This window comes from Paenibacillus rhizoryzae (assembly GCF_059686995.1).
Genome location: NZ_JCAALT010000007.1, coordinates 57,672 through 115,342, shown reverse-complemented (window position 1 = coordinate 115,342; position 57,671 = coordinate 57,672). Strand labels below are relative to the sequence as shown.

Here is a 57,671-nt window from a genome sequence, read left to right as displayed (position 1 = left end):
GCGGCATTCCAGCCCGTGACATCGGAAAATATTGCGATTATGCCGGTTTAAACAGCTTCTCACGTTCTTGTCACCCCATCGGACTTATCAATGCAGGCGATATTCCTAATGCCATTAATGATGTGAATGAAGTAGGCCAGCTCTATCAAACGACGAACGGGCGCGGCCTGAAATGGGCAACAGTTACTGCGGTTGCGATCGCTTCCGGAACGAAAGCAGGGGCTACGGTTGACAGCGTACTAGGCGCAATATTCGATCACTGTGATCCGGATGTGGTTGTTAGAGAGCTAGAGCGTGAGCTGAAACGGACATCGAATATCGAGGACTACCGTGAATTTAGGAAGACGCTTTTTGAGTCATACAACATTCGAGGCATCCCATATGAGGTTAGCTATGCGAATGAAGTGGTGACGAAAGCGGTCTGTATCTTCAACAGGGCAAAAGGAAATGTAAAAGAAGCGATGGTTGCCGCTGTCAATATGGGACGCGATACCGACTGCGTTACAGCGGTCGCAGCGGGGATATCCGGTGCGTTAACCGGCACGACTACGATTCCGGAGTCTTGGATCAAGCAAACGGATTATGCAACAACCTTGCATGTCGTTACAAACTCCCAGCGCACGATCAAAGAACATGCGGATGGTTTGTACCAAGCGTACCGTTCCCGATTGCATAAGCTGAAGGCTTATGCCGAGCTGATGGGCGCATTGTAGATGATTGCTAGAGATTAAGGAATGAAGACCAGATCAGATAAACAAAGAGGAGCGAGCGAGATGAGTGAACTAGTCAGTTTAAAAGATAAATTTTACGGATGTATCGCAGGGGCGCATGTTGGGGCAGCACTCGGCGCTCCCGCTCAAGGGCTATCGTGGCAGGATAGTGAAGCAGAGTTCGGCGTTCTTGATCAGCTTAAGCCTTATGAGAACGTTTGGTTTCGCGAAGCCGGGACAACCGGAAGCGGAATCGAGAGGCAGAAGCTGCTCATCACGGCCATTTCAGAGCGTCAGGATCGGGTAACGGCTGAGGATGTCCGTGCGATCTGGGTGTCCGATATGACAATGAAATCGGCAGAGAAGATGATGGAGCCTTTCGACGTCGGCTTGCTGGCGGTTGCCGGCAGCGGGATTCCGGCAAGAGATCTGGGCAAATATTGCGATTATGCAGGACTTAATAGCTTCGCCGGCTATTGCCATCCGGTTGGATTAATCAATGCAGGCGATGTAAAGAATGCGATTCGCGATGCCTTCGAGCTCGGTCAGCTGTATTATGCATCCAGAAGCTATGGCGTGAAGTGGTCCGGCGTAACCGCTGCCGCGATTGCATCCGCTACGAAACCAGGCGCGACGATCGACAGCGTAATTGAAGATTTGTTCAGCAACTGCGACTATTCCGACGTTGGTGCCAAGATCGATGGCTACAAGTATGGTTACTTAAGAGACAACGTGATTGACGAGCTCGAATCCGGTTTAAAGCTGACAGCTGGTTGCCGGGATTTCCGTGAGCTACGCGAAGCCTTCGATAAGAGCTACCGCGGCTGCGGCGTTCCATACGGCAGCAGCTTCGCAAACGAAGTCGTGACCAAAGCCATTTGCATTGTCAGAATGGTCAACGCAAATGTGCATGATGCAGTTATCGCCGGAGCTAACTTGGGTCGAGACAGCGTGAGCGTTGCGGCGCTGGCAGGCGGACTTGCTGGTGCACTTCGCGGTGCGGCTGCTTTGCCGGAATCCCTGATCCAGCAGGTGGATTATGCTGCTAGCATAAACAAATATACATGCTCACAGCGCACGATGCGGGAACAAGCCGATGGCGTCTATCAAGCTTTTCAAGGCCGGCTGCGCACGATTAATAAATTAGTTGAAGAAATGCTTGTATAAGAGGTATAGGGAATACGAAGTCAGGATATACTAGCTATTATTGCGTTCATACGGTCAGATGAAAGACATGTTTACCGGATAATTGAATCATAGAGTGAAGTATTGCCTGCAATTTGGCTTTAATCGACTTTGTAAATACGCAGTTTCAAGAAGCTGAGATCAAAGATCCAGCTTCTTTTTGATGCTCCTAATCAGGGGAGTGGAATGATTATCCATTGCTTTTTTCTCGTAGGCTACTTATCATAGGGACTTGTCGTCATAAAAAAATACGTTACACCTCATCAGCTTGATGAGGTAGAGGTCGCGATGTTAATGAGTACGCCGGAGGAAGTCCAGTAAAGACTGAGGATTCCGGAGGAAAGGTACCATCGCCGAAGCCGCACGGTTTACTGACCGTTCGAGCTGGGGCCGTTTCCGAAAGGGACGGAACTGTCACACGATTCGCATCCGCGTACGTGTGTTGAGCTATCTTCGAACAGGAGAGATGAGGGAGTATGGAAGCTGCCTTGTTAGGCGGCTTTTTTGTGTTTCTATGCCTTATTTTTCCATGAAATAAGGAAAACAGCTGAGGGAGCGTACAGAAAGTGAACGAGAATCCAAACAACAACAACAAATTACGCAGAGGCCTGAAATCGCGTCATATGACGATGATCTCACTCGGCGGTTCGATAGGAACTGGCTTGTTTCTAGCCAGCGGAGGAGCGATCCATTCCGCAGGTCCGGGCGGTGCGCTGCTTGCCTACCTGATTATTGGCATCATGGTTTATTTCTTAGTCACAAGTCTTGGTGAAATGGCAACCTATATGCCGGTGTCTGGTACGTTCAGTACCTATGCAACCCGATTCGTTGATCCATCCTTTGGCTTTGCGCTCGGGTGGAATTATTGGTACAACTGGGCGATAACGATTGCCGCCGAGCTGTCCGCAGCAACGATCATTATCAAGTTTTGGCTGCCGGACAGCCCTTCATTCTTATGGAGCGCTTTGTTCCTCGCCTTAATGGTCGGACTAAACTTATTATCTGTGAAAGGTTATGGAGAATCCGAATATTGGTTCGCGATGATTAAGATCGTAACGGTTATCGTATTTATCGGAATCGGCCTTCTCATGATTGTCGGCATTTGGAGTGGAAAGGCAACCGGCTTTAGTAATTTCACTGCCGGAGATGCGCCTATCTCCGGAGGCATGCTCGCCGTGCTCGGGGTTTGCATGGCAGCAGGCTTCTCGTTCCAAGGTACCGAGCTAGTCGGGATTGCTGCAGGGGAGTCCGAGAATCCGCGCGACAACGTGCCTCGGGCGATCCGAAGCGTATTTTGGCGGATCTTATTGTTCTATATTTTAGCCATATTCGTTGTAGGTCTGTTGATTCCATACACGACGGAATCGCTGGCAAGCGATAGTGTAAGTGCTAGTCCGTTCACGATTATATTCGAGAAAGCAGGCTTAAGCGTAGCAGCATCCGTCATGAATGCGGTCATTCTTAGTTCTGTTCTTTCGGCGGGCAACTCGGGCATGTATGCCTCCACAAGGATGCTTTGGGTACTCGCGAAGGAAGGTAAAGCACCTAAATTATTCGCCACATTAAATAAAAACGGAATCCCCGTTTACGCCTTGCTTGCAACAGCCGTCGTCGGTATGCTTGCCTTCCTTGCTTCATTCTTCGGCGATGGTCAGGTGTACATCTGGCTGCTGAATGCATCGGGAATGTCTGGCTTTATCGCATGGCTCGGTATTGCCATCAGCCATTATCGCTTCCGTAAAGCCTACACCGTGCAAGGTCGGAATATCGCGGACCTTCCATACCGCTCGTTGTGGTTTCCATTCGGACCTATACTGGCAGGCGTGATGTGTATGATCGTGATCTTAGGACAGAGCATCAGCGCATTCTCAGATGGTCAGGTCGATTGGAAATTCCTAATTGCTTCGTACATCGGTATTCCGTTCTTCTTAGTATTATGGCTCGGTTACAAATGGAAATACAAAACAAAGGTATTGAAATTAGAAAACTGCGAGCTGGATGCTGCAGTCGAATAATGTTGAAGTACCAATAATGGCGGCAGCGTGAACAGGAAAACTGTTTTCGCTGCCGCCTTTATTCAGTTAGCTTTAAGATCTATAGCCGGAATGACAATAGGCGATTCAATCAGGATCGGCTCTGCTTTTGATGGCTTGTTCGGAGGTAAATCAGGTTCTAACAGCGGTCCATGTTCCACATGCGGAGCTCGTTTCCACTTCTTCACAACACGCTCCATCCCGATCGGAAAGATGGTTAAGCTGCCGCCTTTATCAATATGGATACGGATAAAGTTTTTCCAATTATCGATTTGCATCGCAGAGAACGCTTCGCCGCTGTGACGGCCAAAACCGTTCAAAGATAGGAGCAAATACAGCCCCATGATCACCGACCCTATGATCCAGCCGCCATATGCAATCAATAAGCCGGTCAACACCAACGCGCCAAGACCCCAATGAAAGTGAAATTGGGTACGGACCAGATAGACTGCCGCGCAGCCGATGAAGAAAGCAGCCGCAACATGGCATAAACCGTGCAGACAGCCTGCGATCCATTTGTACGTACGGGAATGCGTATCCGTAAACAGCCAGAATCCCCCGACAATGATAAACATCCAAATAAACGCGCTGGGTGTATGCGAAATCTTGCTGAGAGAGGAAGAAATAAGGTCCAGGTACGTCGCAGAAGCAGGGGGAGCGGTGGTGACCGAAAGAACGGAGTTGCACGCTAACAGATAGAGAATGGCCGTAACGATCCCGAACATCTGGTTCTTCCATACGAACATCAGATTGCCCCAGGTCAGCCGCCTAGACGCAGCTACATCCGGGAAGTCCTTCATCCGTTTGAATTCGATTGGTTTCTCATCTTCATTCTTGTGCGCATAGATCGCTTGATCCTTGAGATCATGGGTAGGGTGGAGGAAGGCGCCGCCACCGCCGGCAGTGATTTTCTGGACTTTGCGGCTATGATCCGCTGAACCGTCAGCCTTAGCTGGGATATGTTCGAATCTGCGGTAATGATGAAGATCGCCGGCTAAGAAGATTTGAATGTCGACGTTGTTTTTGTTCAGCATATTTTCAAGGAAAGTCAGATTGTTCTCATTATAAATGGGATCGAACTTCCCGTATTTATGAGCGGATACCCAATACGGTTCAGCGTTACAAAGGATTACCCGATCACCGGCTTTCATCTGCTCCGCAATATGCTCGAAATAACGGACCTGCTGTCCATCGATGTCTGAATTCAGCTGTACATCGGTTCCTAAGAGCCACCATCCTTGAGGAAGCTTCAAGGCAAAATAACTCTTCTGCTGCGGTGCGTGCCAGCCGTTAAACCATTTGCGCGAAGTGAATATCCGTGAGAACGAAATCAGGCCGTCGTACCAGTCATGATTACCGGGTACGGCGAAAACCTGTGGGTGCGGATCAGCCGTATATCCCTGTGCGAGATAATAAGGCGTAATTAGCCTGTTCATATATTCATCGCGGTTTGCGGTAGGGTAGACTTGATCACCGCCAAAGATAAGCACATCGCCGCGTTTGGTCGTGATCGTTTTACCTGTTTCAGGATCAACAAGCGACAGCTCCGGGCGAGTGGCATGATAAGCAATGGAATAGGTGGAATCAAACCCATCGCCCAGATCGCTGATGTAATCAATCCATATTTCATCTCGAGGGCGATCAGGATCTGTCAAATAGAAGCCGTCTGGATCGACTTTATAGTTCCCTGCTTCATCATGCAGGAAGTGCTTGGAGTAGTCGTTCAATTGCTCATCCTTCTGGTTAAATGCCTCAATTAATCGAAAGTCGGAATAGAGTCCGAAGATGGTCGAAAGGACCGTCTTCATTCCCGTGACGATTAACTGTTTCGGATTAAACCATTCGACCATCCGAGGTCTGGCGTTTGGATCTGCAATCATGTTCTCGGCTAGCTGCTGAACTTTGCTCTTTGCCATATGCTTCCCCTTTCAGCATACCTAAGTCATTCTATTATTCCATAATTCCGCTGCAAATCACGTCGAACTGCGCCTGAAGCATATGAAATACGCCAAAAACAAACAAACCTGCCGACTAGTGTCCGGCAGGCTTGTTCGATCTTTAGCTGAAGCGTTGCAATACTAAATAACCGCTGATACTGGAAGTGCTTTTGCGAAACACGATCTTGAAGCCGATGTCGTTGTCTAATAAGCAGTTTAAGGCATTTATGAGCAGGGCACCTTCTTGCAAGTTGGCACGACAAGGATAAGCAGATCCGATGACACGAGAAGCAAGGATTCTACGCGGGGATCCGCTTACCAAAGGGTTTCTCGACCAACTAATCAGAATTAAGTCAGGCTGTTGAGTAGCTTTAATACGAGCCATAATTATCACCTACTTCTATTCTAGCGTTACTCTATTAGATGAGAAGCAACGTAAAATGGTGATAGATTAAGAGAACGAATACGAATGATACTTCAGTGCATTGTGTACACTAATCCAACTATCATGGCTCTCGCCGCCCATATACCAGTATCCGTACCCGGCTATGGAATGGGATTCGCCTAAGCCGATCTTGTTGGAGAGGGAACGTCCATCCTCCAGCCAGATTCGATTCAGCACGATTCCTTTATTGAAATCCCTATATTCGGCAACATACTGTCCAAGCCGCGCATCCCATGTTACTGCTGCATTTCTGGTCAGTACAAGGTTATTCTGATGAGTGAGTGTGATGTCCTCGGATACGACTCCTCCGCCATTGATATCGGATTTCCATACCCTTGTATAGAGTGGCAATGCAAGGATAACTTTCCTTACCGGCACCTTCTTCAGTAAGGCTTCGAGGCCATCCTTCAGCCAAGGCAGGGAAGACACAGACCCGGCCGCAGGAGCGCCGCCCCAATGCTCGTCATAACCCATGAGAAGGACATAATCGGCCGATTGCCCAAGTGCTTCATAATCAAAGACTTCCGTCCAGTCGTAGCCAAAATCAGGGGAGACATTTACTGAGAGTATCGCATTTGTTTCTAAACGCAATGCTTTGACGAAAGCAGTGAAGGCGTCGCGGTCCTGCGGCATCATATTCTCAAAATCGATATTCAATCCATCGATGTGGAACTGCTGCACGCGTTTCGCCAATTGTTGAATGAAAGCTTGTCGCTGGGTCAGATCCGTCAGCATCGTATGAGTAACTTCTTGATTGGAATGATTGCCTACCATCGCCCAGAGCTTCTTGCCATGATCATGCGCCCAGCTAAGCAAGCTGGCATCCGTTTGGTCTTCAAATGCGCCATTCTTCCCAAGAAAGAACCAGCGCGGCGATAATGTATTTACGGATGATTGTGCAACTTGCTGTTCGAATTGGAGCGTCGTTTGACCATATTGCCAGCCTAGTTGAATCTTCGCAGCAGACGCGGAAGTAATTTGCTTAGCCCAATCCCCGTGCGTCCATACGCGGTTCATCAGCACGGCTGCTTCTTGCCTTGTAATCGATTCCTTCGGCCGAAATTCGCCTTGATCACCGGTTATTACGGCTAATTGGGATAAGTGACTGACTGCAGACAACGCCCATCCACTGATCAGATCCTGATCATCAAATACTTCTGGAATCACTGTGCTTTCCGCCTGATTTAAGGCGCGATTCATGATTACGGCTGCTTCTTCGCGCGACACCGGACGAGCCGGTTCGAATAGATCGCTTGAGCTACCTTGCGCGATTCCGAGCTGCACGGCAGGCTGCACCCATTGATAATACCAGGCTGATTTCCGCACATCTTTAAACGTAGGAATTTCACTTACAACCGGCTTGATTCCAAGCAGACGGTCGATCAAAGCCATGAATTCCGCACGTGTGATCGCTTTATTCGGCTCGAAACGTCCTTCGCCGGTTCCGGTCATAAATCCAAGCTGCGTCATATTCAGAATCGATGCTCTGGCATAGTTAAACGTAATATCATTGTAAGGCACACGAGACGCAGCCTCAGCGGATGAGAATGGAAACAGACAGGTACAGCAGATTCCAAAAAGTAAAGCTATATTTAGTACCATCGCTCTTAAGAGGATGGTCTTCCTATGTTTCATATCTATAAACTCACTTTCCGATTGTAATAGAGTGCTCCAGCATCCCTCTATCGTAATCAATCGGAACAAGAATACCTATCCTAAATTATTGGAAAGAGCCTGACTGTAGAAACACCCAAGCTTTCCACATCCTTATTGAATAGGTTGTAATACATCATTTTACAAGCTAAGGGGATGAATATGTCACGATATGTAGGAAGCAAATGGACCAAAACAGTTGCCATTCGTAAACAGCCCTTTCTCGCTCGTTATGTACCTGAAACCTCTCGAATGACGAAACTATCGCTTAGAAGACAATTGCTTAAGTATCGCATGGTCTATGTCAAACCGGAGTTTGGCATGCATGGTAATGGCGTAATGCGCGTAGAGAAAGTAGATCAAGGTTATCGCTACCAGCTAGGCAACACCGTCAAAACCTACAAGGAGTTTGACTCCTTATATAAAGGCATTACATCCGCTAAGAAAAGAGGGCGCTACCTCGTACAGAAAGGAATCCATTTACTAAAGCATAATGGTAGAAGGTTCGATCTGCGTGTGATGGCGCAATATACCCCCGGTAAGAAATGGATCACCTCCGGGATCATCGGCAGAGTCGCGGCGAAACACAAAATTGTAACGAATTATCACAGCGGCGGCCAAATTCTAACGGCTGAGAAGCTGCTCTATCCTCACACGAATAAGATACAAGATAAGCTCGAGCTGCTGTCTAAGATGGGCGTCGTTGCAGGTCAAGTCATGGGGAGCTCGTTTCCGGGCGTTCGAATGATCGGACTGGATGTCGCCCTGGACCAATCACTGAATCCATGGGTGCTTGAAGTGAATACATCGCCGGATCCTCATATATTCAGAAAACATCCGAATCCGCAAATTTATAGAAGTATTATGAAGCTGATCCGAACGAATCGATATAAGCGCTAAGGTAAAAAGTCGCGGAAACGCGGCTTTTTTGAGTTCAACAATGACTGCAAACAAACAAAAATCAAACATGTAATCCAAAACATTTTTAATACTTTGTTCTTATCATAAGATGTATTGGAATCCATATCCCCATACCCCTTATACTGATAAGAACTTGACACATAACCGTAGTAACGAATTTCACAATGGCAGGAGGATAAGGTACTGAAGAAAATCGGATGCTATCATGCCCATTATTCCAATATCGCCCATATCGAAAGCGCGCTGGAACCTTATGACGCGGAGCTGATCCACTTCGTTGATCCCGGGCTGGATCGAATCAAGAACGATGCCCATTTCACCAAGCAGCTGGCGGAGAAGAAAGTGCGCGATACGCTCGAGTGGATGTCCGGCTGCCATTTGGATGCGATATTAATTACATGCACCTATTTTACATCGATCATGCAGGATGAGCTTCAGCGACTTCCGATTCCGATCATCAAGATCGATGAGCCGTTATTCCAGGATCTTACGAAACAGGACAAGCCAATCATCTTCGTGTTTACCAATCCGAATACGATCGAGGGGACGATGAGTCAGTTCCGTCAGTATACGGAGCGCAAGGCAATAGACGCTCAGGCTGAATCACGCTTGATTCCAAACACATTCGAGCTTATTATGCAGGGCAAGACGAAGGAATATATCGGCGAGGTTTCTTCAGGACTCATTCGAATCGCGAAGCAACATCCTGGCGCTCTAATAGTAGCCGCGCAATTATCGATGGTTCCTGCAGCGAGATATGCCGAAAGCATTCAGAATGCCGAAATCGGCAATGCATTAGCTTCTTTATCCAGCTACTTAGAGCAAGCCCTCCTGTTAAATAAGAAATAATCGTACGTGGATTGGAATGAGCGAAGGAGGATGTATCGCCGTGATACATCTTTTTTTCACATGTAAGCAAACCAAACACAAATCTAATACTTTTCTCAAGAAGGAGTGTCATTCGAGTGCTTAATTCCAGCTCAGAGCTTCTAAACAACAGTTCGGATGAAGTATTAGTAGAGAATCAGAAGCAGTACATGAGTGAGCTGCGCGAGCGGCTGTCTGTCTTGAAGAACTTGATCCAGATTGAAGAAGACGCGATTTCCTTCGAGAAAGCCAGACAAATATACCGGATTGTTCATTCGATTAAAGGAAGCGCCCCGATATTAGGTTTCGATAAAATCGGCAGTATGGCTGCACAAATGATCGGTGATTGGGAGTGGACGCAAGAGGAAGCGGAGGAGCCTAATCTTCATGCTGCCCTTCGGCTTCAATTCAAAGCAAGCTCACGGGCGATGGATTCGCTGCTGCCTGCTCTAGAGCAGGAAATGGACCGCTGTGCACGCGGTATAAAGCAAAGTGATGCTCTAAATCAATGTCTAAGCGCTGCTACTGATATGCAGCTTGGTAAACGCATCTTAATCATCGAAGACGACAATATCCTGCGCGCTTACCTGGCTCGAAGACTTTTCTTGGATGGCTATCAGGTTGATGAAGCCTGTAACGTAGAAGAAGCGATAGCGCTACTGCGCAATCATCAATATCAGCTCATTACGCTCGACTTAATGATGTATCCGAAGAGCGGCTACGAAATCTTTGAGCTTCTTAAAGATGACATGATGTTCCGGTGGATTCCCATGATCGTATTATCCGGCCGTGATGATATTCGGGATAAAGTCCGCTGTTTTCAAATGGGAGCGGATGATTATGTCGTTAAACCGTTCCATTATGAAGAGCTTTGCGCTCGCGTTCGCAGATTAATGGAGCGAAACCAGGAATTTCACTTTATGGCTTTTCATGATCCGCTAACAGGTCTCTTCAATCGACGTTATATGGATAAACAAATTCAACTCGAGCTCGCCAGGGTCAATCGTTATCCTTCCCCAATTACAATGGTCATTCTGGATATTGATTATTTCAAAGCCATTAACGATAATTTCGGCCATCAGATCGGTGATATGGTGCTGCAGAGTGTAAGTAATCTTCTGGTAAGCAAGCTCCGCAAAACGGATATGGTAGCCAGATGGGGCGGAGAAGAATTTATGCTCATTATGCCCGGAACGCGGGATACCGAGGCTGTAGCTTTGCTAGAAGCCATTCTGGCGCATGTTCGGGAGCATCCTATTTATGCTGACAATATGAGGAGCACGTATATTACGTTCTCCGCTGGCGTCGTGCAATGGAAGCCGCAGAGCAGCATCTCCGTCTGGACGCGCCACGTCGACTTTGCTCTCTATAAAGCGAAGCGTACAGGAAGGAACCGAGTCGTCAAATCATCTTTACGGAAGACGGCTGCTAAGAAGATTCTGGTCGTGGAAGATGATCGTGTACTTCGAAGAATGATCGTGGAATTGGTAAAGGGCTGCTCCGAACTAGTGCTGGAAGCTACGAATGGACTGGATGCCTATGAGCTGTTGACCACCGAAGACATTGATTTATGTATTCTGGATTTCAACATGCCGAATCTTGATGGTTTGGCGATGCTGAGACGAGTGGGGCAAGAGGGGAATATTTCGAAGCGAACGAAATTTCTGATGGTTTCCGGCAATGAAAGCCATCACAACATGAAGACAGCGATAACTTTAGGTGCGGATGGATACATTACGAAGCCCTTTACCTTCCCGGACTTGAAGAAGAAGGTCATGTCATTGTTACAGCTGCGCTAAGAGCTAGGCCCGCAGCGGATATACGCTTGCCAAGGAGCGGGTTTGGAACGACTACATGAACTTCGACGCCGTAGAAGAATCATGTAGTCGTTCTTCGTCATTTATTGATCCTTATAAATCGTACGGCTTCCCAGCGCACGCGCTGTTTCTTTGTTTCGCTGAATCCAGAACACGATTGCGAAAACAACGATACATACGAAGGTAAGCATGAAGTTGTAAAGAAACATCTTACGCATGCCTACCGCTTCGCTCGCGATTCCGCCGGCCAAGCTTCCGATAATACGGGCGACGCCTAGCGTAAGTAGTCCGTTTAAGGTTTGTCCGCTTGCTTTGAGTTCGTTCGGCACTTCCTTGTTGATGACATTCGCCATTGTGACGGACAATACGATAAAGATCAATCCATGCAGCGCTTGAGTAGGCAACAGCCAGACTGGATCATGAATTGCCGAGAACAGATACCAACGGAGTGCTGCTGCTACACCGGCCCCGAGCAGAATATGTGAGGTTTGAACACGCTTGAATATTCGGTTGGACATCAGCAGGAACGGCACTTCGCTCATAGATGAGATAACCATCGACCAGCCAAGCCAAGCGCTGTCTCCGCCCATTTCCTTGAAATAGAGCGGGAAGAACGCATAATAGTAGCCGAGCGTAATTTGAAATACAAAATTGGCGCTTAGATACAGCATTAATTTCCGGTTTCGGAATAATACCCATACCGGCATTTTGCGATTTCGAGCTTGATGGCCTTCTATCTTCGGGAACCGCAATGCGAGCAAGAAACAGCAGGCCAGGATAATCGCATAGACGCCGAACAGCCAGTCAATTCGTTTCTCCGCGATGAGCCCAAATACGATCGACATGATGGCAAAACCGAACGTTCCGCCCATGCGAATAAGGCTGAAGTTCCCTTTACCACGTTTATCCAGCGTCTCTAATGTTACCGCGTCGGTTAACGCAAATATCGGAGATTGGAAGAACGTAAAGATACAGATAAAGACAAGCAAATATACGAAATGATTGGACAACGGATAGAGCAGTACGGTAAGACCGGTACCCACGATCAGGAATAGCAGAATGCTGTTCTTCGTCTTAGCGCGGTCGCTGAACAGCCCCCATACCGGCTGTGCGAGGATCGCAACAAGCGGACCGAGTCCAAGCAAGGTGCCAATCTGAGATTGCGTGAACCCGACGTGTTGAAAGTAAAGCGGAATAAATGTTCCGTACACGGCATTGGCCATGTAGAAGAAGACGTAGAAGAACACGAAGTAAACGAGATTGATCGGCATGATGTACCTTCCTTTATTAACGGCTTTAAGTGTTAGAGCACTTGTAGTAGTTCCCCGTAAGACGGTCGATTCCTGCAAACGAGCGCCAATCGATGATAACGAAAACCAAGGCTGCCGGAAAGGCAGCCTTGGTTTGTTTGGTTAGATATGCGAGAATTTCGCGAATTTCTTGCGATACAGCTTCTCAAGGCCTACGGAAATGAGATGGAAGCCGAGAATATAGATGATGTAGAGAGCTAGCGGAATGAAGAGAATCCATTGGTAAATAAACAAATTGTTTCTGGCTTGCCCAATGAGTCCGCTCCATTCATTCGTCCGACTCACATATTGGACCGGATCGAAATACTGGGTCGTGCCGCCAACGAAAATATTGAAGATCGCCAATTGCCCGAACAATCCCAGAATGAGTACGACTTCTTGTACAAATAAGATTACGAAGCTTTCTTTCATGTGCGGAAAAATATGCGTACGGATAATCGTAAAGTGACTGGCACCGATCGATTTGGCCGATAGCACAAATTGACGTTCTCTCACGATCATCGTTTTCTCTTTCATTGTCGAGGCAACAGAAGGGATGCCTACAACGGTTAACACAACGGCAATGATTAACGACATATAGAAGGGTGAAGTCGCCGGGTTCATGGTAATGCCAATCATGATCATCCATACGATGATGAAGATCGGAATCCCGTTCAATACGTTCCAGATCGGAAACGATTTGCTGTCAGGACTCTTCTGTTTGCCAAGGTAGCCCAGGAACAAACCAATCAATCCGCCAATTAATACGCGAGCGATAGCCACTGCGAGCGATACGAAGATTGTATATTGCGCCCCCGCAAGCAATTTGGCCATCATATCGTAGCCGTCTTTATCGGTTCCGAACAGAAAATTGTCGTTCGGGGCAGCAGGCGGCACATATAGGGTACTGTGTCCATCCGCATCGACGACATAGTCGGTCTCGAAATGATCGTTAAGATCATGAGGAGCAATATATTGTCCGAAGAGCGAGGCTGCAATCATCATCAGAGTGATGAGCAGGCCGGCCAGCAATGTTTTATTCATCGTACAAACACCTTCTCCCAGCCGAATACGACAAGTTTCAGTAACGCATAAATGATGGCATAGAGCAGCAGAAGCGTGAAAATCCCGTTCACGACAAGACTATATTGGTAGCCCCCGTATGCGAATGCGTTCGAGAAAACAAGCAGCGTTACGCCATTCAAATTATATAAATATTCGAAGATGAACAGATTGCCGAATAAGATGCCCATGAACTTGTGTAAATCTGCTTTGACAAAGGGAAGGACATTCGGAAGGGCATGATAGAATACAATGTAGGTTTTTCCAAGGCCGCGCGCTTTTGCAAAATTGATGTAGTCTTCAGTCAGCGTATGACCCATATGCAAAGCGACATTTCGGATCATATAAATGGCTGGTATAATGATCGTAGATATTAATGGAAGTGCGACTGCCGGATCATCGGTTGAGAAGCTTGCCACTTGGAAGATGACCAGCCCAGTCTCGGAAGCAATAAATACAATGAGAAATTGAAGCAGGAGCACGATGACAAAATCCGGAAATACACTTGTTAACTCCAAGATGCGTTTCAGCCAAACCACACGTGAGACTGCAAAATAAACGCCAAGGATAATGCCGAGTGTCATGCCAATAACAGCTCCGATAATCATGTACGTGAAGGTAACGGAGAAGCTGCTGCCGATCTGTTCCCAGAAGGAGAGTTCCGTTTTGCCGGAAAAGTATTGAAAGGAGTAGCCGCTCCAAAGGCCATCAACATAGCTGTGAATACTGGAGAAACCTTTCGCCCAGTGGAACTGAAGCGAACTGTCCAAGCGGTCTGGCACAAGCACGGCAGGGAACATGGCGAAGAGAAGAACGAACAGCAAGATACCGGGAATAACGAGAGAAAATTGTACTGCTTTTGACATACAGTGATCGCTTCCTTTCTAATAGATTTCCACTTGGGATCATTTTATAAAGTATAGCTCCTTGTGCAATAATTACAAGACTTGACGAAATGCGACAAATCCCAACATATTGATGTGTAAATGGTTACATATGATTGTTAAGATTTTGTGAAGGTACCCGCGATTCCATTGGAGGGCGATCTAATGAACTATGATTTCGATCAGGCGATACCACGCAGGAACAAATCCAGCTTGAAGTGGGATGCTGTCGGCAGGTCTTCTGAGCAGCAGGAAGTCATCCCCATGTGGGTGGCTGATATGGATTTCGCTTCGCCGCCGGAAGTGATTGATGCGTTGAAGGAGCGGGTGGAACACGGCGTATTCGGGTACTCGTTTCGATCGGAATCCTATCTGGAGTCGATCGTGCTGTGGCTGGAGAATAGGCACCAATGGACGGTGAAAGAAGAGTGGATCGCGCATAGTCCGGATGTGATTGCAGCGTTATCTTTGATCATGCGTACATTTACAGAAGCAGGGGATAAGATCATTGTCCAGTCTCCGGTTTATAATTTTGCAAGGATGGTCGAGGCGCAAGGGCGTGAGGTGGTTTATAATCCGCTGAAGCTGCATCATGGTCGATATGAGATGGACTATGAAGATTTGGAAGCCAAAATCGATGGTCATGCGAAGATGCTCATTCTCTGCAGCCCGCATAATCCGGTAGGTCGGGTATGGGAGAGAGAGGAACTGATTCATTTAGGGAATATTTGTAGAAAGCATCAAATTCTTGTCGTAACCGATGAAATCCACTGTGACTTGATTTATGAGGGACACCGGCATATTCCATTCGCTTCCCTATCGGAGGAGTTTGCCCATCTTTCTTTCACTTGCATTTCGCCGAGCAAAACATTCAATTTATTAAGCTTTCATGCTTCAAGCGTCATTATTCCAAATCCGGAGCTGCGGGAAAAATTCAATCAGGAAATGAATGCTCGCGGAATCTCTTCCCCTAACACGCTAGGTCTGGTTGCGCTGGAAAGTGCCTATCGGTATGGAGAAGACTGGCTGGCACAATTGCTTCATTATTTGCAGGGGAATGCGCGGTTTCTTACTCGTTATGTGGAAGCGCATATCCCGGAGATCGGGGTGAACGAAGCGGAAGGTACGTATCTGATCTGGCTCGATTGTCGTGCGCTCCACCTGTCGGGTAAGGAATTAGATGACTTGTTCTCTAATGATGCTGGTGTAGTGCTGAGCTCGGGGTACCAGTTCGGAATTGAAGGTGAAGGTTACATGCGGATGAATATTGCTTGTCCGCGAGCAGTGCTGAAGCAAGCATTAGAACAGATTGCACGGGCTATTCGTTCTCTGCAATCCATAGAAGCTAAGTAATCGAGATGGCAAACTTACGATGGAGGAAAACAGATGTCTAAAGATACAGCAACACCGCAGGTGGGATGGAATTTTGATAATAGCTATGCTCGTTTGCCGGAGTCGTTCTTTAAGCGACATAGTCCTAGCCCGGTACATGCACCGGAGCTGGTCATTCTAAATGAGCGACTGGCAACGTCGCTTGGATTGGACGTTGACGCGCTGAAAGAGGATGACAGTATTGCCGTGTTTGGCGGCAATGAGATTCCGGAAGGCGCTTTGCCGCTGGCGCAAGCTTATGCCGGACATCAATTCGGGCACTTCACTATGCTCGGTGACGGTCGAGCCATACTGCTTGGCGAACAGATCACCCCTGCCGGCGATCGGGTTGATATTCAATTAAAGGGACCGGGCAGAACGCCATATTCCCGCAGAGGCGATGGCAGAGCGGCGCTTGGTCCAATGCTTCGCGAATATATTATTAGTGAAGCCATGCATGCGCTGGGGATTCCATCCACTCGCAGCCTTGCTGTAGTCACAACCGGTGAGCCGGTATACCGTGAAACGGAGCTGCCCGGAGCCGTTCTGACCCGCGTGGCTGCAAGTCATATCCGTGTGGGCACGTTTCAATATGCAGCCAATTGGTGCACGCTGGATGATTTATGTACGCTTGCGGATTATACGCTCGAGCGTCATTATCCGGAAGCAGCCGTCGATACGGATAACCAATATCTCGCTCTGCTGAAAGCTGTAATTAGGAAGCAGGCTGAGCTTATTGCCAAATGGCAGCTCGTTGGATTTATTCACGGCGTTATGAACACCGACAATATGGCTTTAAGTGGTGAAACCATCGATTATGGGCCTTGTGCATTCATGGATGCCTACGATCCCTCGACGGTATTCAGCTCCATTGATTCGCAGGGGCGTTATGCCTATGGCAATCAACCGAAGATCGCGGCGTGGAATCTTGCCCGGTTCGCGGAAACATTGCTGCCGCTGCTGCATGAGACGGAATCGGAAGCCGTGAATCTGGCCGAGGATGCGATCGCGGAATTCGCATCGTTATTCCATTCGCATTGGCTATCGGGGATGAGAGCGAAGCTTGGAATCGTTAACGAAGAGCCGGAGGACGATGCGCTTATTGAAGAGTTGTTGACCATGATGCATATGCATCGTGCGGATTATACCAACACGTTCCGGGCTTTAACGGATGGTAAGCCGGATGAGATCGTGATGGTTGACACTACGGGATTTACGGAGTGGCTTGAGAAGTGGCAAGCGAGACTTGGGCGGCAGCCGATAACCAAAGAAGAGTCGCAACAGGTGATGCGGGGAAGAAACCCGGTGATTATCCCGCGCAACCACCGAGTCGAGGAAGCGCTGGAAGCAGCCGTCAATCAAGGTGATTACAGCGTCATGGAGCGATTACTGGAAGCGATCACGAAACCGTTCGAGCAATCGTCCGAGCACGCTGATTATTGCGCATTGCCTGCAGCATCTTCGCAGCCTTACCGTACCTATTGCGGGACATAGACGTCGATGAAGCTTATAACGTCGTATTGATCAAACAGCGGACCAAAGCGGTTCGCTGTTTTTCTTACCAAGAGATCCTACAATAATGAAAGCAGCTTGTATACGGCTTGATCTTTACAAAACCGCATCCCAGGTTTATGATCGGATTTCAGAGGTAGAATTTACAAGTTGGAGGCGTATATTGTGAACAATAAGGAACGCTACTTATTCGATCTACAGGGATATCTGGTCGTGGAGAACGTATTGTCAGCCGAGCAGCTCGAGCGAATGAACCGAATTGTAGATGACCGTATCTCGCAGCCGGAAGACTCCATATTGCAATGGGGTGAGGATTTCCGAGCATTGATCGATGATGCGAAGCTGAACGCGCATCTAAACGAAATCCTCGGCGAGAATTACAGACTTGATCACGAGTATGCCATTATTCATCGCAAAGGAGCGCCTCAGCTTGGGCTTCATGGCGGAGCAACTCCCTATGATCCCGGCCAATATTACACCTTCCGAAACAATCAAATGTTCAGTGGTCTCACCGTTGTTTCCTATGCGTTGACGGATATTGGCGAGGATGATGGAGGATTCAGCTGTATCCCGGGAAGTCATAAATCCAATTACCGGACACCTAAGGAGTATCTGGATTATTCGGAAATTGGGCCGACGGTGCATGTTCCGCAAAAGGCCGGAGATGTTCTGATCTTTACGGAAGCGCTTACGCACGGGACGTTCGCATGGAAAGCGGAACATGAACGCCGATCGCTGCTGTATAAGTTTGCACCGGAGATGATTTCTTGGAGCGAGCATAATCGCGACCGGAACTTCATGGATTCGCTGCCGGAAGCACAACGGAAACGACTGCTGCCGCCGGCTTCGCCAGGTTATCGCTATTTTGGCTACTAGAAGAAGGCAGCAATAATCGAAGGTCGACGGAAAGAGAGGATGAATCGAGTGACAGCGATCGGAACGTCTTTACCTAGGTGGAGAAGCATTCCTTTTACAAATGTAGCGATTAATGATGCGTTCTGGCGTCCTCGCTTGGAAGTATTGAAGAACGTAACCGTTCGAACCTGCTTAGACCAATGCGAAGCAACCGGGCGGATCTCTAACTTCGCTAAAGCCGGCGGCCTCATGGACGGCGATCACGAGGGGATGTATTACAACGATTCGGATTTGTATAAGGTGATCGAAGGGGCGGCTTATGCCTTGATGCTGGAGCGAGACCCGGCTTTGGAGGCCGAGCTTGATCGTATTATCGATCTTATTCAAGCCGCGCAAGAGCCGGATGGTTACTTAACGACTTATTATACGCTGCGTACTTCGGAGCTCAAATGGTCCGATATGGAAAAACACGAAATGTATAACGGCGGACATCTGATCGAAGCCGCAGTTGCGTATTACGAGTCGACAGGCAAACGAGTGCTGCTTGATGTTGCTTGTCGTATGGCGGATCATTACGATAACCTATTCGGTCCCGGTAAACGGCACTGGGTTGAAGGCCACGAGGAAATTGAGCTTGCTCTTGTCAAGTTATATCGCGTTACGCAAGAAGAGCGTTATTGGAAGCTTGCGCTCTGGTTGTTGGAAGAGCGGGGACATGGACATGGGGTTGGAGCAATATGGGACAAGCAGGATTGGGGCCCCGCATATTGCCAAGACGACGTTCCGGTTCGCGAGATTGAGAAGGTAACCGGTCATGCTGTTCGTGCCATGTACTTGTACACGGCAATGGCGGATGTCGTGCATGCCTCAGGCGATCCTGCTTATGTAGACGCGCTGCACCGGGTTTGGTCACATACCGTGGAACGCAACCTATATATAACCGGCGGCATCGGGCCATCGGTGCACAATGAAGGTTTTACACATGACTTTGATCTACCGAATGAATCTGCCTATTGCGAGACCTGTGCTGCCATTGCGATGGCTTTTTGGAATAACCGGATGAATCTTCTGTTCGGAGATGCCAAATACGCAGATTTGGTAGAGAGAGAGCTTTATAACGGAGCATTGTCAGGGATATCGTTATCCGGCGATAAATTTTTCTATGTGAATCCATTAGCCTCCAAAGGCGAGCATCACCGGGTAGAGTGGTTTCACACCTCCTGTTGTCCGACGAACCTTGTTCGTTTCCTGCCTTCAATTGGGCAGTATACGTATGCCAGCTCAGCGGATGGCATTGCCGTGAATCAATATATTAGCGGCGATGCGGTGATCACCTACGGCAGTGGGCAGCAAGTGAAGCTCCATCAAACAACGAATTATCCATGGGACGGATCCATTGCGATTACGGTGGAACCGGAGCAAGCGGGCGAGTTTGTTATTCGTCTTCGTTTGCCTGACTGGTGCAGAGGCTACAGCTTACTTGTTGGTGGAGAGAAAGTAGCTGCGCTGCCTGTTCGGGGATATTTGGAGATAAAGAGGAACTGGTCTGCTGGAGACATCATTGCATTAGAGCTTGATATGCCGGTTGAAATTGTACGAGCGAGAAGTGAAGTTGAAGCTAACCGCGGCCGTGTTGCCTTGCAGCGAGGGCCGATTGTATACTGTTTGGAAGAAGTAGATAATGCCATGCTAGCTTTTGACGATAGTACGATTACCGATCGGGATTCGATCTACGTCAACCATGAACCTGAGCTGTTAGGCGGAATTACGGTACTGACTGTCAGCAGTAGAGAGGCAGCAGGTAAGCCGCCGCTTCGATTCATTCCGTATTATGCTTGGGATAACAGAGACGCAGGTTTTATGCAGGTCTGGATTCGCGAGAAAGACACGGCACATTTATATCGTTATTAATGAATTATGGAGGGACTTATTCTAATGACTACAGGCAGCACATCTGCGAATGAAGGCAAGAAGCTATCCGGGAATCCCATCGTGCCGGGCTGGTATGCGGATCCGGAGGCTAGAATCTTTGAAGGACGGTATTGGATTTATCCGACTTATTCAGCGCCGTACGATGAACAGCTCCATTTGGACGCTTTTCATTCTTCCGATTTGGTAGAGTGGACCAAAGTAACCCATATTCTTGAAATGAGCAATATTACATGGGGTAAACGCGCGCTGTGGGCACCATCTCCGATTGAGCGTGGCGGGAAATACTATTTGTATTTTGCAGCGAACGATATTCAGAGCAACAACGAGCTTGGCGGCATCGGTGTAGCCGTCTCGGATCGTCCGGAAGGTCCTTTCCGCGATGCGATCGGTAAGCCGCTTATCGATAAGTTCTATTATGGCGCGCAGCCCATTGATCCGCATGTATTCATCGACGACGATGGGACTGCTTATTTGTATTACGGCGGCTGGGGCCATTGCAATGTCGTGAAGCTGAACGAAGATATGGTGAGTTTAGATTCATTTGAAGATGGCACTACTTTCGTCGAAGTAACGCCGGATCATTTCGTAGAAGGCCCTTGTATGATTAAACGAAACGGTCTCTATTATTTCATGTGGGCTGAAGGTGGCTGGGGAGAGCCGGATTATTCCGTCGCCTACGCCGTCTCGCAATCTCCAATGGGTCCGTTCGAACGCGTCGGCAAAATATTGCAGCAAAATGCTGAAATCGCCACAAGCGCGGGTCATCACGGCATCATAGAGGTTCCGGGTGCCGACGAATGGTATATCGTGTATCACCGCAGACCTTTGACTGAAACAGATCGAAATCATCGCGTTCTCTGTATTGATCGTATGCACTTCACCGAAGATGGCAGCATTGAGCCTGTGCAAATTACATTCGAAGGTGTAAGCGAGCGGTTGCTGTAACTTCAGATAAATGTATGCATGGAATCCGTGATCATTCGCGGATTCTTTTTATTTCTCGTTAGGCCGAAATTAGCTATACAAACGCTGGTGAATCGTTTAACCTAAATAGAAATGACTGCAGCAGAGGGACGACATATGACTTGGAAATTGCCTTTCTTTCGAAATCGTAAAGATTCAGATCAACGCAAGTACTTGAAAATCATAACCAGCGAAGGCATCTCAGGCGTACTGCTGGCAAGTTTGATTGGCGGGCCATTCCTGACCGGATACATGCTGCATTTAGGTGCATCCTCCGCTCAGATCGGATTCGCGCTGGCCATACCGGCATTTGCCAACTTGGCTCAAATCTTCACCGCGATTGTTACCCATAATGTTGATAATCGTAGAGCGTACGTACTGGCTTATGGTGTTTTGTATCGATTATTGTGGGTGCTGACGGGACTTATTCCATTTGTACTGCCACGGAGTTATTGGGTGTATACGTTTATTGTCTTGTATTTGCTCTCGTATCTATGCTCGAACATTGCCGGAGTGATATGGGCATCGTTGATCGGAGATATGGTGCCGGCGCAGGTTCGAGGACGTTATATGGGGATTCGAAATACGATTGTAGGCGGACTTGCCGCAGCAGCCGTGTTGTTCGGCGGACAATTACTGGAGCACTATTCGCAGGAGCAAGGCTTCATCATCCTCTACTCCTTGGCGGCAATTTGCATGCTGTGGAATGGATATCACTTGTTCCGCTATCCGAATATTCCGTTTGAGAAATCGAAGGAGTCGCAGAAGCTGAAGCTGTTACTCAAACCGCTGCAGGATCGTTCGTTCATGCGTGCAACTCTATTTCTAGCTGCATGGATCTTTATTCAAAATGTAGCGGTACCGTTATTCTCTTATGCGATGCTCGACGTGATTAAAGTGAGTATTCAGTGGGTTTCAATCATCACGACGGTTCAGATGATCGTCATGATGGTCAGCTATTATGTGTGGGGCAATTTGAATGCAAAGTACGGCACGAAAAAAGTGCTGATGTGGACGCTTCCGATTATTGCGGCTTCCTGCATCCTATGGGGAGGGATTGCGTGGTTGCCAGCGATTCCGGTGCTGTTCGTCGTTCATATCCTGTTAGGGATGGGCACAGGCGGCTTTACCCAGCTGACGTTTAATTTTACCATTGAGGATTCGCCGAGCGCGGAGCGCACGATATATGTCGCGGTTTACGCGATGCTGACAGGCTTTACCGGTTTTATCGGTCCGATTCTGGGCGGTGAAATCTATCATCAACTGAAGACAATGCCTGCTTGGATGGAGCGGTACGGATTCAGCGCAATGATGGGGCTTGTACTGCTCGGCATTGCGATGACCGTTGGCCGTTCTATGCTGGGCCACAAGCCTGCTAAGCTGGCACGCACTGCAATGTTGCGCAACAAGAAGGAAGAGCTGCTAAGCTAGCGGCCACCCAAGACAAATAAGAGCTGCCGGATTAGTGAATCCGGCAGCTCTTATTGTATGTGGGCGCATTGGCATTCGCGGAGATTATTAGAGGCAATCGCAATATTGTTCTATTTCTCAGTGAGGAGCTGAAGGAAATTGATCTGGGCTCTTGGGAAGGGCGGAAGTTTACGGGAATTGAGCGAGCCTTTCCTGACGAGCATATTGCCTTCCGGAATACCCCGCATGTGTATCGGCCAAGCAATGACGGTGAATCCTTCATGCAATTGCAGGAGAGGGCCATCCCGAAAGTGAACGCGATTGAAGCTGCGCATCAAGGCGGCACGGTTCTGATCGTTAGTCATGCCGTTACATTGAAAACGATCATGGCGTATTTCAAAGGAGATCCGCTAGAGCAGCTGTGGTCGCCGCCGCATATTCATCCAACTTCGTTGAATAAGGTGATCACCGTAGAGGGTGGCTATCTTATCGAACTCCACGGGGACGTCTCCCACTATGAAGCTTAGCTAGCCGGCGCTCCGGCAAGCCGTTGCTCGAAGAGGTCGATCAGATGCAAGAACCTCTCGGCCTCACGGTACACGTGATCAGCAAGGAGGGGGTGGATGATGCTTTTAATCCGGCAAGCTTCGATTAGATCGCGAGCCGCTTTCTTGAAGTCCCGTAAACCGGCAACCGATACCCGGTTCTGATCCAGAAACTGCGTTAGGAGTGGCGTCGTTTGAGACTCTGGACGCATCGAGCTTAAATCCTGAGCTTGAAACAGCAATTGATCAAAATCATGGCTGAAATCTCTCGCTTGATCCACCAGCTTCCGCTCTGACGGATCGAGCAGATGCCCTATAAACTTGGCGTGATCCGCCATGATCTTGAGAAAGAAGACGTTCTCATCGATGATCGAGTCTGCGAGCGGCTCCAATTGACCGTTATTCAACTCATGAAGTCGGTTTCTAAAATAATTAGCTTCCCGGCTGACATGGTCCACTAAGAGAGGGAAATTGTTGCCGCCGGGCAATTTGCACGTCAGAATAAGTCCTAATATTTTGCGTTTGTATACCCAAATGTGAGAGACAGCCGTACATACCTCTGTGTTAAACACTCTGATCTGCTGCGGGTCTGTAGTCAAGGGGAAGGCGTTCGCTTTGGCCTCAATCTGTTCGAAGACTGAATAGAATCCGTTCGCTTCCTGAATGAGCTGAGTATCTTCGCATCGAAATCCAAGCTTGAGAAATAAAGAATGCTCCTTCATGATGCGTGACCAGAAGCGGATCTCTTCCAAAGACTGCGTGACAAAGCTATCTGACATGATATAACCTCCTTTTTCGGCTGCCTTTATTACCATATGGGCAAATGCCGGAGGTTAAATGTTGTCCGCTGTTAACTTACTGAAAAAGGAATTTTGAGCGGCTTGGATTCCCGCAGCCAGAGCCAAACCATATAACCGCCGCCAATCTCGGCAAGGCCGGCGATCACGAAGAGTAGAATTGCTAACCGCATGTTTCGTATCCCCATTCTCTATCCATCACTTTCGCAGCCCTTCAGCTGCATTAGTTAGAGTATAGTGGGTCGAAAGGTGGGGGAGCAACTTTAAGAAAGGCCGTCTTCGACTGCTGCATAAGAGCAGAATCGAAGACGGCCTTTTACCATCGTATACAAATGACTACGATTTATTGTCTGTAACATCTTCTCTGGTGTCAGAAACGAGCTCTTTCGCAGATGTCTTGAACTCATGTAAGGTGCGGCCGACCGCGCGGCCAAGTTCAGGAAGCTTGGAAGGTCCGAAGATAATAAGAACAACTACTAAGATCATCATAAGCCCCGGAAATCCTACGTTTTGCAACATACGAATCATCTCCATTCGAGTAGTGGTATTGGATTAATCTTGGTTATGGTTGCTCGGATAGGCAGCGACCGCTTCGATCTCAATTAGCCAATCGGCATTCACGAGACCTGCGACTCCGACAGTGGAGCGCGCGGTTTTGGTCGGATTCGTGGTCGTGTTGAAATATTTGGCGTACGCCTTAAACCAACCGTCAAAGTCGAATTTACCTTCCTTGGCAGCATCGGGGGCGATATACACGCGCAGATATGTAACATCCTTCATGGACAAGCCTTGTTCCTTCAATTGCTTCTCGATATTCTGGAGGATACTGGTTCCTTGGGCTTCGGTGTCTCCGTAACGCTCGTAGATGGTTTTACCGTCCTTATTGATGACCGCCGGCGTAGTGCCGCTTGTCTCGAAGGTAGCCGTTCCGGCCGGCATGGCAACTGCGCTTGAGATGGAGGACTGAGGACTGCCATAGAATTCCGGCTCATGGATCGGGATGAGTGGATATTTGTGCGGCGTAATCGCGGCATATACACTTGCGGTAGCTGCCAAGGAAGAAATAACGACTGCGAAGATGGCGATTTTGACTTTGCGTTTCAATTTCATGGTTCGTCCCTCCCGAATGAATTAAGTGATCTATTCTTTCATTACGCGCTCATGAATATCGGTAACGACTTCCCGAGCAGACTCAATGCCTCCAGCCATCCAAGCCGTAATGTAACTGATATGCTCCCCTGCGAGATAGACGCGGCGATCAGGCTTGCAGAGCACGGGATAATTGGTTTTTCGATCATCGGCGGAGTAGGAGACCCAGCTGCCCATGTTATATTTGATAGCTTTCCAGTTTACGGAGAACGAGGATTCGAACTCACTGTAATATTGCGGATGGATCTTAGCTCCTTGCTTCAAAGCCAACGCTTCGCGGTCTCGGAATGACAACGCCCCGATCTTATCGGCATTGCTGCCTTGAGCGTAATAACCAAGCAATACCCCTTTCTTAGCAAAATAGTTCGTAGGCGGATAGTAGATCGAAGAGATGTCCATATTCGTCAGCGTGTTGCCGCCGTAGATTTGATCGTCTTCCTCCCAGAATCTGCGTTTGAACTGCAGGCCAATCTTGCCTGCGTTTGCGTATTTGGTATTGTTGATCGCATTGGTCATTTCATAGGAAAGATCATGTTTAATCGTCTTCAATACGGATAGCGGAATCGTACAGATACAGAAGTCGCCTTCGATTTGCTTGGCTTCCCCGCTTAGCAGATCCGTATACGAAACCTGTACTTTTTCACCTACATGCTTGATTTCGGTGACTTCCATATTATGTTTAATCCGGTTGCCGAGTCTTTTCTCAAACGCTTGCGGTATGGCATCAATCCCGCCGACAGGATGGAACATCATCATTTGCTGATCGTAGGAGTATTCGCTGCTGAAGAAGTTTCCGAAACCGGAATTAATAATCGCCTTCATATCGAAAGGGTCGCGGATGACGCCGGCATCAAGCCTCGAACCGGGTTCATCCTTATAACCGCCGCGCGAGGAGCCTTTGTAGAACAAGTCTGCATCCAGATTTCCTTCGGAGCGGAGGTAAGCGACAACCTTTTCTTTCTCCTCCGGCGTAAGAGGGAGATCCAACCCCGGCTGATTGACGGCTTTCGCAAGCAGCTCACTGATATAGCCCTTCACATCCGCTTTCGCGGCACGTTTACGAACACGAGTGTCGGATAATGCTCCGACATTCTCATTGTAATAGTAGGCACTCTCATTCACATTGTTGAAAGGCTCCATCGGAATGCCGAATTCCCGGCAATAGTCCATCGTGACATGGAACTGGGGAATTCGCATCGGACCGGCGTTCAAATACATGCCGTCGTCGAAGCGTGCGACTTGTTTCTGTCCGCCAACCTCTGTCACGGTTGTACCGCGGCGAACCGACCAGTTTCGACCGCCTGAACGAGCACGGGCTTCGAGAATCGTACAATCGTAGCCGGCCTTACCTAGTTCGTAAGCAGCTGTTAAGCCGGCAACGCCAGCTCCAAGTATGACGATTTTCTTGCCGGAGCGGTTCGTACCCTTCAAATCCCAGCTGGAAGGAGGCGTATATTCCGCCGCTTTCATCGTTTGGGGCGTAAAGAGGCCCATCGTGCCCATGACGCTGAATACGGCAGCAGCACCGCCGATCTTGCCGACCGTCGTCAGAAATTGTCTGCGCGACACTTCGTTTGGCGTTTCTTTCGTTTCCATGCGCTTCAGCTCCTTTGGTAGATCGTCTGTTCGACTCTGCGAGAAATGTATCATGGATTTTTTCGGAAGCGCCAATATTTTGTTAGATAGTCTTACATCAATAAAGTTTATATAGGCGATAGAAATAATGAATCAAATTACAAAAAACTTACAACAAATGCAGTAATAACGCGGAGTTCTTGTAATTGCGGATAAACACAGGAAGGCAGTATTTACCATTAATCCCGATATGCTGGGTAATCCGTCCCATTGAACAATCCAATAGATGGTGATAACATTTCGACCCAAGAAGATTTATGTAATGTTTCCTAACATCGTGATCAATCAGAAGCACTTTCCAAGATCAACTACTATTAAGTTCTAGGGAGGCTGCCAGCAATGAATGACAAGGTAATGAGCATTGGTACTGTATGCGACTTGACAGGATTGACGGAAAGACAGATTCGCTATTACGAGGAGAAGCAGTTGATTTTCCCTATTCGGACGAAAGGCGGGGCACGCAAATATTCATTCGATGATGTGGAAAGAGTGAAGGAGATTAACTTGAAGCTGAGGGATGGATTTCACACGTTTGAGCTTAGAAAAGCCGGAAGGGCGTGCGGGGAATGAGAAGCGGCGAAGAGACGATGACTATCATGTCGCATATCACGGAGCTGCGAAGCCGAATATGGCGAATACTCGCTGTCGTATTGCTTTCATTATGCGGCGGTTTGTATGTATCCCCTAAAGTGCTTCGCTATTTGAAAAGCGTCCCGCCGGGCTCGGACATCACCTGGAACGTGTTCTCGCCATGGGACGGCATTCGGATGTACATGACGATCGCGTTTGTGTTTGCGCTTGCGGTATCTCTTCCGTATATTCTGTACCAGTTGTGGAGCTTCGTGAGGAAGGGGCTGCATCCGGAAGAACGTACGGCCGCACTCCGCTATGTTCCCTACAGCGTGGCCTGCTTCTTGATTGGGCTGGCTTTTGGATATTTGATCGTATTCCCCATGAGCTTCGACTTTACTTCCAGAATCACAACTAGCATGGAGCTGGTGGAGACTTACGGCGTCGCGCAATATTTTGGATTTATGTTCAACATCGTCATTCCCCTTGGAGTAGCCTTTGAACTCCCGGTCGTAGTGATGTTCTTGACGAAGATTGGCGTATTAACGCCTCATGCGCTTCATAAGATGCGAAGATATGCCTACCTGGTGCTCGTCATCGTTGCAAGTCTGATCTCTCCTCCGGAGCTGATCTCGCACTTGATGGTATTCATTCCGCTCGTCATTCTCTATGAAATTAGTGTACTGCTCTCGCGCGTCGTCTACGGAAAGAGAAGAAGTAATGCCGTAGCCGAAGTTTCCGGCTCCTTATAAGAAGAGCGCCTCGCAAATGACGAGGCGCTCTTTATTTTATTCTCGGATCATATCGTGCTTCTTGCGCTGCTTCCGATAGATGGAGGGGTTGATCTTGAACAAGCGAGTGAAAGAAGACGAGAAATAGTTAATGTTATTAAAACCGATCGAGTACGCGATATGCCCGATCGACAAATTCGTTTTGTCGAGCAGTTCGGCGGCCTTGTTCATGCGGAGCTGCATAAGAAAAGCATGGGGCGATACTCCCACATGCGCCTTGAACATTTTCGTATAATAACTGCGTTCCAAGCCAAGCTGCGCCGCAATGATCGGGACAGAAAGCGGCTCGGCGTAATAGTCCGTTATAAACTGAATCGCCTTGGCGATATATAAGTCTGCAGTAGAAGTGCTCCTGGAGATCGGTTCGGGATGCGCGGTATCTTTCATGACATTCGCAAACAATTGATAGATAAGCCCTGTTACCAGAAACTCCGTGTAAGCAGGAGTTCCTTGGATGTCAAATAACTGCTGGAAGAGCGCAGTGATAGCGGCTGTTGCTTCGTGCGAAATCACTGGGGATTCCGGAGCTATTCCAGCAAACTGCGATGTTGGATGACTCTGGCTGATGTTAAATCCGATCCACATATAGCTCCACGGATCACTCTGGTCCGCTTGATAGAACCCTAACGGGCAAACGATCCGATTGTCCGTAGAAATGCAGATGAATGGGAGGTGCATGAATTTCTTGGTTATCCGCATAGCACTTCGTTTATAATGAAAGAAGGGCTAAACAGACGAAGCACATGGCAAAGGAGAGACTCTCTTCATGTACGAAACCAAAACCAAGGAAACAGACAGCAGCGTACTAGAATTTATTGAGAATGTGGAGAGCGATAAGAAGCGTGAAGATGCTTATAAGCTGTTGGACATTTTCACCGAAGCATCCGGATTCGAAGCGAAAATGTGGGGGCCAAGCATCATTGGATTTGGTTCCTATCATTATAAATACGCTTCCGGCCACGAAGGGGATGCCCCATATGTGGGGTACTCGCCCCGTAAAGCCAAGATCAGCCTGTATTTTGCGCCAGGCGAGACCAAACGGGAAGAACTGCTTCAGCGATTCGGCAAACATACGACGGGAAAAGGCTGTGTCTACATCAATAAAGTAGCCGATATTGATGTTCAGGTTCTCAGAGAGCTCATCCAACAATCGATCGTGTTTCTGCGAGAACTTTACGAATGAACTCGGCAGCAGCGTCATATACAATCCAACCTCCAGATGCCGGTGAAATAACCGTATTTGGAGGTTTTATTAAGAAGGAGGGATCAGAATGGCGCCATTCCAAACCACAAAAAGAGCACTGAGGCGGTTTTTGCTGGAGAAGCAGCTTTTACTTGAATCGCCTCAGTCATCTGTTTCAATGCGGGAGCGCGTTCTTGACGTAATTAATCAATTGGAATGTGTGCAGATTGATCCTGTCGCTGCGGTACGTCCGAATCAGCATCTGGTTCTGGCTGCCAGAATTCCCGGTTATGAGCCTAGCGTGCTGAATGAACTGCTGAGCAGCAATGAGATTTTCGAATACATGGCGAACGCGGCCTGTATTATTCCGATGAACGATTATCCGATCTTTGAACCAACAAGGCAGCGACTGCGGGCGAACATTCAGCCTCATATGGATCAAATTAGGCCTGTCATTGAGCAAGTCCTGCAGAGATTGGAACAGGAAGGACCGCTAGCTGCCAAATCATTCGAGTCGAGTGAACGTGTACACGGGTATTGGGATAACGTTAACGATAATGCGACGACGAAAGCTACCTCGCATGCACTGAATTTATTGACGGATGCCGCTCAAATTCGGATTGTGGGCCGAGAAGGCAATCAGCGCCGGTTTCATACTACCAGTCAAAGTGTCCCTGCTCCGCTAATCGAGCAAGCGGGTGTAATAGACGAACAGGAAGCGCTCGAAGCGATGATGATGAAGTATTTCAGAGCTTATCGTGTATTTGAACCGAGTGATCCGCGTCTAGGCTGGCAGAAGTTACGAGCCAACGAAAGACGAGAAACGATTGACTCCCACATCAGGGAAGGGGTTGTGTCACCGGTCGAAGTAACGGGTTTGGACAAGCCCTATTACATCTTAGCCGCGGATATGGAGCGTCTTCTGACGCACGACGATGAAGCACGAAATCTGCCTGTTCACGACGATTCGGATCTCAACGTACACTTCTTGCCGCCGCTCGACAACTTATTGTGGAGCCGCAAACGGCTGACTGATCTATTCGAGTTTGATTATCGTTGGGAGATCTACACGCCTGCAGTCAAACGCACCTATGGGTATTATGCGATGCCGATTTTAGCAGGCGATCGATTGATTGGCCGCATGGACCCTCGATTGGATAAGAAACAAGGCCACTTGACCGTGGAGTATCTTCATATCGCCCCTGAAGTCGATTTCACAAAGAAGCTTCGAGACCAAGTTTATGGCGCTCTCGACGCATTCGCTAAGGCTCATGGAGCGACCACTGTAACCATAGCTCGAAGTTCTTTTGAATAGTTGACGATTTTTGAATTATTTTTGAAAATATAGTTTACCTTATAACGGTTATTTGATACTATAAACGAAATGTTAAAATGCGATGAAGAGACGAGTAGATAAATGAACCTTTCACAGAGAGCTCCGGCAGCTGCAAAGGAGTAAAGGCGACATTATTGAAAAAAGACTCTGAGCAGCACATCGGCAACCTACTGCAGGGGATGGTGTGACAGGAGCTCCTGTTATAGAGCTAGAGTATAAACATGACATGTTCATGTCGTACTCGAAGAGGCTGATATGGCGACATGTCAGCGAATTTGGAGTGGTACCACGAGCGGATCAATCTCGTCTCCAAGACTTATTAAAGTCTTGGAGGTGGGATTTTTTTTATTGTTGCAGAGGAAACACCGCTCGAATACACGCATAAGGTACACCAAATCAAACTTTACCGGATCATGAGAAACCATTCTGAAGGGGATTGAATTGCTAATGACGAACAAGCTAAGAGTTGGTATTGTCGGAGGAACAGGCATGGTCGGCCAGCGTTTTGTACAGCTGCTGGATGAGCATCCATGGTTTGAAGTTACAGCGATTGCTGCTAGCAGCGGCTCAGCTGGCAAAACATATGAAGAAGCGGTGAAAGGCAGATGGAAGCTGTCCGGCGCGATTCCGGAAGCAGTGAAACAAATCGTCGTTCAGGATGCATCGAAAGTAGAAGAAGTCTCTTCTCAAGTAGATTTTGTATTCTGCGCTGTAGATATGAAGAAAGATGAAATTAAAGCCTTGGAAGAAGCATATGCCAAAACAGGCACGCCTGTTGTTTCCAACAACTCGGCACATCGCTGGACGCCGGACGTTCCTATGGTGATCCCGGAAATTAACCCGAGCCATCTTGAAGTTATTGCAGCTCAAAGAAAACGTCTGGGCACTGAAACCGGCTTCATTGCGGTTAAGCCAAACTGCTCGATCCAAAGCTACGTGCCGGCACTTCACGCATTGCTTGATTTCAAACCTACTCAGGTTGTGGCTTCGACTTATCAGGCTATTTCCGGTGCAGGGAAGAACTTTACGGATTGGCCGGATATGTTAGACAATGTTATTCCGTATATTGGCGGCGAAGAAGAGAAAAGCGAGCAAGAGCCGCTTCGGATCTGGGGAACGGTTAAGAATGGCGAAATCGTGAAAGCAAGCGCACCGCTTATCACAACCCAATGTATTCGAGTTCCGGTTACGGATGGACATTTGGCAACTGTGTTTGCATCGTTCGAGAATAAACCGGCGAAAGAAGAAATTCTTGCGCGCTGGAAGGAATACCAAGGACGTCCGCAAGAGCTTGGCCTTCCTAGTGCCCCTAAGCAATTCATTACGTATTTCGAAGAAGAAAACAGACCGCAAACGAAGCTGGACCGCGATATTGAGAACGGTATGGGCGTTTCCGTTGGCAGATTGCGCGAGGATTCCCTTTACGATTATAAATTCGTAGGATTGTCGCACAATACACTTCGCGGAGCAGCCGGCGGTGCGGTTCTGATCGCTGAATTGCTGAAAGCAGAAGGATATATTCAAGCGAAATAAAGCAGCATATAGTCAAAATATAGAAACAGCAAGCACGCCTGTGCTTGCTGTTTCTGCGTATAAAGGGCCATGATCAGTTGTAGCTTCGCAGCACGAACGTGGGTTTGTTAGCGGCATCGCCATCGATGGTCATGGATTCATAATAACCGTCCGCTATCGATCGCTGAACAGCCTGTGATTGAAGATCGATCTTGATGACTTCAGTGACAAACAGCTTACTCTCGTCTTGAGAGTCCAGATTATGCGAATAACGGTCATTTTGGTTATTATGCAGCAAGAAATACAGATTCCCATCGGATTTTATCAGTTCTCCGATATCAGCGTAATTTTGCCTAAAGAGTTCGCTTACCGATTGGCGTTTCAAATCAATCTTCAAGATGCGGAATCCTTGCACAAGATAAAGGACATTAGCTTGACTATCCAGAATGAACGAATTTTCTCCCGGCGTCGTGCGATCGTAAATGCCATCAGGCGTGGAACGCGGGAATGCAATGGTACTGAGACGTCTTCCTTGCCGGTCGAAACGTTCTAAACGCCGGTCAAGCAGCACAAGGACCTCTTCATGATAGGGAATAATCCGTACATGGGCTCTCATATTCTCGTTTTCACTTAAGTAGAAGGAGCGAAATTGCTGCTTTTTTTCATGGACCTGATACAAGGAACCGAAGAGGTAGTACCAGGTGATCCCGCTGATTTTATCGTAAAACCATTCTTGATCTTGGAAATGGGGATAGTCGACTTTGTTCAGCTTGGCAGAAGACTGAAAAGCCTGTGATTTAACCTTGACCCGATTCAAATCTTGATCCACGACCCAGGTGAGCGCAGTGGAGGCGATTTGCAATTGCGTCCCTTTGATCGTCAGCTTATAGGGGGTAGGAATATAGCTCACAGCTATAATTTCCAGCTTGTCATTCAGTTTCAATACCCGAGATGCTTCCGTATCTGCCACAATCCAACTATTCTGCCACCGCGTAAAATCTCTGACACCGACGCCGCCTGCCGCTTCTCCAATCTTAACGGTGACCGTTACAGGCAGCTCGCCGATTTCTGATAGTTCCCCGGCTTTGAAAGCGTAGAAATGACGATCCACCACTACGTACCAGTCGGAACCGATTTTACGGAATGTTTTGGCATAGCTGTAATCTTCCTCTCGGTAGACCTTATCTATCGCATCTTGGAGGTCCTGCGGAATAGTGGCGTTAGTGTTATCTTCCGGGGAACTCGTTTCTATAATCGGATGACTAAACGTTGTAAATGGCTTGCGATTCTCGTTCTTCACGGTGAAATTCTGAAGTGGGGAGGACCGGATGGAGTCAAGCTCTGCTTCCTCGGAATGAATGAGATCCGGCCAAGAAATAGAGACAACCTTGCCATGATCCTCATAATCCACCAGCGACCCGCGAGATGCGATCCACGTGAGCCCTTTTGTTGGGAACTGTAGGAATTCAGGCGGATATTCGGCTATGATTTCGGCTACAGATCTGGTTTCTGTGCCGGCTTCGGCTTCGGTTTGTACCTCATCTGAATACTGAAGGACCTCCATTTTGTCAGGCGCTACATGGATGAAGGTGCGGAAGTTGAATGCTTGCCAATCTTCCAGCCATAGCCTTGATTCAACCGGCAGCGGGCTGAGCTCTTCGTTAAGGAACGACATGAATTCCACGCCTTCTTGGTTACGAAATCGCCCGATTAGCTGCGGAGATCCTTCCAAGAATGAAAGTTGTTTGACTTGAAGCAGCTCATACCCGGTATACCGTCGTACGAGATAATGGGGGTCTTTGAAATAGACGATACTGCTTCCTTCATCTAGGAACGAATATACGGTGGGTCCTTCTGGCAACAGAAAAACGCGATTGTTTGTTACTACCTGCACATCAGGAGTCTTAGCTGAGGTTTCCGGTGCTGATGCTTCAATCGTTCCTCTATTGATCGTTTCCCAGCCGTCGTGAGAAGGATCATATACTTCCTCGGAGAATCCGGATCCATTCCGTACCTTGAGGAGGAAGAGGCGCGGTTCCTCCGTAAGCCGGATCGACAATACTTCATGAGGTCCGAAGAAAAGATTCGTATCCTCGATTACGACGGGTGCAGGCTCAATACGGATGGCAATCCAAGCACCGCTTGCATTGGATATCGAATCTTGTGCGCTATTCTCGGTGACTTGAGCCCCAATGAGCAAGTAATCACCGTTCAGCCATGCTTCCAGCGGGAAGGGCGTTTTCCATTCATAGATACTCTGTTTATTGATACCATCTGAAGTGTAGTAGAGGTGTAGATCTTGAACATAGATCATGGCTTGTTCATTCTTCCAGAGCACACGCGTTTCCTTCGAATCCGCCATGAATTCGCCTTCAAGAGGCTTCCAATCCGGGTTTAGAGAAGGCAGGGATTTCGTTGAAGTAGAGGAAGCCGTTGTTGGAGGTGGGGATGCTTTATCGTTCGTTACAGTAGGAATGCTCTTAGTGGAAGGGAGATTCTTATCCTTTACTCCGTGATAATAGAAGAATACGATTGTAAGTAAGGTAAGAGCGGTGAAGGTGATCATGATGAGCATACGACTTTGTGGTTTCATATAGCCACTCCTCAATGCTACCCAAATAATCTCAATAATTAGACGTGATTACTTGGGAAAAGTTGCTTGTATGAACGATCTTTCAATGGGAAGTGATCACTTGAAATAAGAAAGGAGAGTCAGGCTGACTCTCCTTGGAGGCGAACGATATCAGGGTCTCGTAAATAGTTGATTAATCGTGTCCATCGCAAGATTTACATTGACTAAAGCCTGCTTTATCATGGCCTCATCCATCACGGCTGACTGGCTCCCTTGCTGGATCGGCTGTTTATAGGCGATTTGTTCCATTAGTAAATTGTTTTCTTCGATTCGGGAGTCCGTTAATGCTTCAAGCGATTTCAGGTGCTGTTCATATTGTTCCCGTTCATGCGATTTGTACGGTGTACCTTGTTCTAAAGAAATCAAGGCATCCTCGAAGAAATACTTCATATAAATGACTATAGGGCCTGCCAACAAATCTTTCATTGTTGCCAATTCTTCCTCCGTTGCTCCAACCTCATCTACCAATTCCCAGAATTGTCGACGTGTTTCAGGCGTCAGATTGTTCCGATTGCGTACTACCCGTGCAAGAATTTCTTGGAATATGTCCTTCTGATGCGCGGTCATGTTCTTAGCAAGGGTCTTCTGCGGTTCTTCTGTGTCCGCAACGGTTTGGTTAGCATTCGTGTCACAGCCAACCAGCATGATAACAACAAGCAAAGAAAGAATCAGCCGTTTCAGATTGATCGACACTCCCATCTGGCTATGATGCTGTAAACGTACATACGATCATTTATATGCATAAAAATCCATGAGATAACAGGAATATTCACGATTGGATCACTTGATTCAGGAAGGTGGAAAGGACATGAAAGCAAAATACGTACTCCTTACAGTGGTTATGCTTGGTACCGTTGTTTCGTTATCGGGATGTGTGCCCGGAGATGGAACGAATACCGTGAACCATCCCGCAGGTTTTTTCTGGGGAATCTGGCACGGCTGGGTAGCACCGATTTCGCTAATCATTGGCATCTTCAAACCTTACATCAGAGTCTATGAAGCGCATAACGTAGGCTGGTGGTACGACGCAGGATTTTATATCGCTGTCATTTGCGGCTTTGGCGGGATTTCCTTCCGTCGGAGGAAGAAGGGCAAACAGGACTAGCGTGTAGGATGAGATGGGGTAGTCGGTATTTCCGACTATCCCATCTTTTGGTATGATTGAATTCGGGAATAGATGGAAGCACGCTGATCATGAAGAGTTGTTTCGTAATTATGCATGTTTATTCATTTTTGTGAATGGTGTTGATGTCTGTGGAATAGGCTGTAGATCATCAGAGAATAAGTGTTACATAATAATAGTTATGTAAACTAGAGTCGCAGGAGGCAAAACGAGAAGATGGAAACGAAGCGATTAATCATTAGAGAATTTATAGCTTCCGATTTGGATGCTGTCCATGCGTATGCCTCAGATCCATTGGTCTGTACGCACACCATTTGGGGGCCAAATACAATTGAAGATACACAGAACTATCTCGATAGCGTTATTAACATGCAGAAACAGCAGCCGCGGCAGGATTATGAATTTGCGGTTGTTCTGAAGGAAAGCGGGGAGTTGATTGGCGGCTGTGGTATTCACATCGGCAATCCTTTACAAGCGGAACTGGGTTATTGCTTCAATCGCAAATTCTGGGGGAATGGCTATGCTACTGAAGCCGCCGCTGCCTTGCTGCAGTTTGGCTTTCGAGAGCACGGACTTCATCGCATGTACGCAACCTGTCGACCGGATAATGTAGGTTCTGCTACCGTAATGCAACGAATTGGGATGAAATTTGAAGGCCATCTAAGAGAACATATGCGGCATAAAGGAAAGTGGCATGATTCCTTTCAATACTCGATTTTAGAACAGGAATGGATGTGAACGCGGTAGCTTCCGTCTTTACTGGGATCGAGCCGGAATACATATCGACTTCACTTGGCCGGATTAGTATAATGGATGGATAAAATCCTACAGACAGTGGAGTGTAGATACATGGAAATCAGAATCGATGATCTTACCGGAGCCAAAATCATTGCCCTAATCGAAGAACATGTTCAGAATATGGCCGAGCAGTCTCCCGAGGAAAGCATGCATGCGCTGGACCTCAAAGGGTTAAAGCAGCCAGAAATCACGTTCTGGAGCGCATGGGAAGAGGATGAATTACTCGGATGCGGCGCCATCAACGAGCTGGATGCGGGACACGGAGAGATCAAGTCCATGCGAACATCGCTGCAGCATTTAAGAAAAGGAGTAGCGAGACGACTTCTTGAACATATGATCGAAGAAGCCAAGAAACGCGGGTATTCACGGCTAAGTTTGGAGACGGGATCGTTGGAATCCTACTACCCTGCTAAGAAGCTATACGCCAGTCTTGGTTTTGAAGAATGTGAGCCATTCGCGGATTATGTACTAGACCCTTACAGTATTTTCATGACGAAGGCATTGTGAATCACCGGTGCAACACCGGCGCGGTCCCACCAATGATTCAAGGCGTCTTTCCCTATGTATCTACACAGGGAGGACGCCTTTTGCAGTTGTTCGGGAAAGTCACTTCATCTGGAACTATTTAGGATTTGAATGAAGAGTTAATAGACAAAACAAAGAGGTACCTATATTATGTGTTTAACTATCATTTTAAGGACGGATACGAATGACGTTGCAGCAATTAAAATACATTCTGGCTATAGTCAGTTGCGGCTCCATTAGTGAAGCGGCCAAACAGCTGTTTATTTCGCAGCCCAGCTTATCCAGTGCAGTCAAAGAATTGGAGCAGGAGATCGGTCTAGACATTTTCTTGCGTACATCCAAGGGAATTGCGCTTTCCAATGAAGGTGCTGAATTTTTATCCTACGCCCGGCAAGTCGTGGAGCAAGCAGAACTGCTTGAGCAGCGGTATATGGACAAGAAACCTACAAAGAAGCTATGCTCGATATCGACGCAGCATTATGCTTTTGCCGTCCAAGCGTTCGTGAGTCTCTTGAAGGATTTGAATACCAACGAATATGAATGCACGTTACGTGAAACGAGGACCTATGAAATTATTGAAGACGTACGTAATATGCGAAGCGAGATCGGCATCCTGTATCTGAGCGACTTCAACCGGAAGGTCATTGAGAAAATCCTGAAAGAAAGCGGACTCCGATTCCATCCGTTGTTCGTAGCAGAACCGCATGTCTTTATTAGCTCCGAGCATCCGCTGGCGGCTAAGACGATGTTGGATATTGAGGATTTGGACGAGTTCCCGTGTCTCGCTTTCGAGCAAGGGGAGTACAATTCGTTCCACTTCTCGGAAGAGATATTAAGCACGAGGTCATACAAGAAGAAAATTATGGTGAGTGATCGCGCGACATTATTTAATCTCCTTATTGGTTTGAATGGCTATACGATCAGCTCCGGTGTTCTAAATGAGGATTTGAACGGGGAGAATATTAAATCGGTACGTCTGCGAACGGTAGAGAAGATGCAAATCGGCTATATTACGAATAGGAAAGCCAATCTGAGTCAACTCGCCACCGATTATGTTGGGAAGCTCGAAAGCATCATCACGGATTTTGGATACGCGATTCTAAGTCAAAAGGATGAACTCAGCTGAGTTCATCCTTTTCTTGTCTGCATTACAACGTAGCTCTGACTTCTTTCGCAGCTTGAACCAAGTGACGCAGACTTTCCCACGTTTCGGTTACGCCGCGCGTCTTCAATCCGCAATCGGGATTGACCCATAGTTTGGCAGCATCGATTTTGTCTAACATGCGACTTAGGCCTTGCTTGAGTTCATCCACGCTTGGAATGCGAGGGGAGTGGATATCATATACCCCTGGACCGACCTCTGTTTGGAAGCCGCAATCGTTGATGGCATCGATTATGGCAAGATCCGATCGGGATGCTTCGAACGTAATGACATCGGCATCCATTGCATCGATATCACGAATAATATCGCTGAATTGGCTGTAGCACATATGCGTGTGGATTTGCGTGTCGGCCTGTACGCCGCTGTGCACCAATCGGAAAGCGGGGATAGCCCAGCTCAGATATTCGGCTTGCCAATCGGATTTCCGCAGCGGCAGCTTCTCTCTCAATGCAGCTTCGTCGATTTGGATAATTTCGATATGATTCGCTTCCAAGTCCAGCACTTCGTCTCGGATTGCAAGCGCGATCTGGAGCGCACTGTCTTTCAAGCTAATATCTTCGCGAGGGAAGGACCAGTTGAGAATGGTGACCGGACCGGTCAGCATGCCTTTTACCGGTTTGCCGGTTAAGCTCTTCGCATAAGCCGAGTACTCGACAGTCATAGGTTTGGAGCGGCTAATATCTCCCCAGACGATCGGCGGTTTTACGCATCTTGTACCATAGGACTGCACCCAAGCGTTTTCCGTGAAAATAAAGCCGTCCAAGCTCTCTCCGAAGTATTCGACCATATCGTTGCGCTCATATTCGCCATGTACCAGTACGTCCAAGCCGATCTCTTCTTGAAGGGCAATGCATTCCGCTATCTTATCGAAATTGAACTGTTTGTATTGCTCCTCGGTAATGGCACCTTTCTTGAAGGAGAACCGGTTTGCTCTAACTTCGGCTGTCTGCGGGAACGATCCGATCGTCGTTGTCGGAAGCGGTGGCAGCTTGAACTTATTATTCTGAAGCGCTTCGCGTTCTGTGAAAGCCGGCAGTCTTGTGAAGTCAGCATCCGTTAGCGATGACGTTCTTGCTTGTACAGCCTCGTTACCTGCGAAACGGGTGTCATTGAAGAGCTCTTCGTTCTGCAGGTAAAGGTCGGAGGCATACGGATTCGCGTGTTTCAAGATCGCTTTAAGGTCCGCAAATTCCCGAAGCTTCTCCTCCGCGAATGCGAAGTAGCGTTTGTTATTGTCTGACAACTTGGTTTCGTTCTGCAAGGAATAAGGGACATGTAGAAGCGAACAAGAGGAGCTAAGCACCAGCTGCTTCGCTAGCCCGTTCAACTCTTGCACGATTGCCAGCGTGTTTTTGTAATTGTTTTTCCAAATATTCTTTCCGTTTACGACACCGGCGAACAAGACTTTATCAGCAGGGAATCCGTTTTGGCGCACGAGCTCGAGCGATTGTTTCCCTTCGACAAAGTCGATTCCGATGCCATCGAATGGGAGGGCTTGAAGCGCTTGATAACAATCGCGCACGTCGCCGAAGTAGGTTTGAACAAGAACTTTAACATTGCCTTTAGCGGATAGAATCTGGGCATACAGTTTTGTGAAGAGAGCAAGATCCTCTTCCGTCAGATCTGTCACAAGCGCAGGCTCATCCACTTGAACCCACTCAGCGCCAAGTTCATTTAGCTTAATCAATACGTCAGCGTAAGCCGCGGCTGTTTCTTGAATGAAGTCGTTCGCTTGCTTGACGCCGGTATATTTGGCAAGCTTGAGCAACGTGAAGGCACCGATCAATACCGGTTTCGTTGCGATATGGAGCTGTTTAGCCTCTAAGAACTCATCGAACAGCTTCGTGCCAGCCAGTTGAATACTTGCGGTATCTTCGACGATGGGAACCATGTAGTGATAGTTTGTATTGAACCATTTTTTCATGGCCAGCGCTTTAACGTCACCTTGTTCCCCTTGATAACCTCTTGCCATAGCAAAATAAGTTTCTAATGGGCTGAGTCCCAGTTCTTGGTAGCGATCCGGAATGAGGTTGAACAAGCAAGCCGTATCGAGCAGGCCGTCATAGAAAGAGAAATCGTTAGAAGGAATGAAGTCAATACCATGCGCTTGCTGTCTTTTCCAGTGGTTGGCTCTAAGTTCGACGCCTGTCTGATGAAGCTCATGAATTGTAATTTCGCCTTTGAAATATTTTTCGGATGCGAATTTAAGTTCTCGTAATGCTCCAACTCTAGGATAGCCAATAAGTGATGTTTGCAATGTAAATCTCTCCCTGCGCTGTGTGATGAGCTCATTATAGAGCGGGGAGTGCGCTATCGGAAAACACTTAAATACTATGCCAGGGTATAGCTTTTTGCTATGGGACGGTTCGCTGGCGATCTTGACTTTCACACGCTCACTCCTCGAGTTTTGATCCCCAGCAGCGTGCGAAATGCCAAACAAAAAAGCCCCAGATTCGTTAAGAATCAAGGGCAGCCGGCGTCGTCAACTATAAATAAAGACAACAAAAAAAGCACCGCCTAGTCATTATTGCATGCTAAAGACTCGTTATACAGATTATACGAAAATGAGAATCCATTTGCTATTGGATAGGAATTTCATTGGTGATCATTGACCGTGGCATTAATATTGCAATTTAGTGCTGTGGCGAGTACGATTTAAGTTATGCGAAGAAAGGAACGTGTCGACACTATGAATAACTTCGAGAGTATTAAGTTAACATCACTATCCAGTAAAGGTGGCTGCGGTTGCAAAATAGGACCTGCCGATCTATCGGAGGTACTGCGCAATCTTCCTGCTGCGGAGCCAAACCCCAATCTTCTCGTTGGATTAGATACCAGTGACGATGCTGGCGTATACCGCTTAAGCAACGAGTTGGCACTGGTGCAAACGCTCGATTTCTTCACGCCGATCGTGGATGATCCCTATGATTTCGGACAAATTGCCGCAGCTAATGCAATCAGTGATATTTATGCGATGGGCGGAAAACCATTAACGGTATTAAATATCGTTGCATTTCCGATCTCGACATTGGACAAACGGATCCTCTCCGAAATTTTGCGGGGAGCAGCAGATAAAGTGCGGGAAGCCGGTGCAACGCTGGTCGGCGGGCATTCCATTGATGATAAAGAGCCGAAATTCGGCCTTGCCGTTACAGGTCTCGTGCATCCCGACAAAGTGCGTACCAATGCCGGTGCAAAACCTGGCGATCGCTTAATCCTAACGAAGCCAATTGGAGTTGGCATCTTAACTACCTCGATTAAGAAGGATCAATTGTCGCTTGAAGAGACGAAACGCCTAACCCAAGTTATGGCCACCTTGAATAAAACAGCAGCGGAGATTATGGAGCCTTATCCGGTACATGCATGTACGGACGTGACAGGATTCGGGTTAATCGGACATGCTCTTGAGATGGCTAAAGGCAGCAAGACAACGGTTAGGCTGCATCATAAGGATGTTCCTCTGCTTCCAAGAGTACGAGAACTGGCGGATCTTGGATTTGTACCTGGCGGTACGAAGAATAATTTCGCCCATGTTCAGCAAGATGTCACGTTCCCGGATGACCTTGATCAGATTGGCCGGTGGATACTATGTGATGCGGTTACATCAGGCGGGCTGCTTATTTCAGTAGCCGGTGAGCAAGCGGAGTCCCTATTACAGGTATTACTGCAAGCTGGGGTGGAAGCGAGTTTGATCGGCGAGATTACGGATGAGAGACCAGGACATATAATTGTAGACTAGAAGGGGAAGCCGATATGTTTCAAGACCTAAAGCTCCATGAATTGCTTGCGCTGCGGCAGCAGAAGAATATGGTAACGATTGATGTAAGGTCGCCTTCCGAGTTCGACGATGCTACCATTCCCGGCAGCTTGAATATTCCTTTCTTCGACGATCATGAGCGAGCAGAGATCGGCACGATCTATAAGCAAGTCAGCATCCAAGCGGCAAAAGAACGCGGACTTAAAATTTTCTCCGCCAAATTGCCATCATTCATTAAGCAATTCTCCCAGATCCCCGGCAAAAAGGCTGTTTTCTGCTGGAGAGGAGGCATGCGCAGCAAAACAACTGCAACTGTCTTATCGCTCATGGACATTCATGTTTGCCGGTTGGAAGGCGGCTATCGCGCTTTTCGGCAAGGTGTCGTGCAAGCACTTGACGAGCTTGAAGTTATACCTCCTGCATATGTTCTGCATGGCAACACAGGAAGTGGAAAAACAGCGATATTGCGTCGCTTGCAAGAACGGGGCTATCCGGTATTGAATTTCGAAGAGCTGGCTGGGCATCGCGGTTCCGTGTTCGGGAATATTGGCGTTAAGGCGCATAATCAGAAGAAATTCGATGCATCTCTCGTAGATGAACTAGTTGGGGTTCAGCAAGCTCCCTATCTGCTTTTCGAGGCGGAGAGTAAACGAATTGGCAAAGTGGTCATTCCTAATCAGCTGCTGCAGAAGAAAGAAGAGGGGCATCAAATTTGGTTGGAGGTCCCACTCGATACTCGGGTTCAACATATTCTAGAGGATTATCGTCCGTGGGAGCATCAAGAAGCTTGCTTGCAGTCTTTCCTTCAAATCAAATCACGCATCCATACTCCAATTGGGGCTGAGATTGAATTGTGCTTGAAAGAAGAGAGGTATGACCGCGCTGTCGAGCTTCTGCTTGTCTATTATTATGATCAACGTTATGCCCACACGGCGTCGGGATATAGCTCAGAGAATAAAACTGTCATTGCAGCGGAATCCACAGAAGAGGCGGTTGAAGCCATAGAGCAATTATTGCGTTCGCAGAAGCCTGCACATGCGGGAGTAAAGAATTAATTCATGTAGTTAATAAATCCGCTAATCATGGCGGATTTATTTTTTTTGCCTTTGGACGAACATTTTTCGCGCGGGCAACTCTATTTACTCGTCCCACCTTTTTGAGCCGAATGACAAAACGTTTCTCTAGACCCACATCGTAGTTGGCTGTTACGATAAGTCCACAAAGCATTGGAGAAAGGGATTTTTGCCGCAATGGAACAGCAGAAGTACGAACAATTAAAAATTGGAGAACGCGGTGCACTCATTAGTATAATCGCGTACATCATCTTATCCGGCTTAAAGCTAAGTATCGGTTATTTGACCGGATCCGAAGCTCTGCAGGCTGATGGTTTGAACAATGCGACAGACATTGCGGCATCGATCGCCGTACTTTTTGGATTGCGGCTTGCTCGTAAACCGGCAGACGATGACCATCCCTATGGGCACTGGAAATCGGAAACGATATCTTCCATGCTCGCTTCCTTTATTATGATGGCTGTCGGTTTGCAGGTTCTTTATCAATCGGTAACCTCGATCTTCCAAGGCGGGGAGAAGTCCCCGGATCTTCTCGCGGCATGGGTGGGCATCTTCTCGGCGGTCGTCATGTATGGCGTATACCGTTATAACAAGAAACTGGCTGCGCACATTAACAGTCAAGCTGTTATGGCCGCAGCCAAAGATAATCTCTCGGATGCTTTTGTGAGTGTCGGCACATTCGTAGGCATCATCGGATCTCAATTTCATTTGGCTTGGCTTGACCCGCTTACAGCTATCATCGTAGGTATAATCATATGTAAAACGGCATGGGAGATCTTCCGTGAAGCTTCGCATCATCTGTCAGACGGGTTCAACGAAGATACGATCCTCTCGTTTAAAGAGATCGTGATGAATGTACAAGGCGTTGAGGATGTTCGGGATATCAGAGCAAGAAATTATGGCAGCAACGCGGTCGTTGATGTGACCTTATTAATTAAGGCAGATATGGAATTTCAAGAAGCGCATGAAGTCGCTACAAGAGTGGAACTGGAATTGAAAAATTCGTCGAACGACGTCTATGAAGTTCATGTGCACTATGAGCCGATTGAATAAGCAGGCGTTTGAATAGATGCTAAATGACCCGCTGCCGGATGCTGCGGGTTTCTTTATTATGCCTTTGGTCGATTTATGTGGCTGCGTAAAGGTGATTATAGCCAAGATGTAGAATGGTGTAGATGAAGATCAGCCTTACCACAAAGGAGAAATAAAGGTAATGGATGTGGTGAAAACAAGCAGCGATTTCGATGAGCTTAATCAATATGTATGGGCTATTCAGAACCAAATCTCAGCTTCAGCAGCATCTGTCGTCGTGATCCAAAATGAGCAGATCATTAATGAATACTATTCAGGTCATCATGATTACTCGCCAAACAGCCGTATGATAGATGGGCAATCGCAATTCAATGTAGCCTCCATTCGCAAAACGTATCTGGGCTTCGCAATAAGTTTGGCTCTCTATGAAGGAAAGATTAATAGCATTAACGATTATGTTTCCGAGTATTTGGAGGATCTGGACGACAGCATTGTCGGCCATACAACCATTCGGCATCTGCTGACCCATACTCACGGGCTGCAGGGCCCTATGAAGAGGCTGTTTCCACCGGGAACGGATTGGAAGTACAATAATGCCGGCGTAAATTTGCTTCTTCGCATTGTGCAAAAGGTATTTAATCAAACGCTCGCTGAAGTATTAAGCGAACGCGTTTTTGAACCGTGCGGGTTCATAGAGACCGGCTGGAGAGGTGAAAAGAAGGATAAACTGGTGTGGCTTGATGAGGAATATTTAGGCGATCAAGGCGGAGAGGCAAATCTATTCGTGAGCACAAGAGAACTTGGTTATTGGGGACAAATTCATCTGGGAAGAGGCAAGTATAGGGGGAAGCAAATCCTGCCCGCTGCGATATTTGATCAAGTCGTCGCCATCGCTACACCAAGGCATCTCGATGAAACATTACCGAGACATGGTTTCTTCTGGTCTGCAAGACATTCAAGGCTTTGGTAATCTAGTCGTGAAATGTTTGAAAGCGGTGAAATAGCTGAGGCCACTCAAGCCTAAACAAGAGGTGCTACCAATGAATGTACAACATTTTCCGGTATTCATCGACGCAGAGCGAGTTCGAATGATTTCAAACCTAAGTTTACATATCGATAATGGTACACTAATAGAGTGGGACTGCGAAACCATCAAATCGGCTAGACCTAATTATGTGACGGGCGGGGTATATCGGGTTTCCGGAAGAACGAGCACGGATGACGGAAACAGCCACTCTTGGTCGTTGATTCTTAAAATCATCCTTGTCGATCCTAGTCGTAATGATCCGACCCACTACAATTATTGGCGTCGCGAAATTGAGGCTTATGAGTCAGGTTATCTTCACCGTCTACCAGCGGGTTTGAAAGCACCGGCATGTTATGGGATTGACGAAAATAACGACGGTAACGTGTGGCTCTGGCTGGAGGATATGTCCTATGGAACAAGGCCTTGGCAGTGGAATGATTATGCCTATGCTGCTGAGAAGCTAGGAGAATTTCAATCTGCTTACATAAGTGCTAGCCCGATACCGGATTTACCATGGGCGAATCGGCAATGGATGAGATCATGGGTCCATGAATGTCAGACCTATCGGTTGATGACTCCGGCTGGCGAGCGATCCTCTTCCAATCAAAGAGTGAATGCCCTCATCGATCGCTTTAACCAATTTGAATTCCTTATCCATGATTGGCTATTAGCGCTAGAGCGTTTACCGCGAACATTTGCGCATCAGGATTTCTATGAGCTTAACATCCTGTTACATCCCGCACATTCGCAAGATCGGCAGCTCGCCGTGATTGATTGGCAATTTGCCAGTATATCCGGAATAGGGGAGGATCTGGGCCGTTTCTTGGGATTATCGCTAAGCCGAGGGAATGTACCTACCGATCAGTTTCGAGCCTATAAGGAGCTATTACTAACCTCGTACCTTGAAGGAATGAGACGATCGGGTTGGGATGGCGATGAAGCGGTTCCTCGCTTTGGTTTTCTGGCCTCCTTCGCTTTACGTGCAATCTGGGAAGTACCGAAGTTACTGCGGAAAATGGAACAAGAAGCAGAAACAGCAGAGTGCCAACGACTGCTGCTCATTACGGAACTGCAAATGGATGCAGCAATCGAAGCGGATTGTCTAAGGACAATCCTATGAATTGTACGATAATAAAGCCGAAGAAGCTCTGGCGCAACTTACGCGCAGGGCTTCTTTTCTTTTCTTGCATAAGGAAATACAAATGCTCACATGATAAAACCGAGCTTTTGGAAGGAGGTGGAAATGACATGGAGCCAAACTTTCCGGTCGATGTGAACGAAAGCATGCAAATCAATTATGAAGCTTTACGCCATATTTTGGATAACTGCGCGGATATCGTATTTCGGCCCTTAAAGCTTACGGATCAATCCGAAATTCTACTTGTTTATATCGAAGAGCTGACAGATTCAACTAGATTAGAACAGATTATTTCGGCATGCATGATAAGCCGTGATTTTGAACGGCTGACACAATATAAGATCGTTGTTCGCTTCTCGGAAATTGTAGCAAAAATCTTAAAAGGGAGCACGGCCATACTTATAGACGGCAAGCCTTTTGCCTATTTGGCAGAGCTGACGGCTTACAAACAACGCGCAATTGATGAACCCTCAAATGAGGCCTCTATTCGCGGTCCTCGTGAAGGATTTACCGAAGACCTGAAGACCAATTTAAGCATGATTCGAAGAAAAATAAGCCACCCGACATTAAAGTTTGAAATGCATCAAGCGGGCGAGGTAACCCATACCGATTTTGTTGTTGCTTATATCGAAGATATCGCCAAGCCGGAACTTCTTAAAGAGGTTAGAAACAGGCTTCAAGCTTTTCACACGAATCAGTTGTTGGATTCCGGTTATATTGAAGAATTTATCGAGGACAAGTCTTTATCCCTATTCCCGCAAATCCAAAATACGGAACGCCCGGACACCGTATCTTCGAGTTTATTGGCTGGCAGAGTTGCCATTATCGTGGACGGATCTCCGAACGCATTACTGCTGCCTATGACTTTTTGGTCAGGCTTTCAAGCGGCGGAAGACCATTATGAACGATTCATCTACGTTTCGGCGGTCAGAATTTTACGGCTTTTGCTGGCCATGCTATCTTGTTTACTTCCTTCCGTATATGTTGCGCTGACGACGTTCCATCCCCAGATGATTCCGCTCGCCGTAATGCTGAGTATTTCGGCCTCTAGAGAAGGAATTCCATTTCCAACCGTAATTGAAACCTTGTTGATGGAATTGATGTTTGAGGGATTGCGGGAAGCAGGACTGCGGTTACCCAAAGCAATCGGTTCAGCAGTGAGTATTGTTGGTGCATTGGTTATCGGAGAGGCAGCTGTTCAAGCAGGCTTTATATCGGCTCCTATTGTTATGATCGTAGCAGGTACCGGTATCGCATCCTTTGCTTTCCCCAGCTATAGCTTGGCCTTGCCATTTCGATTGCTCCGGTTTCCTCTTCTAATCGTGGGTGGATTCCTTGGTCTGTATGGTGTTGCCATCGGCGTCATATTCATCTTGATCCATCTTGTCACCCTGAAGTCATTCGGGGTTCCGTACTTGCAACCCGTATCTCCGATCGGACAAACTATTTGGAAGGACACGCTAATACGACTGAATAAACGATTCGTACCGGCGCAGCGAAAATAATGAGGAAAATCGGTTTATTGTTCTGGTTGATTATGACCGTCTTCATCTCCGGATGTTGGGATAGGAACGAAATTAACGAATATGCGTTTTGGATTGGAACCGCGCTGGATTTATCTGAGGAAGGTAACCTGCAAAAGAGCGCTCAGATCGCAGTTCCCGCTGAATTCAAGGGGAGAGGGAGCGGCAGTCAGCATCGGGCAAATATTGTTCTATCAACGACTGGTTCTTCTATCGTGGATTTGGAACAACAGATTCAAGACAAATTGCCCCGAAAGGTTTTTCTTGGACATCGCAGGTCGATTTTCATCGGAGAGAAGCTTGCGCGTAAAGGTTTAATTGAAATTATGGATCAATTTACACGAAATACCGACACGCGTATGCGCACGGATATATTTGTAGTGAATAACGGGCAAGGGAGCGATGTATTGAAAATCAACAGTCCCTTTAATCAGTTTTCTGCAATTGTAGCTGTAGATCAAGACCGGTATTGCCGTTTAGGGGACTCTGCTTTACGGGATGTCTTGCTCGATGTAGGACGTGACGGCATCCGTCCTGCCATGCCGATGGTGGAGACATCGCCGAATAATGAGCTGGAAAAAGGTAAAATAATCGAAGTAAAATCCGTTGCCATCTTTAATCGACACTTGCAAATGGTCGGCGAAGTGTCTGGAAGAGAATCGCTGGAGTTGTTCTGGGTTAAAGGCGTACTAAAGAATCAATTTATATCGGAAGAAACAGGAGAAGGCACCGTTTCTTTATTTGAATCCAACTTAAGGAAATCCGTTCGTACCGAATTTGAAGGAAATAAAATCAAAGTGTTCGTAAAGGTGGAGGGAACCGGAAGGGTCCTTGAAAACAACACGAATATTGACATTTCGGTAACCGCGGAACGAATTCCGTTAGAACGTAAGCTAAATGAAATGAAAGCGAAGCAGGTAGAGGCAACCATTAAGAAAATACAGCAACAGTTGGGGCAAGACGTGTTTGGATTCGGAGAAGAGGTTCACAGAGAACATCCTTACCGGTGGAAGAAAATCAAGAACAACTGGGATCAGATATTTCCGACAGTTGAGGTGTCGGTTAAAGTGAAGTTGAAAATTCAGAATACGGGGGCAATCGGAAGACGCATCCCAGGAATAGGAGACAGAAAGTGAAGATTTCTCCTTGGCAGTTGTTTTGGATGTTCACCACATTGGAAATTTCAATGAGTATCTGGCTCACGGTGTCTCCTTCCATCGAGATCGCCAGACAAGATGCCTGGATATCCCTGGTAGTGGCGGGGGTCATTGGATTATTCGTGACCCTGATTTGTATTCGGGTTTCGCAAAGGCATGCTACGCAAACATTGGTGGAGTTTGCGCAGAAGCTGTTTGGGAAGTGGATCGGAAAGCTAATAGCCGTCTTGTATATTTTAATGTGGTTTTCCGTTTCGTCCGATATTTTGCGTATTTTTTCATTGTTTATTAAGCAATTTCTATTTCACAATACGCCGATTTGGGTTATCGCATCGCTAATGGTTGCAGCAATGGTATATATCAATTACGCTGGAAGTATCGAAGCGATCGCTCGTTTTAGTGAAATGGCCGGACCTCTGCTGCTGGTCGGCATAATCATTACGTTCGGATTAAATTTAACAAATCTGCATCCAGCGCTTATTTTACCCATCTACGCAGATACGGGGATACAGCCGATAGTGAAGGGCTCTTTTGTGAACGCGTCATTTCTAGGGGAGTCTATGATGATCATGATGTTAACTCCTTTTATCGCAAACTCGCAAAAGATGCTTAAACCAACGTTGCTTGCGATTTGCGTACCTTCCGTGATCGCCGTGCTTACGGCTATTATGGTCATTATGACGTTCGGGCCCAATATCGGATCCACCTTAATATTTCCATATTTCAGCATGGTCCGATTTATTAATTATCTGGAGTTTGTTCAGAATATGGATGTTTGGATTATGTTCATCTGGATCTTCAGCGTTTTCGTAAAGTTAGCCATTTACTTATTCATTAATAGTTATGGTACCGCACAATTGCTTGGCATTAAGAACTGGCGGAATGTAATTCTGTTTGCTGGCATTCTTATCTTCGCGATCTCACTCGTGCCTGCCAACATTATCGGGATGCTGGATTACGCAAAATACGTTTGGATCATTTATGTTTTCCCCATATTTATTATAGGCTTGCCACTCCTCTTCTTGTTCGTTAGCCTAATCAGAGGTCAGGGTAATAAAAAAGCCGCGTAATCGCGGCTTATTCACGAATCCAGACCAGCATTTCCCCCGGTTTGCGATTACCCCACTGCGTATAAGGAACCGCATAGATGCTCTGTTTCTCAAGCTTCGGTGATGAGATTCGGTAGAGCGACGAATTCGCGGGGTCCGAATCTTCTTGGCGATACCCTTCGGCGTGAAGCGCAACTGAATTCCCATTATGCACAAGACGAATTTCAGCGTCTGCAGGAAGAATGAGATTCGGAAGGGCAGCGCCATTGTCCATTTCTTCAAAGCAGTACACGAGCGGTCCGCGCTGCAAAGCTACGCGGCCTGCATTAGCGCGAACGTTCGGATGAGCGTAGATACGCTTAGGTTCCATGTCTAGTTCGAGGCCGATGACGTCTCCTTCTTGCCAGTCACGCGTGAAATAGGCGTAACCTTGACGGATTTCAGGCTCAATAGGATTACCGTTCAAGGTGAAATTGATTTGGTTCGACCAGGACGGATTGCGCATCGCAATGGTGAACAGACCGGTACCGGCCGCTGATGTAACACGAAGACGAACATTGCCGTTCCAAGGTAACCCGCTCTCGAGCTTAAGACTTACATTTCGTTCAGCTAGCGTAAGCGACGTTTCTGTTCCGATATACAGATGCGTGTAGAGCACATCTTCTCTTGAAGTGAAGATGTACTGCCCAAGAGAGGAAAGCAGCCTCGATATATTCGGCGGGCAGCATGCGCATGCGAACCATTTTTGTCGGACAGATTTGATGTGATGCTTACCTGGATTTCCTCTGCCTGCAGCGGGCCACACCTCGAGCGGATTGACGTAGAAGAAGCTTTTTCCATCGCTAGCCAGTGCTGCCGTTACCGTATTATACAGCGCGCGTTCCATCACATCCCCGTATTCGCCGTTCGGTTCCAATTGCAGCATTCGTCTGGCGAAGAAGATCAGTCCGATCGATGCGCAGGTTTCGGAATAGTTCGTGTCATTGGGCAAATCGTAGTCGAACGTGAACGCTTCGCCGTGATGCGTTGAACCGATACTTCCGGTGACATACATCTGCTTGTGCACCACATTACGCCACAGCCGCTTACATGCGTCCAATAAACTTGCATCTCCCTGATGAAGAGCCAGGTCAGCCATTGCGGTGTACATATAGACGGCTCTTACGGCATGGCCGGTTGCGACTTCCTGTTCCCGTACCGGCTTATGAGCTTGAAGATAGCGTAGATCCTGATGATTGTTCTGAACGACCCCAGGCGACCAGTAGCTGATTCGACCGCGTTTCTCCCATTCCTCAACCAAGTAATTGGGTTGTTGACCGCGCTCTTCAATGAGGAAGCTCGCCAGCTTCAAGTACTTCTCTTCCTCGGTGATTTCATAAAGTTTGACAAGTGCCAATTCGATTTCCTGATGTCCGTCGTATCCGCGCAGCTTGCCTGGTTCATTCCCAAACTGGGCATCGATATGATCGGCCAATCGCCTGGCTACGCTCAGCAGGGTTGTCTTGCCGGTTCCTTGATAATAAGCTACAGCTGCTTCGATAAGATGACCAGCCGTGTACATTTCATGGCAGTCCATCAAGTTCGTCCAACGATTACCCGGCTCGGCAATCGCGAAGTAGGTGTTCAAATAACCGTCTTCCTGTTGAGCAGAGGCAATAAGGTTAATCGCCTCATCGGCTATACGTTCCAGATCGGCGTCCGGAGTGGCTGCTAATGAGAAGCCGACGGCTTCCAGCCATTTGTACATATCCGTATCTTGAAAAACAAATCCTCCGAAATGACCTTCTTCCAGTCCTGCTGCGATACGGAAGTTGCGTATAACGTGGCTGGGCTCCGCCGATTCTATTCGATCGTTCATCGCTTCCCATTGATAAGGAATGACTATATCTCGAATGAGATTTACAAATGTGGACCAATAGTGATCTTGGATTTGGACGGCACGAAGATCGAGCGGGGAGGAGTGGCCTAGTTTGTTCTCGGTATTCATATGTGCGGTTTCGCTCCTTTAATTGAACTTGCAAATCTATCATATAGGAAGAGGGATTCGGCTGTCGGTAGACGAACTAGTAGATTAGGTGTCAAAAACTGACTTTATTTCGACGAATTACCCAAGACTGGAGCTGCTGCCGATTGATTCCTCTTTATTTGCATGAACCTTACCGACTGGAAATGGGCGGTCAGTTTATGTCCGATGAAACCTGGTCGCATATGGACCGAACGATTTACGATTACGAGCTCATTATTGGCGTTTCCGGTGTTGTATTCATGGAAGCGGATGGCCTTATGTACGAGGTAAAAGCAGGCGATATCCTATTCCTTATGCCCGGTGAGCGACATCGCGGGTACCGGCTTTCATTGCCGGGTGTCTCTTTTTATTGGTTTCATTTTCATCTGCCAGATGCACAAGGAAATGAACCAATACGCCTCGTACCCCGATATGCGGAGTGCTCGAATCAGAGCCGAGTCCATATTTTAGCTCGGCAATTGCTTCATGCAGCGAACGGCGGCTATCGAATTCCGCGAGCGGGGGACTATTTTCTGACCTGTCTGCTGATTGAGCTGGCGGAACAGCTTGAACATTCGAATGAGCTGGAAGCGATGGACCCAAGGCTGCCGCAATTGCTGGAATGGACGCGGCTTCACGCACTCGATCGCGATATTTCCGTAGAACGGATCGCCGCCCATTTGGGCTATAACAAAGATTACCTCTCTCGCATGTTCAAGCAGAAATTCGGTTCCGGCCTCCTCAACTATATTCATCACATCAAGCTGGAGACGGCGAAGGAGATTCTTGCGGATTCGAAGCTTCACGTGAAAGAAGTGGCGGTACAGGTAGGTATCGGGGATGACAAGCAGTTTGCAAAATGGTTCAAGCGACTATCCGGCGTGACGCCGACTGCCTATCGGGAGGCTTTTGCACGGACGCGGTTGAATAAAGGGTAATAATTATTTCGAGGGACGGGGCAGAAGAGGGGATCGCGCTTAATCGCATGGAAGGCCTCTAAATCTTGGAAAAGCGCTTTCTAAAGCTGCCAATCATCCATAACAGCAACGGGATCCCGATGAGGAATATGGGGAAAACGACGTTTTTCCAGAAGTCAGCGAAGATCACCTGGGATTCGTCCACATTACGAGGGAACAGGGCGACGATGAAGATGAGAGCGCCGACGATCCATAGCAAATGCCGCCATTTGCGAATTTGAAACAATTGTGCGGATCCGTAGCTGGCCATGAACACATAGAGGCTTACTTTGATGAAAACGGTGAAGCTCATCCCGACGACCAAGAAAATATCGAGGTTTTGAACGAACTCCATGACGGAAATATATTGACTAATGGAGTAGACAGGGTAAACAAGTTTGCCTGGAACTGTGTTGCCCAGAATCATCAATAAGTCGACGGCACTGTTCAATAGGATGAAGCCTGCGATTCCTACTCCCCATAAACCAGAGGATACGGCCTTCCTTTTATCCACAAGAAAAGCGACCAGCATCACAATCATGACCGATTCGCTCAAGAAAGAAGCGGCCGGCGCGCTACCTGTTATCACCGGCAGCCAGCCCTCTGTTGGCTTGAGCGGAAGAAGCCGATCCAGGTGTAAATCTTTAAGAGATAGAATTCTGAACAACAAGATGTTAAAGAGAATGATGGGTCCGATGACTTCGCTGCACCGTCCGACGATATGGATGCCTCCGTGTACCGCGTATAGGATGACTAACAAGATAAACAAGATGATGACCCATAGAGGAGTCAGCACAAACAAGGCCATATGAACGAAGTCCGAGTACTGTCGCAGAATAAAACCGGCTACGGTAATCCACAGAAGCAGATACACGAATATGATCGTCCTGCCGAGCCATTTCCCTATAATTTTCGGGACAAATTCGACGAACGTGTCCTCCGGATAGAGAAGGCTTAGCTTTATCGCGATATAGGTAACAAGCACAGAAGCCAAACCAGCCAATAGTATGGCTAGCGGTGCACCTTGCTTGGCCACTTTGAATGTTGGGCTAAGCGTTAGCATGAGCGTCATGCCGACTTCCATCGAAAACAACAGCCAAAACAATTGATATTTCGTGAGCTTCATCTTAGGGCTCCTTACGGATTATTCATTATTGGGCGGCGGCCCTTGGAGTCCAATTCGGCGAATCTTCACGTGCGAATGAACGGTTATTTTCGCATCGGAGAACGCTTGCTCCCATCTGGCGTTCAATACAGCCCAAGCTTCTGGATGCTGTCGATTCAGTGTTTTCCCAAAATGAAACACATCCACTTTGAACTGGTCCTGCGCTTTATGAATCGCACTCAATACGGCCGTCTCAATTTGATGGTTCAGCTCGGCTTCATATAGGCGAAGATTATCGGGTTTTCGAAGATCTAATCCCGCAAGACTCTCGAGAATGACTCCGTTGCCTTTCAATTCGACTTCAATTTTCACTCGACTGCTGCCTTCGACTGAAGTGTGTACCTTGCTTTTCGGGTTTCTAATATTCACGTTGAACGTTCCAGTACCATTAGACAAGGCCATCGAGATTGGAACGTTATCTGTTTCATCAATTACCCATAGCCGATAAACGGATTCCATCCTATCGAAATAACCGACTAATTGCTCCTTACGGTTAAGAACCGCGCGGCCATATAAGAGTATCGTTTTTTTTCGAAGTTTCGAATCGTAAATGATTTCTACGGCAGGGAGGGTAGGGCCGCTTCCTTCGACGTTTTGTTCGATTAATAGCTCCAATAACGAATTGCCTGTTTTCTTGCCAAGACTATGTCTTAATTTAGATAAGGCGATAGAAGGCATCTTCTCAAGGGGATAGGACATTTGCATAAATGCAAGAGCGGTTCCCCCTTTAACAACCCAAATATCCGATTTGAGCCGGCTGTCGGGATCCCGTGTTACCGAGTCCATAAGATTCGCGATGCCGGACGCTGCCATCTTTTCTCCGATGTAGATATTATTGCGATGTCCCCGGGTTATTCTTCGCGACAGCTTTAACTGCAAATCGAAGAGACAATCAGACACGGTCGATCCGATCCCTGTTTCGATTAAGTACGATTGTTTCTCTCCACCGCCGGCTTCCCCGGATTTAGAAGGAACCATGAATTGTCCGATTAGCAATAGCTTCCCATTCTCCAGCCGATCGACACCGGAACCGAGTTCGAATAAACGGTCATTCAATTCACGGCGATCCCAGCATCCGGTTAAGAGAAGCAGGCAAATGATGGCCGCCAGCAAGCCAGATCGTTTGCTCCGCATATTACCTCCGCTTAGGCTTTCTTATAATCGAGGCTTTAAGTGAAAACTTCTTCCACCAAGGAACGCGTATGAGAACGTCTTTGATTTGATCCGGCTGAAAAGGAGCGATAGGGGATAAGTAGGGAACTCCGAACGACTCCAATCTGGCCATATGGATTAAGATGATGAGTGTTCCCATGGCGATACCGTACAAGCCAAGCGCTCCGGAAATAAGCAGAAGCGGAAACCGCAGAATACGGAAAGGAATGCTCATGTTATAACGCGGAATGGCGAAGGACGCAATTCCGGTTAAGGAGACGATGATGACCATCGGTGCCGACACGATTCCCGCCTGGACCGCGGCTTCCCCGATAACCAGGGCACCGACGATGCTAACGGCAGAGCCTACGGCTTTGGGCAGGCGTACGCCCGCCTCTCGTAAGCCTTCGAACAGAAATTCCATCAGCAGGGCTTCGATGACACCGGGGAACGGCACGCCTTCGCGGGCTGACGTGATGCTCAGCAAGAAGTTCGTCGGAAGCAGCTGCGGATGGAACGTCGTAATTGCGACGTACATCGAAGGCAGGTACAAGGAAATGGTAAACAGAATAAATCGGGTCCACCTGACCAGCGTGGCATAGATGAATCGCTCATAATAATCCTCGACGGCTTGAAAGGCCGTCCAGAACGTGATCGGCACGATTAGGGCAAGAGGCGTTCCATCGGTTAGAATCGCGATTCTCCCTTCCATTAGGCTGGCTGCCACGATATCCGGACGCTCGGTATTCATGACTTGAGGGAAAGGACTGAAGGATGTATCTTCAATGAATTCTTCGATATATCCGGATTCCAGAACAATATCCATTTGAATGTCGGACATTCGCTGTTTGACGAGTTCAACTAAGTCCGGACGCGCTTTTCCCTCGACATAGGCAATGATGATTCTAGTCTTGGAATACGTTCCAACAGTGACAGAGACAAACTTGAGTGTTGGCGATTGAATTCTTCGACGCAAGAGACTTGTATTGGTTTGAAGCGTCTCGGTAAAGCTTTCTCTTGGCCCGCGGACAGCCACTTCGTTGGCCGGCTCTTCGACTCCCCGGTGCTCGGAACCGGACATATCCAGCATAATCGCTTCCGGCTCGCCGTCTACGAAGACAACCAGGCAAGCACGCAAGATCGATTCGACGATTTCTTGCAAACGGCTTTCGTTACGGATCGGCCGTACGATAGCAAAATGATCTTTCAAGATGGGGAAGTCGACCGTGTCTTGGCCGACGCGGGTACCGCTTTTCTCTAATAGCCAGGATTGAAAGAGCGGCGATTTGATTTCGTTCTTATCGATCATACCGTCGACGTAGACCATGAGAATCGTACAATTGTCGGACAAATCAACCCGTTGAAAAATGATATCAAAGCAATGCTCGAATAGTTGCCGGAGCATCGCTTCATTCTCGCCTAAGTCGGCGCTGATCATCTCCCGGGGATAGGAAACGGGATTTCGAGAGGAGATCAAGACGTCACAGCTCCCTCAATTTTTCCATATTATGCTACGGAAATGGATCCTTTATACGAACAGGGGGCAATAGAAAAAGGCTACCGATTGTAATCGGTAGCCTTTAACATGGAAGGGAGGAGAGGTGTACCCATCAATTATTTGGGGTTGGTAATATCGAATATTTTGCCAATCATACCGGCTGAACCCAGCGCATTCACTGCGTCGGTTGGGATAAAGATGGTGGTTGCCCGGCCCTCCGCCATTTGACCAAGAGCCTCGAAAGATTTATAGGCAAGAATCTGAGCATCCAGACCGGCTACCTTGATCGCCTCGATTCTCGCTCGTTCCGCGTTCGCGACATGTTTAATCGCTTCCGCTTTTCCGATCGCTTCCAGCTCTTGCGCCTTTTGCTTGGCTTCCGCATCCAAGATTTGCCGCTTCTTCTCTGCTTCGGCTGCAAGGACGACTGCAGCTTGCTGCGCCTCAGCGCGCAGTACGGTTGATTGCTTCTCGCCTTCAGCCTGCAGGATGATGGCGCGTTTCTCGCGTTCAGCCCGCATTTGTTTCTCCATTG

General features: G+C 47.7%; 49 protein-coding genes, 1 pseudogene, 1 riboswitch and 1 other annotated feature (2 of these 52 cut by a window edge). Of the genes and pseudogenes, 31 read left to right on the top strand and 19 right to left on the bottom strand.

What is annotated here, in order from left to right:
• From AC6ESO_RS21140 to AC6ESO_RS21130, 3 genes are all read left to right on the top strand, one after another.
• Window positions 1-713, top strand: partial view of an ADP-ribosylglycohydrolase family protein gene (locus AC6ESO_RS21140; protein WP_497093112.1) — the 3' portion only. It extends 355 nt beyond the left edge of the window; the window shows 713 of its 1,068 coding nt (coding positions 356-1,068); the start codon falls outside the window, past its left edge; the stop codon is at window positions 711-713.
• A 60-nt stretch (window positions 714-773) separates the two neighbouring features.
• Window positions 774-1,877, top strand: a complete 1,104-nt coding sequence (locus AC6ESO_RS21135; RefSeq protein WP_497093111.1) for an ADP-ribosylglycohydrolase family protein — start codon at window positions 774-776, stop codon at window positions 1,875-1,877.
• Between the two features lie 287 nt (window positions 1,878-2,164).
• Window positions 2,165-2,353, top strand: a riboswitch (Lysine riboswitch).
• Window positions 2,354-2,518: 165 nt separating this feature from the next.
• Complete coding sequence (locus tag AC6ESO_RS21130) at window positions 2,519-3,910, top strand: amino acid permease (RefSeq protein ID WP_497093349.1); 1,392 nt, start codon at window positions 2,519-2,521, stop codon at window positions 3,908-3,910.
• 62 nt (window positions 3,911-3,972) lie between these two features.
• On the opposite strand, the gene AC6ESO_RS21125 is transcribed toward AC6ESO_RS21130, so the two are convergent.
• Entirely contained in the window at window positions 3,973-5,844 is a 1,872-nt protein-coding gene (locus AC6ESO_RS21125) for a metallophosphoesterase (RefSeq protein WP_497093110.1), read from the bottom strand.
• 472 nt (window positions 5,845-6,316) lie between these two features.
• Window positions 6,317-7,831, bottom strand: coding sequence for an S-layer homology domain-containing protein (locus AC6ESO_RS21120; RefSeq protein ID WP_497093109.1), 1,515 nt, complete (start codon window positions 7,829-7,831; stop codon window positions 6,317-6,319).
• A 294-nt stretch (window positions 7,832-8,125) separates the two neighbouring features.
• On the opposite strand from AC6ESO_RS21120, the gene AC6ESO_RS21115 reads away from it, so the two are divergent.
• From AC6ESO_RS21115 to AC6ESO_RS21105, 3 genes are all read left to right on the top strand, one after another.
• Window positions 8,126-8,863, top strand: coding sequence for a YheC/YheD family protein (locus AC6ESO_RS21115; RefSeq protein WP_497093108.1), 738 nt, complete (start codon window positions 8,126-8,128; stop codon window positions 8,861-8,863).
• A gap of 363 nt (window positions 8,864-9,226) precedes the next feature.
• Window positions 9,227-9,733, top strand: a complete 507-nt coding sequence (locus AC6ESO_RS21110; protein ID WP_497093107.1) for a hypothetical protein — start codon at window positions 9,227-9,229, stop codon at window positions 9,731-9,733.
• Between the two features lie 116 nt (window positions 9,734-9,849).
• Window positions 9,850-11,550, top strand: a complete 1,701-nt coding sequence (locus AC6ESO_RS21105) for a diguanylate cyclase (protein ID WP_497093106.1) — start codon at window positions 9,850-9,852, stop codon at window positions 11,548-11,550.
• Between the two features lie 101 nt (window positions 11,551-11,651).
• Here the strand turns inward: AC6ESO_RS21105 and AC6ESO_RS21100 are convergent, their stop codons facing one another.
• The 3 genes from AC6ESO_RS21100 to AC6ESO_RS21090 all read right to left on the bottom strand — a co-directional run bounded on the left by AC6ESO_RS21100 (window position 11,652) and on the right by AC6ESO_RS21090 (window position 14,785).
• Window positions 11,652-12,839, bottom strand: coding sequence for an MFS transporter (locus tag AC6ESO_RS21100; protein ID WP_497093105.1), 1,188 nt, complete (start codon window positions 12,837-12,839; stop codon window positions 11,652-11,654).
• A 141-nt stretch (window positions 12,840-12,980) separates the two neighbouring features.
• The gene (locus AC6ESO_RS21095; RefSeq protein ID WP_497093104.1) at window positions 12,981-13,901 is read right to left on the bottom strand and encodes an ABC transporter permease; all 921 of its coding nucleotides are present in this window, start codon (window positions 13,899-13,901) and stop codon (window positions 12,981-12,983) included.
• The gene (locus AC6ESO_RS21090) at window positions 13,898-14,785 is read right to left on the bottom strand and encodes an ABC transporter permease subunit (protein WP_494819780.1); all 888 of its coding nucleotides are present in this window, start codon (window positions 14,783-14,785) and stop codon (window positions 13,898-13,900) included. Before AC6ESO_RS21090 ends, AC6ESO_RS21095 begins: the two co-directional genes overlap by 4 nt.
• A gap of 183 nt (window positions 14,786-14,968) precedes the next feature.
• On the opposite strand from AC6ESO_RS21090, the gene AC6ESO_RS21085 reads away from it, so the two are divergent.
• From AC6ESO_RS21085 to AC6ESO_RS21055, 7 genes are all read left to right on the top strand, one after another.
• The gene (locus tag AC6ESO_RS21085; RefSeq protein WP_497093103.1) at window positions 14,969-16,156 is read left to right on the top strand and encodes a MalY/PatB family protein; all 1,188 of its coding nucleotides are present in this window, start codon (window positions 14,969-14,971) and stop codon (window positions 16,154-16,156) included.
• A gap of 33 nt (window positions 16,157-16,189) precedes the next feature.
• A complete protein-coding gene (locus AC6ESO_RS21080) occupies window positions 16,190-17,668 on the top strand; it encodes a protein adenylyltransferase SelO (RefSeq protein WP_497093102.1) in 1,479 nt (492 codons plus the stop codon).
• 183 nt (window positions 17,669-17,851) lie between these two features.
• On the top strand, window positions 17,852-18,562 hold the full coding sequence (locus AC6ESO_RS21075) for a phytanoyl-CoA dioxygenase family protein (RefSeq protein WP_497093101.1): 711 nt from the start codon (window positions 17,852-17,854) through the stop codon (window positions 18,560-18,562).
• A 48-nt stretch (window positions 18,563-18,610) separates the two neighbouring features.
• Window positions 18,611-20,452 (top strand): glycoside hydrolase family 127 protein, encoded by a 1,842-nt coding sequence (locus AC6ESO_RS21070; protein ID WP_497093100.1) that lies wholly within the window; start codon window positions 18,611-18,613, stop codon window positions 20,450-20,452.
• Window positions 20,453-20,476: 24 nt separating this feature from the next.
• Window positions 20,477-21,418, top strand: a complete 942-nt coding sequence (locus tag AC6ESO_RS21065; protein ID WP_497093099.1) for a glycoside hydrolase family 43 protein — start codon at window positions 20,477-20,479, stop codon at window positions 21,416-21,418.
• Between the two features lie 135 nt (window positions 21,419-21,553).
• Window positions 21,554-22,867 (top strand): MFS transporter, encoded by a 1,314-nt coding sequence (locus AC6ESO_RS21060; protein WP_497093098.1) that lies wholly within the window; start codon window positions 21,554-21,556, stop codon window positions 22,865-22,867.
• Between the two features lie 59 nt (window positions 22,868-22,926).
• On the top strand, window positions 22,927-23,373 hold the full coding sequence (locus AC6ESO_RS21055) for a histidine phosphatase family protein (protein ID WP_497093097.1): 447 nt from the start codon (window positions 22,927-22,929) through the stop codon (window positions 23,371-23,373).
• Here the strand turns inward: AC6ESO_RS21055 and AC6ESO_RS21050 are convergent.
• From AC6ESO_RS21050 to AC6ESO_RS21030, 5 genes and pseudogenes are all read right to left on the bottom strand, one after another.
• Window positions 23,370-24,170 (bottom strand): DUF2935 domain-containing protein, encoded by an 801-nt coding sequence (locus tag AC6ESO_RS21050; protein WP_497093096.1) that lies wholly within the window; start codon window positions 24,168-24,170, stop codon window positions 23,370-23,372. The two genes, AC6ESO_RS21055 and AC6ESO_RS21050, sit on opposite strands and share 4 nt — an antisense overlap.
• A 95-nt stretch (window positions 24,171-24,265) precedes the next feature.
• A pseudogene (locus AC6ESO_RS21045) lies at window positions 24,266-24,361 on the bottom strand (YnfA family protein); the annotation flags it as partial.
• Between the two features lie 163 nt (window positions 24,362-24,524).
• On the bottom strand, window positions 24,525-24,707 hold the full coding sequence (locus tag AC6ESO_RS21040; protein ID WP_091217248.1) for a twin-arginine translocase TatA/TatE family subunit: 183 nt from the start codon (window positions 24,705-24,707) through the stop codon (window positions 24,525-24,527).
• Between the two features lie 33 nt (window positions 24,708-24,740).
• Window positions 24,741-25,298, bottom strand: coding sequence for a RidA family protein (locus AC6ESO_RS21035; protein WP_497093095.1), 558 nt, complete (start codon window positions 25,296-25,298; stop codon window positions 24,741-24,743).
• A 30-nt stretch (window positions 25,299-25,328) separates the two neighbouring features.
• Window positions 25,329-26,933 carry an FAD-dependent oxidoreductase gene (locus AC6ESO_RS21030; RefSeq protein WP_494819769.1) on the bottom strand — a complete coding sequence of 535 codons (1,605 nt, stop codon included), beginning with the start codon at window positions 26,931-26,933 and terminating at the stop codon, window positions 25,329-25,331.
• A 378-nt stretch (window positions 26,934-27,311) separates the two neighbouring features.
• Here AC6ESO_RS21030 and AC6ESO_RS21025 point away from each other — a divergent pair, with 378 nt between their 5' ends.
• Both AC6ESO_RS21025 and tatC read left to right on the top strand, forming a co-directional pair.
• Entirely contained in the window at window positions 27,312-27,542 is a 231-nt protein-coding gene (locus AC6ESO_RS21025) for a MerR family transcriptional regulator (RefSeq protein WP_497093094.1), read from the top strand.
• A complete protein-coding gene (gene tatC / locus AC6ESO_RS21020) occupies window positions 27,539-28,294 on the top strand; it encodes a twin-arginine translocase subunit TatC (RefSeq protein WP_497093093.1) in 756 nt (251 codons plus the stop codon). The genes AC6ESO_RS21025 and tatC overlap by 4 nt, the downstream gene beginning before the upstream one ends.
• A 36-nt stretch (window positions 28,295-28,330) precedes the next feature.
• Here tatC and AC6ESO_RS21015 read toward each other — a convergent pair whose 3' ends face one another.
• Window positions 28,331-29,011: a helix-turn-helix transcriptional regulator gene (locus tag AC6ESO_RS21015; RefSeq protein ID WP_497093092.1), complete on the bottom strand. Its 681-nt coding sequence runs from the start codon at window positions 29,009-29,011 to the stop codon at window positions 28,331-28,333.
• Between the two features lie 88 nt (window positions 29,012-29,099).
• Here AC6ESO_RS21015 and AC6ESO_RS21010 point away from each other — a divergent pair, with 88 nt between their 5' ends.
• The 3 genes from AC6ESO_RS21010 (at window position 29,100) to asd (ending at window position 32,385) form a co-directional block, all read left to right on the top strand.
• Window positions 29,100-29,516, top strand: coding sequence for a DUF1801 domain-containing protein (locus AC6ESO_RS21010; protein ID WP_494819765.1), 417 nt, complete (start codon window positions 29,100-29,102; stop codon window positions 29,514-29,516).
• Window positions 29,517-29,604: 88 nt separating this feature from the next.
• The gene (locus tag AC6ESO_RS21005) at window positions 29,605-30,831 is read left to right on the top strand and encodes a winged helix-turn-helix domain-containing protein (RefSeq protein WP_497093091.1); all 1,227 of its coding nucleotides are present in this window, start codon (window positions 29,605-29,607) and stop codon (window positions 30,829-30,831) included.
• Between the two features lie 73 nt (window positions 30,832-30,904).
• Window positions 30,905-31,166 (top strand) — a binding site (T-box leader).
• A 133-nt stretch (window positions 31,167-31,299) separates the two neighbouring features.
• A complete protein-coding gene (asd, locus tag AC6ESO_RS21000) occupies window positions 31,300-32,385 on the top strand; it encodes an aspartate-semialdehyde dehydrogenase (protein WP_497093090.1) in 1,086 nt (361 codons plus the stop codon).
• Window positions 32,386-32,458: 73 nt separating this feature from the next.
• Here the strand turns inward: asd and AC6ESO_RS20995 are convergent, their stop codons facing one another.
• Window positions 32,459-34,957, bottom strand: a complete 2,499-nt coding sequence (locus tag AC6ESO_RS20995) for a hypothetical protein (protein ID WP_497093089.1) — start codon at window positions 34,955-34,957, stop codon at window positions 32,459-32,461.
• Window positions 34,958-35,107: 150 nt separating this feature from the next.
• Window positions 35,108-35,695 (bottom strand): hypothetical protein, encoded by a 588-nt coding sequence (locus AC6ESO_RS20990; protein ID WP_497093088.1) that lies wholly within the window; start codon window positions 35,693-35,695, stop codon window positions 35,108-35,110.
• Between the two features lie 109 nt (window positions 35,696-35,804).
• Here AC6ESO_RS20990 and AC6ESO_RS20985 point away from each other — a divergent pair, with 109 nt between their 5' ends.
• From AC6ESO_RS20985 to AC6ESO_RS20970, 4 genes are all read left to right on the top strand, one after another.
• Window positions 35,805-36,101, top strand: a complete 297-nt coding sequence (locus AC6ESO_RS20985; protein WP_497093087.1) for a hypothetical protein — start codon at window positions 35,805-35,807, stop codon at window positions 36,099-36,101.
• A gap of 234 nt (window positions 36,102-36,335) precedes the next feature.
• Complete coding sequence (locus AC6ESO_RS20980) at window positions 36,336-36,857, top strand: GNAT family N-acetyltransferase (protein ID WP_497093086.1); 522 nt, start codon at window positions 36,336-36,338, stop codon at window positions 36,855-36,857.
• Window positions 36,858-36,968: 111 nt separating this feature from the next.
• Window positions 36,969-37,424, top strand: coding sequence for a GNAT family N-acetyltransferase (locus AC6ESO_RS20975; RefSeq protein ID WP_497093085.1), 456 nt, complete (start codon window positions 36,969-36,971; stop codon window positions 37,422-37,424).
• Window positions 37,425-37,626: 202 nt separating this feature from the next.
• Window positions 37,627-38,568 carry a LysR family transcriptional regulator gene (locus tag AC6ESO_RS20970; protein ID WP_497093084.1) on the top strand — a complete coding sequence of 314 codons (942 nt, stop codon included), beginning with the start codon at window positions 37,627-37,629 and terminating at the stop codon, window positions 38,566-38,568.
• Between the two features lie 22 nt (window positions 38,569-38,590).
• Here AC6ESO_RS20970 and metE read toward each other — a convergent pair whose 3' ends face one another.
• The gene (metE, locus tag AC6ESO_RS20965; protein ID WP_497093083.1) at window positions 38,591-40,861 is read right to left on the bottom strand and encodes a 5-methyltetrahydropteroyltriglutamate--homocysteine S-methyltransferase; all 2,271 of its coding nucleotides are present in this window, start codon (window positions 40,859-40,861) and stop codon (window positions 38,591-38,593) included.
• Window positions 40,862-41,293: 432 nt separating this feature from the next.
• Here metE and selD point away from each other — a divergent pair, with 432 nt between their 5' ends.
• The 8 genes from selD (at window position 41,294) to AC6ESO_RS20925 (ending at window position 50,381) form a co-directional block, all read left to right on the top strand.
• Window positions 41,294-42,343 carry a selenide, water dikinase SelD gene (selD, locus tag AC6ESO_RS20960; protein WP_497093082.1) on the top strand — a complete coding sequence of 350 codons (1,050 nt, stop codon included), beginning with the start codon at window positions 41,294-41,296 and terminating at the stop codon, window positions 42,341-42,343.
• Between the two features lie 14 nt (window positions 42,344-42,357).
• Window positions 42,358-43,416 (top strand): tRNA 2-selenouridine(34) synthase MnmH, encoded by a 1,059-nt coding sequence (mnmH, locus tag AC6ESO_RS20955; RefSeq protein ID WP_497093081.1) that lies wholly within the window; start codon window positions 42,358-42,360, stop codon window positions 43,414-43,416.
• A 195-nt stretch (window positions 43,417-43,611) separates the two neighbouring features.
• On the top strand, window positions 43,612-44,487 hold the full coding sequence (locus AC6ESO_RS20950) for a cation diffusion facilitator family transporter (protein ID WP_497093080.1): 876 nt from the start codon (window positions 43,612-43,614) through the stop codon (window positions 44,485-44,487).
• A gap of 160 nt (window positions 44,488-44,647) precedes the next feature.
• Window positions 44,648-45,436 carry a serine hydrolase domain-containing protein gene (locus tag AC6ESO_RS20945; protein ID WP_497093079.1) on the top strand — a complete coding sequence of 263 codons (789 nt, stop codon included), beginning with the start codon at window positions 44,648-44,650 and terminating at the stop codon, window positions 45,434-45,436.
• A 70-nt stretch (window positions 45,437-45,506) separates the two neighbouring features.
• Window positions 45,507-46,613, top strand: a complete 1,107-nt coding sequence (locus AC6ESO_RS20940; RefSeq protein WP_497093078.1) for a phosphotransferase — start codon at window positions 45,507-45,509, stop codon at window positions 46,611-46,613.
• A complete protein-coding gene (locus AC6ESO_RS20935) occupies window positions 46,610-48,136 on the top strand; it encodes a spore germination protein (RefSeq protein WP_497093077.1) in 1,527 nt (508 codons plus the stop codon). The genes AC6ESO_RS20940 and AC6ESO_RS20935 overlap by 4 nt, the downstream gene beginning before the upstream one ends.
• The gene (locus tag AC6ESO_RS20930) at window positions 48,136-49,290 is read left to right on the top strand and encodes a Ger(x)C family spore germination protein (protein WP_497093076.1); all 1,155 of its coding nucleotides are present in this window, start codon (window positions 48,136-48,138) and stop codon (window positions 49,288-49,290) included. Before AC6ESO_RS20935 ends, AC6ESO_RS20930 begins: the two co-directional genes overlap by 1 nt.
• Window positions 49,287-50,381, top strand: coding sequence for a GerAB/ArcD/ProY family transporter (locus AC6ESO_RS20925; protein ID WP_497093075.1), 1,095 nt, complete (start codon window positions 49,287-49,289; stop codon window positions 50,379-50,381). The genes AC6ESO_RS20930 and AC6ESO_RS20925 overlap by 4 nt, the downstream gene beginning before the upstream one ends.
• Before the next feature lie 7 nt (window positions 50,382-50,388).
• Here the strand turns inward: AC6ESO_RS20925 and AC6ESO_RS20920 are convergent, their stop codons facing one another.
• Window positions 50,389-52,347 carry a glycoside hydrolase family 127 protein gene (locus AC6ESO_RS20920; protein WP_497093074.1) on the bottom strand — a complete coding sequence of 653 codons (1,959 nt, stop codon included), beginning with the start codon at window positions 52,345-52,347 and terminating at the stop codon, window positions 50,389-50,391.
• Between the two features lie 143 nt (window positions 52,348-52,490).
• On the opposite strand from AC6ESO_RS20920, the gene AC6ESO_RS20915 reads away from it, so the two are divergent.
• Window positions 52,491-53,303 carry a helix-turn-helix domain-containing protein gene (locus AC6ESO_RS20915; RefSeq protein ID WP_497093073.1) on the top strand — a complete coding sequence of 271 codons (813 nt, stop codon included), beginning with the start codon at window positions 52,491-52,493 and terminating at the stop codon, window positions 53,301-53,303.
• A 58-nt stretch (window positions 53,304-53,361) separates the two neighbouring features.
• On the opposite strand, the gene AC6ESO_RS20910 is transcribed toward AC6ESO_RS20915, so the two are convergent.
• The 4 genes from AC6ESO_RS20910 to AC6ESO_RS20895 form a co-directional block, all read right to left on the bottom strand.
• Complete coding sequence (locus AC6ESO_RS20910; RefSeq protein ID WP_497093072.1) at window positions 53,362-54,447, bottom strand: GerAB/ArcD/ProY family transporter; 1,086 nt, start codon at window positions 54,445-54,447, stop codon at window positions 53,362-53,364.
• Window positions 54,448-54,465: 18 nt separating this feature from the next.
• Window positions 54,466-55,620, bottom strand: a complete 1,155-nt coding sequence (locus tag AC6ESO_RS20905; RefSeq protein WP_497093071.1) for a Ger(x)C family spore germination protein — start codon at window positions 55,618-55,620, stop codon at window positions 54,466-54,468.
• Window position 55,621: 1 nt separating this feature from the next.
• Window positions 55,622-57,115: a spore germination protein gene (locus AC6ESO_RS20900; protein WP_497093070.1), complete on the bottom strand. Its 1,494-nt coding sequence runs from the start codon at window positions 57,113-57,115 to the stop codon at window positions 55,622-55,624.
• A gap of 137 nt (window positions 57,116-57,252) precedes the next feature.
• On the bottom strand, window positions 57,253-57,671 hold the end of the coding sequence (locus AC6ESO_RS20895) for an SPFH domain-containing protein (RefSeq protein ID WP_497093069.1). It continues 517 nt past the right edge of the window; 419 of the gene's 936 nt are visible here — the last part of the coding sequence; the start codon falls outside the window, past its right edge; it ends in the stop codon at window positions 57,253-57,255.

What these genes read in the sequence shown, in the direction of transcription:
- tatC (WP_497093093.1), top strand. Translation starts at nt 27,539, where the DNA reads ATGAGAAGCGGCGAAGAGACGATGACTATCATGTCGCATATCACGGAG.
- AC6ESO_RS21015 (WP_497093092.1), bottom strand. Translation starts at nt 29,011, where the DNA reads ATGCACCTCCCATTCATCTGCATTTCTACGGACAATCGGATCGTTTGC.
- AC6ESO_RS20980 (WP_497093086.1), top strand. Translation starts at nt 36,336, where the DNA reads ATGGAAACGAAGCGATTAATCATTAGAGAATTTATAGCTTCCGATTTG.
- AC6ESO_RS21010 (WP_494819765.1), top strand. Translation starts at nt 29,100, where the DNA reads ATGTACGAAACCAAAACCAAGGAAACAGACAGCAGCGTACTAGAATTT.
- AC6ESO_RS20950 (WP_497093080.1), top strand. Translation starts at nt 43,612, where the DNA reads ATGGAACAGCAGAAGTACGAACAATTAAAAATTGGAGAACGCGGTGCA.
- AC6ESO_RS21025 (WP_497093094.1), top strand. Translation starts at nt 27,312, where the DNA reads ATGAATGACAAGGTAATGAGCATTGGTACTGTATGCGACTTGACAGGA.
- AC6ESO_RS20935 (WP_497093077.1), top strand. Translation starts at nt 46,610, where the DNA reads ATGAATTGTACGATAATAAAGCCGAAGAAGCTCTGGCGCAACTTACGC.
- AC6ESO_RS21125 (WP_497093110.1), bottom strand. Translation starts at nt 5,844, where the DNA reads ATGGCAAAGAGCAAAGTTCAGCAGCTAGCCGAGAACATGATTGCAGAT.
- AC6ESO_RS21005 (WP_497093091.1), top strand. Translation starts at nt 29,605, where the DNA reads ATGGCGCCATTCCAAACCACAAAAAGAGCACTGAGGCGGTTTTTGCTG.
- AC6ESO_RS21085 (WP_497093103.1), top strand. Translation starts at nt 14,969, where the DNA reads ATGAACTATGATTTCGATCAGGCGATACCACGCAGGAACAAATCCAGC.
- AC6ESO_RS20920 (WP_497093074.1), bottom strand. Translation starts at nt 52,347, where the DNA reads ATGAATACCGAGAACAAACTAGGCCACTCCTCCCCGCTCGATCTTCGT.
- mnmH (WP_497093081.1), top strand. Translation starts at nt 42,358, where the DNA reads ATGTTTCAAGACCTAAAGCTCCATGAATTGCTTGCGCTGCGGCAGCAG.
- AC6ESO_RS21040 (WP_091217248.1), bottom strand. Translation starts at nt 24,707, where the DNA reads ATGTTGCAAAACGTAGGATTTCCGGGGCTTATGATGATCTTAGTAGTT.
- AC6ESO_RS20970 (WP_497093084.1), top strand. Translation starts at nt 37,627, where the DNA reads ATGACGTTGCAGCAATTAAAATACATTCTGGCTATAGTCAGTTGCGGC.
- AC6ESO_RS20995 (WP_497093089.1), bottom strand. Translation starts at nt 34,957, where the DNA reads ATGAAACCACAAAGTCGTATGCTCATCATGATCACCTTCACCGCTCTT.
- AC6ESO_RS21030 (WP_494819769.1), bottom strand. Translation starts at nt 26,933, where the DNA reads ATGGAAACGAAAGAAACGCCAAACGAAGTGTCGCGCAGACAATTTCTG.
- AC6ESO_RS20990 (WP_497093088.1), bottom strand. Translation starts at nt 35,695, where the DNA reads ATGGGAGTGTCGATCAATCTGAAACGGCTGATTCTTTCTTTGCTTGTT.
- AC6ESO_RS20940 (WP_497093078.1), top strand. Translation starts at nt 45,507, where the DNA reads ATGAATGTACAACATTTTCCGGTATTCATCGACGCAGAGCGAGTTCGA.
- AC6ESO_RS21065 (WP_497093099.1), top strand. Translation starts at nt 20,477, where the DNA reads ATGACTACAGGCAGCACATCTGCGAATGAAGGCAAGAAGCTATCCGGG.
- AC6ESO_RS20975 (WP_497093085.1), top strand. Translation starts at nt 36,969, where the DNA reads ATGGAAATCAGAATCGATGATCTTACCGGAGCCAAAATCATTGCCCTA.
- AC6ESO_RS21090 (WP_494819780.1), bottom strand. Translation starts at nt 14,785, where the DNA reads ATGTCAAAAGCAGTACAATTTTCTCTCGTTATTCCCGGTATCTTGCTG.
- AC6ESO_RS20985 (WP_497093087.1), top strand. Translation starts at nt 35,805, where the DNA reads ATGAAAGCAAAATACGTACTCCTTACAGTGGTTATGCTTGGTACCGTT.
- AC6ESO_RS21095 (WP_497093104.1), bottom strand. Translation starts at nt 13,901, where the DNA reads ATGAATAAAACATTGCTGGCCGGCCTGCTCATCACTCTGATGATGATT.
- AC6ESO_RS21135 (WP_497093111.1), top strand. Translation starts at nt 774, where the DNA reads ATGAGTGAACTAGTCAGTTTAAAAGATAAATTTTACGGATGTATCGCA.
- AC6ESO_RS21060 (WP_497093098.1), top strand. Translation starts at nt 21,554, where the DNA reads ATGACTTGGAAATTGCCTTTCTTTCGAAATCGTAAAGATTCAGATCAA.
- AC6ESO_RS21080 (WP_497093102.1), top strand. Translation starts at nt 16,190, where the DNA reads ATGTCTAAAGATACAGCAACACCGCAGGTGGGATGGAATTTTGATAAT.
- AC6ESO_RS20945 (WP_497093079.1), top strand. Translation starts at nt 44,648, where the DNA reads ATGGATGTGGTGAAAACAAGCAGCGATTTCGATGAGCTTAATCAATAT.
- AC6ESO_RS20930 (WP_497093076.1), top strand. Translation starts at nt 48,136, where the DNA reads ATGAGGAAAATCGGTTTATTGTTCTGGTTGATTATGACCGTCTTCATC.
- AC6ESO_RS21035 (WP_497093095.1), bottom strand. Translation starts at nt 25,298, where the DNA reads ATGAAATTGAAACGCAAAGTCAAAATCGCCATCTTCGCAGTCGTTATT.
- AC6ESO_RS21100 (WP_497093105.1), bottom strand. Translation starts at nt 12,839, where the DNA reads ATGCCGATCAATCTCGTTTACTTCGTGTTCTTCTACGTCTTCTTCTAC.
- AC6ESO_RS21130 (WP_497093349.1), top strand. Translation starts at nt 2,519, where the DNA reads ATGACGATGATCTCACTCGGCGGTTCGATAGGAACTGGCTTGTTTCTA.
- AC6ESO_RS20905 (WP_497093071.1), bottom strand. Translation starts at nt 55,620, where the DNA reads ATGCGGAGCAAACGATCTGGCTTGCTGGCGGCCATCATTTGCCTGCTT.
- selD (WP_497093082.1), top strand. Translation starts at nt 41,294, where the DNA reads ATGAATAACTTCGAGAGTATTAAGTTAACATCACTATCCAGTAAAGGT.
- asd (WP_497093090.1), top strand. Translation starts at nt 31,300, where the DNA reads ATGACGAACAAGCTAAGAGTTGGTATTGTCGGAGGAACAGGCATGGTC.
- AC6ESO_RS21050 (WP_497093096.1), bottom strand. Translation starts at nt 24,170, where the DNA reads ATGTCAGATAGCTTTGTCACGCAGTCTTTGGAAGAGATCCGCTTCTGG.
- AC6ESO_RS20910 (WP_497093072.1), bottom strand. Translation starts at nt 54,447, where the DNA reads ATGAAGCTCACGAAATATCAATTGTTTTGGCTGTTGTTTTCGATGGAA.
- AC6ESO_RS21115 (WP_497093108.1), top strand. Translation starts at nt 8,126, where the DNA reads ATGTCACGATATGTAGGAAGCAAATGGACCAAAACAGTTGCCATTCGT.